Genomic DNA, 56379 nt, shown 5'->3' with positions numbered 1-56379 from the left:
GGCCGGCAGGTTGACCGCCGAGGTGCGCCCGTCCTTGAGCACGGTGACCCGGTCACCGATCTCGCGGATCTCCTCCAGCCGGTGCGAGATGTAGACCACCGCGATGCCCTGCGCGGTCAGCTCCCGGATGATCCGGAACAGGTTGCCGACCTCGTCGTGCGCCAGCACCGCGCTGGGCTCGTCCATGATGATCAGCTTGGCCGAGTGTGAGAGCGCGCGGGCCATGCTGACGATCTGCTTGCCCGCAGCGGGCAGCGACTTGACCAGCCGGTGCGGCGGGATCTCGCCGTGGCCGAGCCGGCCGAGCAGCTCCCGGGCCTGGCGCGCGGCCTGTCCCTTGTGCACGAAGCCGAGGCTGCGCGGCTCGTGGCCGAGGTAGACGTTCTCCGCCACCGTCAGGTAGTCGACGAGGTCGAGCTCCTGGTAGATGGTGGCGATGCCCGCCTTCATCGCGGCCTGCGGGCCGCTGAACGCGACCTGCTCACCCAGCCACTGCACGTCGCCCGAGTCCGGGCGGTGCACGCCGGCCAGCACCTTGATCAGAGTGGACTTGCCCGCGCCGTTCTGGCCCAGCAGGCAGTGCACCTCGCCCGCGCGCACCTCAAGCTCGACGCCGTCGAGGGCGCGTACCCCCGGGAAGGTCTTGACCACATCGGACAACCGCAGGACCACCTCGCCGGTGTTCGCGGCGGCCGCCCCGGCCGGCTGCTCGTTCATGCCCGACTCCTCGCTCATGCCTGCTCGAAGGCGATCTCGCTGGCCAGCACCGCGGCGCCGGCGACACCGGCACGGGGGCCCAGCTCGGACAGCACCAGCGGCAGGTTGCCGGTGGCCAGCGGCAGCGACCGCCGGTAGACCACGCTGCGGATCTCGGCGAGCATGATGTGGCCCAGCTGGGCCAGCCCGCCGCCGATGACGATCATCGAAGGGTTCACGAAACTGACCAGCCCGGCCAGCACGGTGCCGATGCGGCGGCCGCCGTCGCGGATCAGCTGCACACAGACCACGTCGCCCTCGACCGCGGCGATCGCGACGTCCATCGCGGTGACCAGGCCGTTGGTCGCCAGCCGCTCGGACAGCGCGGGCGAGGTGCCCGAGCGGGCCGCGGCCGTGGCCTCGCGGGCCAGCGCGGCTCCGCTGAACACGGCCTCCAGGCAGCCGATGTTGCCGCACGTGCAGACCGGTCCGTGGCTGTCGACCTGGATGTGGCCGATGTCGCCGGCGCAGCCGTCGGTGCCCCGGTAGACCTCGCCGCCGAGGAACACGCCGCAGCCGATGCCGGTGCCGATCTTCACGAAGAGGAAGTTGTCGACGGAGTGCGCCACGCCCGCGTTGCGCTCGCCCACCGCCATGATGTTCACGTCGTTGTCCACCACGGCCGGGCAGCCGTGTTCCCGCGTGAGCAGCTCGCGCACGGGGAAGCGGTCCCAGCCGGGCATTATCGGCGGGGAGACGGGCACGCCGTCGCGGAAGCTGACCGGGCCGGGCACGCCGATGCCGATGCCGTCGAGGTGCGCGAACGCGCCCTCCACCTTGGCCTTGGCGAGCAGTTCGTTGACCCGCTGCAGGGTCACCTTCGGGCCGCTGCGGATGTCGGCCGGCTCGCTGTAGTGCGCGACCGGCTCCAGCCGGCCGTTGGTCACCTCGACGTCGATCGACGTTGCGCCGAGGTCGACGCCCGCGAAGCGCATCCCGGGGTTCAGTTCCACCAGGGTGGAGCGGCGGCCGCCGCGCGACTCCGCCGGACCCGCCTCGGCGACGTGGCCGCCGGCGACGAGTCGGTCGAGTTCGCCCAGCAGGCGCGGACGTGGGATGTCCAGCCGGTCGGCGAGTTCCGCGCGTGACAGCGCGCCCTCGTCCCGCAGCAGCCGCAGCACTCTGACGTGCAGCGGGTCCCAGAGCGTCCGCGCGAGGCTCATCCGCTCGTTCCTCCGACCTGATAGGACTCCACCGGTGTGGTGTGTCGCACAGGTTACGAGCTTTCGACAATCGTGTCCATAGCTTCTCGCCAAATCCGCGAAACTTTTGTTTGATCTAGCAGAAGTTGGCCATGACCCTCCAGAACACCCCCTCCTCTACTGCGCAAGTCATAAAAAGTCGCGGTCTCATAACGGTCTCCCGACCACTACCTGGCCGAAGCCGCGGGCGGCATCCGCATCACGCACGGATGGCGAGGTGTCACCGCAGGTCAGCGGCGGTCTGATCACGGCAGTGACATCGGTGGACCGGCCGAGGCGCGGCGGACCGCGCCGAACCGGACTGGGCGCCGGATCGACCGCACCGGGGCCCAAGGCGGCCGATGGGCCCCGCCGCGCGACGACTGACGCGTCGCCGGAGTGGCCGGGGAATCAGCCCGCGGATGTCTCGGCACCGCGCCCTGGGACGCCCGGCCGAGCGGGTGAACGCACCCGATTCACGCCAGGCCCGGCGAAAAGTCGCCCCTCCCCCACCGAAGGCCGGCCGGCGGGGTCAGACGCGGGGTGGCCGCTGCTCCTGCCACCGCTGCAGTGCGGTGCCGACCTGCTCCTCCACGAAACGGAAGAAGTCACGCATGTCCGCCATGCGTTCGCCGGCCAGCGTCTGCGCACCGCCCGTGGCCTCGATGACGATGTCGGCCTCGTCGGAGAACTGGCCGTAGAAGCCCCGCTTGGCGGTGGTGACGCCGTACCAGGGCTGGTCGGGCAGGCGGTAACGGTCGCGGCGGGAACCGGGCGCGGGCTCGCGCACGACGAAGCCCATCTGCATCAGGTAGCGGACGGCGCCGGAGATCGCGGCGGCGCTCACCCCGAGCCGCTCGGCCAGATCACCGGCGGTCAGCGAGGTCTCCTCGGCGCTCATCATGGTCATCAGCACCCGGGACGGCATCCGGGGGAAGCCCATGTCGGCCAGCATCATGGCCATGTGCTCCACGGACCGGCGCACACCGTCCTCATCACGCGGCGCGACCGCGTCAACCTTGTCGCTCATCAGGAACGATCATAACAAGCTTATGAGTGTTCACAATTTTATGAAGAACGTGCACATCGCCGGTCCTCGCCACGCCCTGCGGTGCCCGCCTCAGCGGCAGGCACCGCGTGGTGGAGCAGGGCACTAGGAACCGGCGCCCTTGGCGGTGCCGGTCAGGGCACCGACCACCCAGCCGACGAACAACCCGTAGGCCGAACCGGCGGCGGCACTCTGGAGCGCGCCGACGAAGGTGGGGTTGCTGATGATGAAGGCGGTGATGAAGGCCGCCAGGGCGGATCCGAAGATCAGCGCCGACCAGCCGAGGAGGAAGCCGCCGGCGCCACCGGTGACCGCCTTGCTGACCACTCCGAGGATCAATGCCACGAAGAGGATCAACAACAGCGCGCGCAGATCGTCGGCGAGCAGCCGGCGCATAGCGCCGCTGGATCCGTCGACGGGACCGAAGGCCCACCTGGGCCAGGTCAGCACGCGCAGGAACCAACCCCATGCGCTGTCGGAGCTGGTGTGCCTGGACACCCACTCCACAAAGGGCTGATTACCGAACAGAAGGACGAGCGCCACGGTTGCGATGATCCCGGCACCTGTCACCGTACGAGTCCGCGCCATGACGAAATGATAGTTTCCCAAGCGCGCATATGTCGATGGGTCATACCGCCGGTAACACCTGCCCGCTCAGCCCGTCGACCGGTCGCCGGCGGCTGTCGCACCTAGACTGACGCCCATGCGCACCGCCCACGTACGCTGCGGCGACGACCTCCGGGAGACCCTCGGACCGGCCGGCTTCCCCGGTGACTTCGTGCCGTTCACGGACCCGGTGTGCCAGGGCCCCGTCCCCCGCACGGCTGACCCCGCCGAGTTCGACGCCATCCGGGCGGACTGGCTCGCGCGGGCGTACGACCTCGACGTCGCGCACGTCCGCGAGCGCCTGTCGCGGGAGCGCGCTCACCTCGACACCCTCGACACGTACGACGGCGTGCTGCTGTGGTTCGAGCACGACTGGTTCGACCAGGCGATCCTGATCCGGCTGCTGGCCCTGCTGGCCCACCGGCCCGCGCTGCACGAGCGGCTGCGGCTGCTGTCGATCGACGCGTTCGACGGCGAGGATCCGTTCATCGGGTTCGGGCAGCTGTCCGCGCCGCAGCTGGCGACGCTCGCCGGACGGGAACGGCCGGTCAGTCCGGACCAGTTGGCCGCGGCGGAACAGGCCTGGGCCGCGCTGTCCGCGCCGGATCCGGCCGCGCTGGCCGGGGTCGGCGGCGACGCGCTGCCCTTCCTGCCCCGGGCGGTACGCCGGCACCTGGCGGAGCTGCCGTGGACCACCGACGGGCTGTCCCTGTCGGAGCGGCTGTGCCTGCGCGCGGTCTCCGCCGGTCCGCTGCCGTTCCCCGCCGTCTACCAGGCGCACCAGGACGGCGATCCGCTGCCGTATCTCGGGGACGTCATGCTGCTGCCGGTGCTGCGGCGGCTGCACGACGCCGAGCGCCCGGCGCTGGCCTCCCGCGGCGGCGAATACCAGCTGACGGCGTACGGCCAGCGGATCCTGCACGGTGACGCGACCTGGCAGACCTTCCCCCGCTGGGTCGGCGGGGTGCTGCTGCCCGGCTGGTGCTGGGACCCCGACGCCGCCCGCCCCGTCCCGGCCTGAGCCGCGGGCGGCTCGCTCACGCCTCCAGCGGGGCGGCGGCGAAGGAGACCTTGAAGCGGGCGCACCAGATGGTGACGCTGCGCAGCTCGGTCGGGTCGACGCCGGCGGGCACGGCGTAGACCTGGGTGCCGTGGGTGCCCTTGAGCCGACCCAGCTCGACGTGCTTGCCGTCGTCGAAGACGTGCCAGCCGGCGCGGCCGGGCAGCACGGGCTGGTCGGTGAGCCATACCCGCAGGTCGGGACCATCCGATGTGGCCAGATCGCGCAGGATCACCTGGTAGGTGCCGTCGGGCAGCCGCACCAGCTGCGCGGTTCCGGAGCTGTCGTGCTCGTGGGTGACGAGCTTGCCCTCGGCGACCAGCACGGCGACAGCCGACGGCGAGGGCATGCCCGCGGCCGGCGAGGAGGCCGGTGAGGGCGTCGTGGACACCACCACCGGGGCGGCGTCGTTGACGGTCTTCGAGGTGAGCAGCTTCCACGGCTGGAACCAGTACATGCCGAACGCCAGGCCCACGGCCAGCACCGCGGCCACCGCCCAGAAGGCGGGCTTGCGGAACATCCTCGTCATGCCTCGACGCTAAGGCCCGCGCCGACGCCGTGGGGGCCACGTTCGCGGATCGTAAGGTTCCGATGCGGCGGCACCCCGGCCGCCGCCGATGATCACGACGTACGCTCGCGATATGGCCACCAGCGTGCTCGTCGTCGACGACGACCCGACCGTCAGCGACGTGGTACGCCGCTACCTGGAGCACGCCGGGCACCGGGTGGTGCTGGCCGCCGACGGGCAGGCCGCGCTGGACGCGTACGCCCGGGAACGCCCTGATCTGATCATCCTGGACCTGATGCTGCCCGTCATCGACGGGCTGGAGGTGGCCCGGCGGCTGCGCGCCGAGCCGGGCCCCGGCGTGCCGATCATCATGCTGACCGCGCTCGGCGAGGAGGTCGACCGCATCGTCGGCCTGCAGGTGGGCGCGGACGACTACGTGACCAAGCCGTTCTCCCCGCGCGAGCTGGTGCTGCGCGCCCAGTCCGTGCTGCGCCGCACCGCGCCGCAGACCGCCCCTGCCACCGTGCTGGCCGACGGCGACCTGGTCGTCGACCCGGTACGCCGCACCGCCCGGCTCGGCAGCCGCGAGCTGGCGCTGACCGTACGCGAGTTCGACCTGCTGACGTTCCTGATGTCGCACCCGCACGAGGCGCTGCGCCGGGCACAGCTGCTGGAGTCGGTGTGGGGCTGGACCTTCGGCGACCAGTCCACCGTCACCGTCCACGTGCGACGGCTGCGCGAGAAGATCGAGCCCGACCCCGCCATGCCGCAGCGCATCCACACCGTCTGGGGCGTGGGTTACCGGTACGAGCCGGTGGGGGCGGCCGACGGTGCGTGACGTACTGATGATCCTGCTGGCCGCGCTGCTCGGCGCGGCCGCCGTGTGGCTGCCCGCGGCGCTGCTGCTGCGCCTGCTGCACCGCCGCTCGATCACGCTGAACGTGTGCGTGCTGCTGGTGGCCACGGTGCTGGCGATGCTGGCCGGGGTGCTGGCCGTCGCCGAGGGCATGTTCATCTCCGCGCACGACCTGCACGTGCTGCTCGTCGTGGTGCCGCTGTCGGGGCTGGTGAGCCTGCTGATCGGCGGCTGGGTCGCCTGGCGGCTGGCGCGCTCGGCGATGTGGGCGGCCGACGCCCGCGAGCGCGAGCGGCAGGTCGAGGCGAGCCGCCGTGACCTGGTCGCCTGGGTGTCGCACGACCTGCGCACCCCGCTGGCCGGTATGCGGGCCATGGCCGAGGCGCTGGAGGACGGCGTGGTCAGCGACCCGGCTGCCGTCGCCGAGTACCACCGCCGCATCCGCATCGGCACCGACCGGATGGCCGCACTGGTCGACGACCTGTTCGAGCTGTCCCGGATCAACGCCGGGGCGCTGCAACTGTCGCCGGTCGACGTGCCGCTCGGCGAGGTGGTGTCCGACGCGGTCGCCGCGGCCGCGCCGGTCGCCGCCGCGCGGGGCGTGCACCTGGTCGCCGACGGCGACTGGCCGGTGGTGCGGGCGGGTGAGCGCGAGCTTTCCCGGATCGTGGCGAACCTGCTGCTCAACGCGGTGCGTTACACGCCCGCCGACGGCACGGTGACGGTCACCGGCGGGCGCGACGCCGAGGGCGGCTGGCTGGCCGTCGTCGACACGTGCGGCGGTATCGCCGAGGCCGACCTGCCGCACGTCTTCGACGTGGCGTTCCGCGGGGCCAAGGCGCGCACCCCGGACGCGGACGGCGGCGGCGGCGGGCTGGGCCTGGCCATCGTGGCCGGCCTGGTGGAGGCGCACGGTGGCCGGGTCGGCGTGGCCAACACGGCCGCCGGGTGCCGGTTCGAGGTGCACCTGCCGGCCGCACCCGCCTGACCGGCACCGCTGGGCTCGGTTCACCGCGTCCGGCCTGCGGGACGGGCCCGGCTGCCGCCCCGGGTCGCGCACTAAGCTGCCTGCCATGCCTTCGGTTCCCGCTGACCTGGTCCACATCGGCTCGTACACGGCGAAGGCGGGGACCGCCCAGGCGATCACCGCCTGGCGGCAGGACCCCCGGACCGGGCGGCTGGAGCCCGCGCACTCGCCGGTGGAGGCCGTCGACCCGTCGTGGCTCGCCTGGCACCCGGCCGGCACCCACCTCTACGCCGCCTCCGAGTCCGCCGCGCAGGTGCTGTCGTATGCGGTGAAAAGCGGCGGGCTCGAACTGCTCGGCGCGCAGCCCAGCGGCGGCGCCGATCCCTGCCACCTGGCCGTCGACCCGCAGGGCCGGTTCGTGGTGGCGGCCAACTACAGCGGCGGGTCGGTGAGCGTGTTCGCGATCGGCGACGACGGCGCGCTGCTGCCGTACCACCATCTGGTGGCGCACGAGGGCAGCGGCCCGGACCCGGAGCGCCAGGAGTCGCCGCACGCGCACATGGCGATGCTCGCCCCCGACGGGCTGCTCTACGTCACCGACCTGGGCACCGACGAGGTGCGCAGCTATGCCGTCGAGCCCGACGCGCTGCGGCACGTGGCGACCTCCCCGTTGATCGCCGGGATGGGCCCGCGGCACCTGACCTTCCACCCGTCCGGGACGGTGTTCGTCGCGGGTGAGCTGGACTCCACCGTGGTCGTCTGCGAGGCCGCCGACGGCCGGCTGCGGCCGGTGTCGAGCGTCGCGGCGACCCTCGGCGAGCCTGGGGAACGCAACTATCCGAGCCACCTGGAGTGCTCGCCCGACGGCCGCTTCCTCTACGTCGCCAACCGCGGCGCGGACTGCCTCACCGTGTTCGCGGTGGAGGGCGCAGCCCTGCGCCCGGTCGCGGACGTGCCGACCGGCCGCTGGCCGCGGCACTTCGCGCTGATCGGCGACTTCGTGTACGTCGCCGACCAGGACGGGGACACCGTGACGGGGTACCGCCGCGACCCGGTCACCGGTGTCCCCGAGCCCACCGGCGACACCCGCACGGTGCCGAACCCGTCCTGCGTGCTGGCCGTCCCGGGCCACCCGTGATCGGCCGACCGTCCGGCCGGACAGGGTCCTCCTGACCGGCCGGATGCCGACGGATATCCCCAAAGAACTCCATACCCTCCCGAGACCGGCCGATACTGGCCACGTAGCAGTCATGATCACGGGAGGCGTACATGATCGGGGCGATCCTCTGGGGCATCATCGGCGGCGCGATCGTCGGCTATCTGGGCCGGCTGCTGCTGCCGGGCCGCCAGAACATCTCCGCGCTGATGACGGTGGTCGCCGGCATCCTGGCCGCGACGCTGGGCGGCATCATCGCCACCTGGCTTGGCGTCGGCGAGACCCGAGGCATCGACTGGATCAGGCACATCATCCAGTTGGCACTGGCCATGTTCTTCGTATGGCTGGCCGCGAGGATGTCGGCCAAACGCCACACGCAGGCGGTCCAGCCGCGGCAGGCCCCGTGATCCCTTGAGAGCCGGGCGCACGTCCGCTGTGCGCCCGGGTACGAAGGATTAATCAGTACACACTGGACACAAATGTTTACTGACCGTGGTGTCCGGCAATCGCAGCGCCATGGTACTGACCGCATCGCGATACCGCACCGCGACCGGTGCGGGCGTTCTCGCCGCACTCATCCTCGTGCTGGTGTTCGGCAGCCCCGTTTACGTCGACTGGGCCAACGACAACGCCGACACCAACACCGCCGGTGGCTGGTTCCTCAAGCTGCTGACGTGGCCTGCCTGGAGCTTCAACGCAGACAGCTCGGTGCAGGACGTGCTCGCCGCCGACCTCAAGGCGATCCTTCTCATCGTCTTCACGGCCGTGTTCCTGGCCCTGTCGACCAATGCCCAGCTGGGACGCGCCCGCGGCAGCTTCAGCCAGCTGCTGGCCGGCTGGTCGGGGTACATCTTCGCGGGTGCGGTGGCGGGCCTGCTCACCGCCTTCATCCGCTCGGACGCCTCGCTGCTCTCCGCCTTCCAGGCGGCCGGTTCCGGCGCGATCTACGGCCTGTTCGTGGGCTGGATCGTCGGAATCGCCACGCTGGGCCACTACCGCGGGTCCACCCCCTGATCCGCGGTCACCGCGCCCAGCCTGTTTCTGGGGAATCCGCCCCCTCCGCTCCCCCGGAGGCCGCGGGTTCCCCGGAACCGTCTCCAGGCCCCTGTCTGCCGAGGTGACCGGCGGGTAACGTGCGGCGGGTGGAGATGACTTACGACACGACCATGCAGGGCGCGCTGGCCGAACGCATGGGCATCAAGCTGCTGGAGGCGACCCCGGAGCGGCTCGTCGCGACGATGCCGGTGGAGGGCAACACCCAACCCTTCGGCCTGCTGCACGGCGGCGCGTCCTGCGTGCTGGCGGAGACCCTCGGCTCGATCGGAGCCACCCTGCACGGCTCGACCGTCGGGCGGCCGTACGCGGTGGGCGTGGACATCAGCGCCACCCATCACCGGGCAGCCCGCGCGGGCGTGGTCACCGGCGTGGCGACCCCGCTCCACCGCGGCGGCACCATCGTCACCTACGAAATCGTCATCACCGACGAGGAAGACCAGCGCATCTGCACCGCCCGCCTGACCTGCCTCCTCCGCAAGTAGGGCGCGGCCCACGGCGTCATGATCGCCGTTTCGTGTCAGCAGGTCTGGTCAGAGCACAGTTTCTGGCACGAAACGGCGATCACTGTTCCACCGTTACCAGGACGGACGCTGGAGGAGGCTGACGAACTCGACCAGCAGGCGTTCGCGCAGGCGGGGTGGGGCGGCGGCGAGGACCGCGTTGACGACGGCCATGCGGGGGGCCGCGCCGGGTTCGCCACCGGTGAGGCCGAAGGTGTCGGCCAGGCCGGCGACCATGTCGGCGGTGAGCTGGTCCGGCGGGAGATGGGCGGCCATGGCCAGCAGTTCGGCGGGCAGCTCGACCGGGCCGTGGGCGCGGGCGGCGGCGGCCGACTCGGCCAGGGCCGGGCCGAACTGCGGCACCTGCGGCAGCACGGACGCGGTCACGGTGAGGTGGATGCTGGCCGGGATACCCGCGTACGGCAGCTGCGGCTGAGTGTGCCAACCCCGCCCGGCCAGCTCGTCGGCGAGCACGAACAGGTCCAGCCCCGGGTCGTCCGAGGTCAGGCAGACGACGGTGAAGTCGGCCGGGGCGAGCAGCCGCAGCCCGTCCACCTCGGACACCGCCTTGGCCAGCCCTGCCACGGCGTCGCGGGTCTGCCGGGCCAGCTCCAGGTAGCCCTCGTCGCCGAGGTGGCGCAGCGTGGCGAAGGCCGCCGCGATCGGGCCGCCGGAACGGGTGGACGAGATCACCGGGTTGACCATGGTGTAGCCGGGCCAGTCGGCGAAAGCGAAGTACTGCGGGCGGCGCAGGTCCGCGTCGCGGTGCAGCAGCACCGACACACCCTTGGGGGTGTACGCGTACTTGTGCAGGTCCACCGACATGCTGGTCACACCCGGAATGCTGAAGTCGAACGCGGGCACCGCGACCCCGACCCGGCGCAGGAACGGCAGCGCCCAGCCGCCGAAGCACGCGTCGACGTGGCAGCGCACGCCCCGCTCCGCGGCGATCGCCGCGATCTGCTCGACCGGGTCGACGACCCCCTGCGCGTACGACGGCGCGGAGCACGCCACCAGCACCGTGTCCGCGGTGATCGCGGCGGCGACCGCGGCCGGGTCCGGCGTGAACGTCTCCGGGTCGACCGGCACCAGGTCCAGCGCCACGCCCAGGTAGTGCGCGGCCTTGGCGAACGCGGCGTGCGCGGTCGACGGGGCGACCAGGCGCGGCGCCGTGATCTCCGGGTGTGCGTCGCGGGCCGTCTTCACGGCCAGGATCAGCGACTCGGTGCCGCCGCTGGTGACCGAGCCGACCACGTCCGGCGCGGCGGTGCCGGGGCCTGCTCCGAGCACCCGGGCCGCAGCGGCGACCAGCGCGTTCTCGGTCGCCAGCAGGGACGGGAACGCCGTCGGGTCCAGTCCGTTCACGTGGGCGGACAGGGCATACGCGGACATCGCCAGCTCGTCGAGCCCGGCCTTCGCCGGGTCGTACACGTAGGCGAACAGCCGCCCGCCGTGCGTGGGCAGGTCGGCCGCGCGCATCCCGCGCAGCTCGGCGAGCACCTGGTCAGCGGGGACACCCTGGGTCGGGAGTGCATCGATCATCGGGCCACCGTACCTGTCTCCACCTGCACCGATGCCAGGCGCTCCGGGGTCAGGTCGTAGCGGCGCAGCAGCAGCGTCACCGGGCCGACCAGCAGCGCGGGCACGACGCTGAAGCCGAGCAGCACGCCGAGCTTCGCGCCGTCGGACTGCGCCGTCGCGCCGCTCGCCGAGGAGGCGTAGCCGGACAGTTGCAGCACCAGCGCGTACAGGCCCGGGCCGAGCGCGAGGCCGAACGTCTCCCCCGCCGTCCACAGGCCGGTGAACACGCCCGCCTGACGGCGGCCGGTGCGGGCCGCGTCGTACGCCACGCAGTCGGGCAGCATCGCCATCGCGAACACCTGCTGGCCCGCGTACCCGACGCCGATCACACCCGTGATCACGTACGCGACCACCGGCGGCACGGAACCCGCCACGATCAGCGCCAGCGCGCCGCCGGACAGCAGCACCGAGGCCAGCACCAGCGCCTTCGTCTTGCCGACCCGCGCGCCGATCCGGCTCCACAGCGGCATGACCAGCAGCGCCGGGCCGACGAAGCACGCGAAGAGCAGCGTCGGGCCGTCCTCGGGGCGCGCCAGCACATGGTCGGCGACGTACTTGACCCCGGCCAGCATGGTCGCGACGCCGATCGACTGCACCACGAACACGGTCAGCAGCACGGTGAACGGCTTGTTGCGGCGCACCACGGCGAGTTGCGCGCGCAGCGTCGGCTCGCTCTCGGTGACCCGGCCGACCGGCGCGCGCCGGGTGCCGAAGAACGAGCCCAGTGCCCCGACCACGATCAGCGCGGCCACGAACACGCCCATCCAGCGGTGTCCGGGCACGCCCCCGCCCGCGGCCTGCACCACGATCGGGGCGACCGCGCCGGAGACCAGGATGGCCACCGCGAGCACGGCTACCCGCCAGGTCATCAGCCGGGTGCGCTCGCTGTAGTCGTCGGTCATCTCGGCGGGCATCGCCACATACGGCACCTGGAAGAAGGCGTACGCGGTGGCGGTGGCCAGGAACGCGACCGCGACGTAGATCGCCGCACCCGACCCGGCCCCGAACGGCCCGGCGAACATCGCCGCGAACAGCACCGCCACGGCGAGGCCGCCGAACAGCAGGTAGGGCCGGCGCGCGCCCCAGCGCGACACGGTGCGGTCGGAGATCCGGCCCGCCACCGGGTTGATCAGCACGTCCCAGGCCTTCGGCACCAGCACCAGCAGACCGGCCAGGCCCGCGGCGACGCCGAGGTTGTCGGTGAGGTACGGCAGCAGCAGCAGGCCTGGCACGGTGCCGAAGGCTCCGGTGGCCAGCGAGCCCAGCGCGTATCCGGCGCGCACGCCACCGGTCAGCGGCTGGTCCTGCGCAGGGGCGGTGACCTCGGAGGATGCGGGGGGCGACACGGTCATGGCTGCGGATGCTACGCGGCGTGTGGTGCACAGCACAGAGCCAGGTGAGGGAATTTCACACAGTTCTTGATGCTTCAACAACCTAGTAGCAACGCGCGCGTTACCTGGACGGGCGCGTTCCGACGACGAGACTGGTGAGCCATGACCGAGCAGCTGGGTGTCCGTACGAGGGTGACCGTTCCGCTGCGCTTCCCCGACGGGTACGCCGCCACCGCGGAGGTCTTCACCTTCACCGGCCTGTCCGACGGCCTGGAGCACCTCGCGCTCGGCCTCGGCGACTTCGAGCGGGCGGAGACGCCACTGGTGCGCGCCCACTCGGAGTGCATGACCGGTGACGTCTTCGGCTCGGCCCGCTGCGACTGCGGCCCGCAGCTGCGCGAGGCTGTGCAGCGCATCACCGAGCACGGCGGCTACCTGCTCTACCTGCGCCAGGAGGGCCGGGGCATCGGCCTGTACGCCAAGCTCGACGCGTACGCCCTACAGGACGCGGGCCTGGACACCTATGCCGCGAACCGGGCGCTGGGCTTCGCCGACGACGAGCGGGACTACACCGCCGCCGCGCAGATGCTGGCCGCCCTCGGCGTGCCCCGCATCGACCTGCTCACCAACAACCCCGACAAGCCCAGCCAGCTGCGCGACCACGGAGTCGAGGTCGCGAACGTGGTCCCCACCGCCGTGCACGCCGCCCCCGACAACCTCCGCTACCTCCACGCCAAGGTCACCCACACCGGCCACACCATCAGCCTCCCCGTGGCCGCCTGACCTGGTCCGGCTCCCGCGACGGCGATGATCGCCGTTGCGTGTCCGAAACTGCGGTTTGACCCGAGGTTCTGACACGAAACAGCGATCACTGCCGGCATCCAGCCGGATGGGCCGGGAGTGCGCGCTCACGCGGCTGTCCCAGCCCTGTCCAAGCCTGGTCAACGGTTGGGAAGGGCACCTTCTACAACGCATGGCGATGTGAAGGTGCCCTTCCTTTCACTCGGCGCGGAGGTTGTCGAGGTCGAAGGAGCCGGGGCTGAGCCAGAGGTATACCGCGTGCACCTCGTTGAGCGAGGAGGGGTCGCAGGACAGACCGGTGTTCAGGTCCACCTCGACGGTGGCCAGGGCGGTGTCCTGGTTGACCCAGTTGAACGGGCCCTGGCACCAGGTCCAGGACGGGCCGGTCTGCAGCACGATGCTGGTCGAGGTGCCGGCCGCGGCGGTGCGCAGGTCGAACTTGACGTGCGTCTTGCCCGACAGGTCGACCGGGGCGGGGAAGCTGACGCCGAACCAGCCGCCGTCGACCGCGTCGGCGTGCAGGCCGGCCGTGCCGTCGGTGTGGAAGTCCGACTGCGGGCTGAGCGTGCCCGCGTTGGCCTGCCAGTTGCCGGGCGCCCAGCCGTCGACGCCGGTCTCCCAGGAGGCCAGCGGGATGGCGGCGGTCGGGTCGGGCAGCACGGTCACCGACACGGTGGCCGCGTTGGACAGCCGGGCCGCCGTGTCGCGGATCGTGTACGTGACCGCCGCCTTGCCGGTGAAGCCCTCGTTCGGCGTGAACGTGAGCTGACCCGATACGGCCAGCGTGAACGTGCCGCCGGGCACGGTCGCGCCGGTCTGCCGCCCGGCCGCCGCCGGATCCAGGTCGATCTTGTCGGCCCGCACGTGCGTCTGGTACGCGATGTCGTTGGCCGCCGGGCTGAGCGTGGCGGTGGTCCCGAACGGCACCACGGCGTTGTCGTGGTCGGCGACGGGTGGGAAGGTGCGCCGCCCGCTGCTGATGATCGTCCCGGCGTTGGTGATGCTCTGGCACACCGTGCCGGGGCAGGCCACGGTGAAGCCGTCGTAGTCGGGGTACATGGTGCCGTCGTCCTGGATGCCGTTGAGCATCCAGTAGAGGAAGCCGTCCCCGCCGTCGCTTGCGGCGGCCTCGGTCCACTGCTGGTAGACGGGGTTGCGGGTGGCCTTGTCGCGCCAGCCGAACTCGCCCAGCACGGACGGCTTGCCGGCCCTCTTCGCGTCCCGGTTGTGCCGCTTGATCCAGTCGGCGCCCCACTGGGCGGTCTTGTTGCCCCAGCCGTCCGGGTAGAGGTGGAACGAGACCACGTCCACCGCGGGCAGCTTGCCCAGCGCCACCGAGTCGACGCCCTCGCCGCAGTTGGTCGTCCAGTCCGCCGACGCCGGATCGTCGCAGTAGAAGCCCTCGTCGCCGACGCCGACCAGGTGCTTCGCGTCGACGCTCTTGACGTGGCGGGTCATCTCGTCGGCCCAGGCGGTGAGCGTGGCCGGGGTGCACGACGCCGACGGCGGGTAGAGGCCGGAGCCCTTGCACCGCGGCTCGTTGCCCAGCTCCCACATCATCACCGCCGGATCGTCCTTGTACGCCAGGCCGGTCAGCGGGTTCACCCGGTTCAGCAGGTGGCTGATCCAGTCCTTGTACCAGCCCTTGATGACCGGGTCGGTGAAGAAGTCGTCGTGGTTGTCCGCACCGGCCCAGCGCACGTACTGGTCGATGCCGCCGAAGTCGGACCAGTTGTTGGTGAACGGGATGACCAGCTTGATCCCGGACTGCCCGGCCTTCCACAGCACGTAGTCCAGCCGCTGCAGGCCGTCCGGCCCGTCGTTGTACGCCGGCCGCGTGCCGTCCCAGTACTGCAGGTAGACGCCGTTCTTCTTGCCCGACACCGAACCCTGGTCGTCCTGCGTGCCGATGTCGAGCCAGCCCCAGCTGCGCAGCACGGTGAGATCGGCGCCCTTGGCGCGGGCGAACACGTCGTCGACCATCGTCGGCGACGAGTAGATCAGGTAGTAGTTGTTCGTCCCGGCGAACCGGAACGGCTTGCCGTTCAGTTTCAGGTCACTGCCGTGGCGGGTCACGAACCCCGCGTCGTGGTGGCCACCGGCCGCGGCGGCGGTGCCGCTGCCGGTGCCGAGCAGCAGGATCAGCGCCCCGGCGGCGACCGCCAGGATCCGTCTGTTCATGTGCGTGCTCCTTTCGCCGCCGGCCGGTGCGGCCCGCCGGATGCCGTCCGTGGCGCAGCGGGAAGGCATCGGGCAGGCCGTGGTGGCCGGTCGGCGTCCGTGGGAGGGGTGGGCCTTTCCGGAATCTGGAGATCTTGGCGGGCTGTGGCGCCTGGGGCGACCACAGGCCGTCAAGATCTCCGCGGGTGGCGCTGGGCGGAGATGTCGTTGACGCAGCGGAGCACCGGCTGGGCGGCCAGGGCGGCGGCGTCGAGAGGGGCGGTGGAGTGGACGGTGAAGGTGACCGACTCGCCGGGGAGCAGCGTGACCAGGGCCTGGTCGACGGTGGCAGCCGGGTCGAGGCGGTCGGGGAACAGGGACAGGTCGCGCAGGATGGTCCCGGCGGTGACGGTGACGTCGTAGCCGCCGGTGGTGGGCTCGACGTTCACGTCGAACCGGGCGGCCGGGTAGTCGATCTCGCGGTCCTCGGCGTGGAACCACCAGGCGTGCTGCTCGCCCGCGACGGCGCGGAGCAGCTCGGACCGGGGTTCCTCGGGCAACGCGACGCCGTCCGGCAGCGGCGTCACCGTCACCGAGCGCGCCGCGACGTCGAGGTCGACCGTGGTCGCGGCCAGGGCCTTGCCGCTGAGGTCGTGACTGGTCACGCTCGCCTCGGCCTGCCACGGTTGGTCGGTGTCGTTGGACGCGACCAGGACCAGGCCGCCGTCCCGCGGCTGGATGGTGAGCAGCCGGTCGGCGTACGCGGCCCGCAGCGCGTGCCACAGCGGCTTGCGCCGCCCGTCGCCGTCGATCGCCGCCCAGGACGTCACCGGCCAGCAGTCGTTGAGCTGCCAGACGATCGCGCCCATGCACACGGGCTGGTGGGAGCGGAAGTGCTCGACGGCCAACTGGATCGCGCGGGCCTGGTTGACCTGCGTGAGGTAGTGCCAGTCGGCGAAGTCGTGCGGTTCGGGCAGGTGCGCGTCCAGCCCGCGCCGCAGCTTGAGGTCGCCGTCGGCCGCCTTCTGGTGGTGCCGCATGCCGGGTGAGTCGCTGGCCAGCGGGTCGTCGCGCAGCGCCCGGCGCAGAGTCGCGTACGCCGGTGGGGCCTGGAAGCCGAACTCGGCGACGAAGCGCGGGGTGTAGTCCCGGTAGTGGGTGTAGTCGACCTGGTTCCACACGTCCCAGATGTGCATGGTGCCGTGCGCCGGGTCGTTCGGGTGGAGGTCCGGCGTGCCCGACCAGGGGCTGCCCGGCCAGTACGGGCGGGTCGGGTCGAGTTCGGCCACGATCGAGGGCAGCAGCTCGTGGTAGTAGCCCGCGCCCCAGCTGCGCCCGGCGAGCTGCTCCGGCCAGCCCCAGTCGGCGAAGCCCCAGATGTTCTCGTTGTTACCGGTCCACGTCACCAGGCTGGGGTGGGAGGCCAGGCGCACCACGTGCTCGCGGGCTTCGGCCGCCACCTCGGCCGCGAACGGCTCCTCCTCCGGGTAGGCCGCGCAGGCGAACAGGAAGTCCTGCCCCACCATCAGGCCCATCTCGTCGGCGAGCTCGTAGAAGTCCTCCGACTCGTAGCGGCCGCCGCCCCACACCCGCAGGTAGTTGATGTTCGCGTCGCAGGCCTGCCGGAAACGCTCGGCCAGCCGCTCCCGGGTGATCCGGGTGACGAAGGCGTCGTCGGGGATCCAGTTGACCCCCTTCACGAACACCGGCTTGTCGTTGACCAGCACCGTGTACGGCGTGCCGTGCTCGTCCGGGGTGGTGTCCACCCGCACCGTGCGGAAGCCGACGCGCCGCTCCCAGCGGTCCAGCTCCCGCCCGCCCTCGGTGGCCAGCACCACCCGCAGCGGGTAGAGCGGCTGCTCGCCGTGGCCGCGCGGCCACCAGCGCCGCACGTCCGGCACGGACAGCCGCAGCGTGGCGCCGATGCTGCCGGCGCCGATGGAGGCCACCCCGACCACGCCGCCGACCTCGACGGTCACGTGCAGCGACTCGGTGGACGCCCGCTCCACGTCGACGTGCACGTCCACCACACCGGTCGTGCCGTCCACGGTGATCTGCGGGCGCACCTGCGCCAGCCGCGCCGTCGACCAGCTGTGCAGGCCGATCGGCTGCCAGATGCCGGCGGTGACCACGGTCGGGCCCCAGTCCCAGCCGAAGTTGCAGGCCATCTTGCGGATCAGGTTGTACGGCTCGTCGTAGGCCCCCGGCCGGGAGCCGACCTGCCGCGCCATCGCGGCGGTGTACTCGTACGGCGAGTCGAAGGCGATGCGCAGGTCGTTGCGGCCGGGGGTGAGCGCCGAGCGCAGGTCGAAGCGGTAGCCGCGGTGCATGTTCGCGGTGCGCCCGACCTCGGTGCCGTTGAGGGAGATGGTCGCGACGGTGTCCAGGCCCGCGCACACGAGGTCGATCCGGTCGTCGACCGGGCCGGACCACTGGAAGCTGGTCTCGTACATCCACCGGGTGCGTCCGATCCAGCTCAGCTCGTTCTCGTTCGCGTCCAGGAAAGGATCGGGAATGAGACCGGCCGCCAGCAGGTCGGTGTGCACGCACCCGGGCACGGCCGCCGGCACCCGGCTGACCGGCACCGGCGTGTTGCGCGCCGACACCAGCCAGCCGTGGTGGAGCTGGACCATGCTTCGGGACCGAGACGCCATCATCACGATTTGACCGCACCCTCCATGATGCCGCGGACGATCTGCCTGCCCCCGACGAACAACAGAATGATCAGTGGCACGGTGGCCACGAACGCACCGGCGAGCACTCGCCGGTACAGCACATAATTACCGCTGGCCAGGTCGAACAGCGCGACCATCGAGGTCGGGTAGTCCGTGCCGCCCAGCGTGATCAGCGGCCACTGGAAGTCGTTCCAGCTGCTGACGAAGGTGAGCAGGCCGAGCACGGCCAGCGCGGGCCGGATCGCGGGCAGCACGATGCTCCAGTAGATGCGCATCGTGGTGGCCCCGTCCACGCGCCCCGACTCGATCAGCTCGTCGGGCACCGCGCCGAGGATGAACTGCCGCATGTAGAACACGCCGAACGCGCTGACCAGGCCGGGCACGATGACCGCGAGCAGGCTGCCGTTCCAGCCGCCCTCGCCGGGCATGTAGCCCATCAGGATGTACAGCGCGACGATGCCGAGCTGGTTGGGCACGGTGAGGGTGAGGATGACCATCACCATCAGGATCCGGCTGCCCCGGAACCGCAGCTTGGCGAACGCGTATCCGGCCACCGAGCAGAAGAACAGCACGGACACCGTGGTCACGGTGGACACGATGACGCTGTTGACCAGCGACTCGGCGAAGTACACGTCCTGCAGGGAGAAGACCTCGTCGAGGTTCTTCATGAACTCGCCGCCCGGCAGGAACTTCGGCGGGATCTCGGCCAGCGCCGCGTCGGTGCTCGTCGCGATGACGAACATCCAGTAGATCGGGTAGATCGACAACAGGAAGGTGAGTCCGAGCAGGAGGTACGTCCACTTGCCGGCCGGAGTGTCCTGGGGCGCGCGGCCCGACAGGGACGGCTTGACCTTGCGGCGCGGCGGGGCCTGATCAGGATCCGCCCCGGGCGGGGTCGCGCTGCGGGTGTCGGTGGTCGTGGTCATCGCTTTCCTCCTCCGAGCCGGTTGGTCAGCAGGGTGTTGACGACCGCCACGATCACGATGATCAGGAACAGGGCCCAGGACATCGCCGCGGCGTAGCCCAGGTTGAGGTTCTTCCAGCCGACCTTGTAGATGAGCTGGGCGATGGTCTGCCATTCGCCGTTGGAGCCGCCGCTGGCCGACGCCGGGTTCGAGTCGAGCAGCATCGGTTCGGTGAACAGTTGCAGGCCGCCGATGGTGGACAGCACCACGGTGAAGATCACGACGGGCAGGATCATCGGCACGGTGATCCGCCACAGCTGCTTCCAAGAGGTCGCCCCGTCGAGGGCGGACGCCTCGTAGATGTCGCGCGGGATGGTCTGCATCGCGGACAGGTAGAGCAGCGCGTTGTAGCCGATCCACTTCCAGTTGACCATCGTGGCGATGGCGACCCAGGACTGCAGTTTGCCCGCGCGCCAGTCGATCGGGTCGTCCATGCCGACGACGGACAGGACCCAGTTGGCCACGCCCGTGTCCCGCCCGAACACCACCAGGAAGACCAGCGTGGACGCGGTCAGCGGGGTGATGTACGGCAGCAGCATGCTGACCCGGAACCAGGTCTGCCCGCGCAGCCTGCGGTTGAGCAGGAACGCGACGCACAGGGCGAGGAACAGCTGGGGCACCGTGGACAGCACGAAGATGCCGAAGGTGTTGTAGAGCGCGTTCCAGAAGTCCTCGTCGGTCAGCAGGCGCTCGAAGTTGGCCAGGCCCGCCCACCCGTCCTGGGCCGGATCGTCCAGCCGCCAGGTGCGCAGGGCCACCACGCCATTGAAGATCAACGGGAACAGCCCGAAGATCGCGAAGAGGATGAAGAACGGTGCGATCAGGACGTAAGGCATCTGCTTCACGTCGAATCGGTGCAGCCGGTGCGACAGCCCGCGCACGATTACCTCCGTTTACCGAGGATGGTCGATATGATGCGGAACGTGGCGAGCGCCATGGCGGGCCACGTCCCGTCGCGGCGGGCGAAGGGGTGGACGCCGTAGGGAGACGCCCACCCCTTCTGATCCCCACTGCAACGCGACAGGGTCAGACCGCTCAGGCCTTGGCGGCCTTGTCGGCTTCCTTCAGCGCCTGGGCCCAGGCGTCGGCGGCCTTGGTGGTGCCGGCCTGGACGGAGTTGATGACGTTCTCGACCGCGACCCGGGTCGGGCCGTTCTTCTTGCCCAGGTACTGCGGGGTCAGGCCCTCGGCGGTCTTGCTGAAGATCTGGCCGACCGGGGCGTTGCTGAAGAACGGGTTCTTGAAGTCGGCGATGGCGGGATCCTTGTAGAGGGCCGGCTGCGAGGGCAGGTTGCCGACCTTCTTGAAGATCTCGATCTGCTGCTCCGGCTGGATCAGCCACTCGAGCAGCTTGTACGCCTCGTCGGTGTTCTTGCCCTGCTTCGGGACCGTCAGGAACGAGCCGCCCCAGTTGCCGCCGCCACCGGGGATGGCCGCGACGTCCCACTTGCCGGCGGTGTCCGGCGCGGTGTTCTTGATGTGGCCCTGCATCCACGCCGGGCAGGCCAGCACCGCGAAGTCACCCTTGACGAAGCCCGCGTTCCACTCCGGCGAGAAGGCCGGCAGGTTCGCCGAAAGGCCGGCGCCGATGGCCTTGACCGTGAGGTCGAACGCGGCCTTCGGGCCGCCGTCCATCTTCAGCGTCTCGGACTCGTCGTAGAAGCCGACCGGCTGCTGGCCCAGGATCGGGTTGAACAGGTTGGTGGCGTTGTCGACGAACTTCTTCTTCGACTTGGCGGTGTAGTCCTGGCCGGTCTTGATGAAGTCGTCCCAGGTCGGCCACAGGGCGGACACCTTGTCCCGCTCGACCGGCAGGCCCGCCGCCTTGAACAGGTCGGTGCGGTAGCACATGGCCAGGCCGCCGACGTCGGTGCCGAGGCCGATCTGCGTCTTGCCGTCGGCCGACAGCGACTGCTTCCACTTCCAGCCCAGGTACTTGTCCTGGTACTTGCTCGCGCCCTTGTCCAGCAGGTTCACGAACTTGTCGGCCTGGCTGCGGAAGCTGACGATGAAGCCCTCGTCGATCGCGGCGATGTCAGGAGCGCCGGAGCCCGCGATGAGCTTCTTCTGCAGGTCCTCGTGCTGAGCGTTGTACTCGCCCGAGTTGAGGACGATCTTGACGTTCGGGTTGGCCGCCTCGTACTTGGCCTTGAGCTCGTCGAGACCGAAGTCGCCCCAGAAAGCGATCTTCAGCTCGACCGGGCTGCCGGGCTTCGACGGCTCATCGCTACCGCCGCCCTTGCAACCGGCGAGGGTGAGCGCGCCGACCGCGACGAGCGCGGTCGCCACGACCCAGCCGGACCTGTGCAGTCGCATGTACGTCCTCCGAAACAACTTGGAGCGCTCCCAGAGATAGCAGAGCGTCTACTGAACCGGATAAGTGCACACACGTTATGGGTGCGCTCCCAACGTGTCAATAGGACGTCATCCTCGTGACGAACCTGTGACGTGGACCATGAAAACCGCTTAAGCAACTTTGGTAACTGTCGATGGTTACACTGGTCAGGAAGGAAAACCGTGCAGTGAACGCGCTCTCCGTACGGCATGATCAGCGGGCGCGAAACGACGCCGGAAGGGGGTGCGCAGCACCGTGGCCGAGGACCTGAAGATCACTGACGAGCTCGTGATACCGGACAGCGAGCTGCGCGAACGCTTCTCGCGCAGCTCCGGGCCGGGCGGACAGGGCGTCAACACGACCGACAGCCGGGTGGAGCTGTCCTTCGACGTGGAGCGCTCCCACGTCCTCCCCGACGATCTCCGGCTGCGCATCCTCGAACGGTTGAGCGGACGGCTCACCGGCGGCGTGCTGACCGTCGCCGCCAGCGAGCACCGGGCCCAGCTGTCCAACCGCGAGGCCGCCCGCGAACGCCTCGCCGGCCTGCTGCGCGACGCGCTCGCTCCCCCACCGCCGCCCCGCCGCCCGACCAGGATGAGCAAGGGCGCCAAGCAGCGCCGGCTACAGGCCAAGAAGCACCGCTCGGCCATCAAGCAGCTGCGCCGCGGCGCCCACGACTGAACCCGGCCCGCGTCAGCTGCGAGTCTGGCGTACCTCCGGGTTGACCGGGGCCGCCACGGCCAGGCGCAGGAACAGATCGCAGGCCGTCTGGGCCTGCACCCGCCGCTGATACGCGCGGCTGGCGATGGCGACCGCGCCGGGACCGGCCTCCAGCCGCCACGCCCAGGCCAACCGGCTCACCCGGTGGATCACCGGTTCGGCCTCGCCGGCCGCGGCGCGCACCTCGTCCACGGCGCGCAGGCATGCGTCCACATCGGGGAAACCCATTCCGGACCGTCCGAGATCACGGTTGTTGCTGGACAGCAGCCGCCAGGTGACGCCGGCGCACGCCCGCTCGTAGAACTCGAACCGAGCGGTCAACGTCATCTCCAGCGGTCGGTGAGCCGATCACTCGACCCTCGCCCGCCGAGATGGACGGCTGCTGTCGTTCCGGTGAACAGCATGTCCCCTGCTGGGCGAAGAGACGGTCACAGGACCTCGCCGCGCAGTTGCGGGAACACCTTGCCCACCTTGCCCAGCAGGTAGTCGCCGTACATTCCGGTGAACACCCGCAGGTCCTGGCCGTCCCAGCGGGGGTGGCCGTCCGCACCCTCGCGCGCCCGGCCGGGCAGCGGCGGCACCTCGGCCGAGAAGTCCGGGTCGAAGAAGAACGGGAACGACAGCCGCTCGTTGCCGCTGACATTGCGCACCCGGTGCGGGGTCGAGCGATACCAGCCGCCGGTCAGCCGGTCCAGCATGTCGCCGATGTTGCAGACGAACGTGCCCGGCACCGGCGGCGCGTTGAGCCAGCCGGCCGGCGTACGCACCTGCAGGCCGCCATTGTCGTCCTGGGCCAGCAGGGTGAGCAGGCCGTAGTCGGTGTGCTCGCCGACGCCCCAGCCGTCGTCCCCGGCCGGCGACGGCGGGTAGTGGAAGATCCGGAACAGGATCGTCGGGTCGGCCGTGTACCCGTTCGCGAAGTAGTCCTCGGGCAGGTCCAGGCTCACCGCGACGCCGCGCATCACCTCCTGCGCGACACCGGTCAGCGCGGCCAGGTACGCGGGCACCACCGCGGCCAGCTCCGGCACCTGCCGGGGGTACAGGTTGGACCCGTGCAGCGGCAGCCCGGCCACCACCCGTGGGTCGTCGGCGGGCAGCTCCGCGCCGAAGTACAGGCCCTCCTTGAGGTCCGGCCGCCCCGAGGTCAGCTCGCCGCCGACCGGGAAGAAGCCCCGCCAGGCCCGCCCGCCGCGGGCCATCGCGATCTCCATCTTCTCGTCCTCGGGCAGCGCGAAGAACTCCCGTGACGCCGCGTCGAGCCGGGTGAGCAGCTCGTCCGGGACGCCGTGCCCGGTCAGGTAGAAGAACCCGCTGTCGCGGCACGCCGCGCGGATCCCGGCGGCCACGACGGCACGGTCGGCGGACAGGTCGACGATCGGCAGAGAACCATCCATCCGATCATTCTGGCAGCCCGCCGCGGACCGCGCCGCCGCTGCTCAGCCGGTCTTCTCCCGGTCGGCGATCCGGGCACACCCGGGCATTTTGTAGCCATACACCGGATCGAGCGGCAGCCGGTACGCGGCCGCACCCGCGGAGCCGATGACACGCGTGCCGTCGGTCCACAGGAGATCCGTGCCGTGGAAGCACAGGGGCAGCGAGAAGCCGTCGGCCGACAGGTCGATCCGTTGCAGCACGCGGCCGTCGGCGAGGGAGAACCTGATCACGGCCGCCACCGACTCGTTGCTGCCGGCGCGGGATCGCACGATCTCCACGCCCGCGGTGCCGTCGGCGGCGGGCCGGATGAAGGCGAGCTGGCTGCGTTCGCCGCTGGGCAGTTGGGTGATCTCGACGGAGACGGCGGACTCCCCGGCCCGCAGCACGCCCCGCAGGTCCACGGTGATCCTGCGGGCGGCCCCGGTCAGCGGGTCGACCCGGTCGAGGGTGACGGTGGTGTCGGTGATCAGGCTGCCGAGCCGCAACAGCTCCCCGCTGTCCAGCAGCGCCTCGACGGGCCTGGCCGCATCGGGCGGGATGAACTCCCGCACCGACCAGTCCGCGAGCCTGACGAGCACCCCCTGGACCTCCGGGTGGCGCTGTCCGAAGAGCCAGGTCCCGGAGGGTGACCAGCGTGCCTCGGTGACCGCGTACGGCAGCCGGTGCTCGGTCGAGGAGGTCAGCTCGCGCACCACGGTTCCCTGGGGCGAGGACCACATCAGCCACCGACCGTCCGCCGACAGGCCGGGCTCCGTGGTGAAGCCGCCGGTCGGCTCGGCGGGCAACCGGTACCGGCGTCCGTCGCCGCCGACCAGCTCGTAGACGGGACCGTCCGGGGTCTGCTTCCTCAGCAGCATCGCCCCGCCGCGCACCCCCCGGTCCGCGGGCAGGGCCGGCAGGACGTCACCGGGCGGCACGACGGCGGGGAGCGGCGGCAGCGCCACCGGCGAGATCGACGGGGCCGGTACGGACGGGCTCGGCGAGCTGGTCACCGGTGGCGGCACCGGGGTGGCGCCGGCCAGCGCGTACCAGGCCGCGCCGAGCAGCAGCGGCAGCGCTGTCAGCACCGCCGCCGCACCCGCCAGCCGGGTCCGCCGCCTACGCGCCGTCGCCAGCGCGGCCTGCGCGTCGGCGTACTGCCCGGAATGCTCGGCGACCAGCGGCAGCGTACGCCGGAGGTTGGTCAGCGCGAGGTTGGTCTGGCTCTTGACGGTGCCCACCGAGCAGCCCATGGCGGCCGCCGTGTCCGCCTCGGACAGATCCTCGTAGAAGCGCAGCACCAGCACGGCCCGCTGGCGTGGCGCGAGGGTGGCCAGGGCGCGGGTGAGCGTGACCCGTTCCGCCACCCGGTGGGGCTCATCGGGGCCGGGGCGATCGGGCAGCTCGGCCATCGGCCGCGCCGGACGCCGCCGCCACCACGAGATCTGCTCGTTGACCATGATGCGCCGGACGTACGCCTCCGGCTGGCCGTACTCCATGATCTGCCGCCACCGGGTCGCGGCCTTGGCCAGCGCGGTCTGCACCAGGTCCTCGGCCGCGTGATGCTCGCCGGTGAGCAGGAAGGCCGTACGCGACAGCGCCCCGCCCCGTGCGACGACGAACTCGTGGAAGCCGTCGTATCGGCTCATCTGTCACCTCCACTCCCCCTACGCGGCAGCGTGCCCGGAGGTTGGGATCATCCGGCACGGGCGTTCGGGAGGCGGCCCCGCGGCATCGGTCCGCCTCTCGCGCGGCGGCGGGAGGCGGACCCGGCCACCGTCAGGAGCCGAAGGAGCTGAGCTGCGTGGAACGACGGCAACCCGCAGGCTCCACGATGTTCAGGGGGCTGTCGAGCTCCATCAGCAGTTCGAGGCCCTGCGGGACCGGCGCGCGGCGGATGCTCGCCAGATCCGTCCACAGCAGCTCCGCGCCCCGGAAGCAGAGCGGGAACCCCATCCGGTCCGGCGGCAGCGAGATCCGGCGCAGCACCCGGCCGTCGGCCGCCGAGAACTGGAGCACGTCCACCATCACCCGGGCGGACCCGTTCGGACCCCCGCCGATCACCTCCAGCCCGGCGGTGCCGCCGGGCGCCGCGAAGATCGCCAGGCTGCGCATCGACTCGCCCGGCTCGATCCGGTCGGCCGCGTCGACGGTGATCGCCCGGACGGTGCCCGTCACCGGGTCCACCACCTCCAACGGGACGGTGGTCCTGGTGGGACTGCCGGCGGACCGCAGCAACTCGCCGCTGTCCAGCACGACCTTGGTCGTCCTGTCCCACGACGACAGGGGCGCGAGCTCACGGGCCGTCCAGTCGGGCAGGTGGTAGAGCGTCTCGCCGGTGCCCGCCCGCGCCGGCAGCAGGAACCAGTCACCCCCTGGCGACCAGAGTGGGGCCGTCGACGTCGCGGGCAGTTCACGCACCTCGGTTCCGGTGAGGTCGCGGACCAGCGTCGCCGCGGCCGTCGACCAGGTGAGCCGGCGCCCGTCCGGCGACAGCGTCGGCTTGCTCGCGAAACCCCCCTCGGGCTGCGGGACCGAGTAGTGGCGGCCGTCGACCATGACCAGCACGGTCTGCGGCCCGGTCGACGTCCGGTCGTCGTACGTCTGCAGCACCGCCGGCCCGGGGCCGCGATCGGTGGGCAGCGGCTCACTCCGGGCGTTCGGGTCGAGCCGGGTCGGCAGTGCCGGCAGCGGCTTGACCGGGGTCGGGATGCCGGACGGTGTGGTGGCCACCGGCGGCGGGACGGTGTCGGGGCCGCGCACGGCGTACCACAGCAGGCCCGCCAGCATCGGCACGGCCAGCAGCGCGGCGGCGACCGTGCGGCCGGTCCGGCGGCGTCGCGCCAGGGCCAGGGCGGCATCGCCGTCGGCGTACTCGCCCGCCTGCTCGGCGTAGCGCGGCAGCGCGCGCCGCAGATGACCCAGCGCCAGGTGGGTCTGGCTCTTCACGGTGCCGACGGAACAGCCCATCAGCGCGGCGGTGTCCGCCTCGGACAGGTCCTCGTAGAAACGCAGCACCACCACCGCGCGCTGCCGCGGGGTGAGCGTGTCCAGCGCCTGCCCGAGCGCGATCCGCTCCACGACCTGCCCCGGCTCGTCGGGACCGGCCCGCTCGGGCACCTGCGCGACCGGCCGGGCGGGCCGCCTGCGCCACCACGAGATCTGCTCGTTGATCATGATGCGCCGGATGTACGCCTCCGGCTGCGTGTGCTCCACCAGCCAGCGCCACCGCAACGCGGCCTTGGCCAGCGCCGACTGCACCAGATCCTCCGCCGCGTGGTGCTCTCCCGTCAGCAGGAACGCCGTGCGCGACAGCGCACCGCCCCGCGCCACGACGAACTCGTGGAAGCCGTCGTACCTGTCCATCCGCCACCTCCGCCCTCATGACGCGACAGGACCCTCCCGGGTTGGAGGTCATCTTCCGGCCCGGACGGTTTCGCCGGATCACGCGACCCGCCCGACGCCCCAGCAGCCGGGTGGCCTGATCGCCCACTCCGGGTCGAGCGGCATCACCACCTCGTCGTGAGCCGCACCTGACGGCCTGAGCCGCAGCTGCGTGCCGTCCTTCCACAGCAGATCCCCGCCCCGGTAACAGAGCGCCCAGACGCCGACGCCGGGCACGAGGTCGATGCGGCGCAGCACCCGGCCGTCCGCGGTCGAAAATTCGAGCATCGAATTCTTGCGGGCGATACCGCCGGCGGGCGGCTCCTCGGGCACGACCTGGAGAGCCGCCACTCCGGCGGCCCCCACCATGATCTCGATCCGCGGCGGCGATCCATCGTTCGTCAGGATGGCGCCGCCCACGGATTCGCCGTCGTCGAGCAGCTCGCCCACGTCCACCGTGATGCTCCGCGCCACCCCGGTGAACGGATCCATCAGTTCGATCCGGGCGACGGTGCGGCTCACCGGGCTCGCGAGACGCAGCAGCTCACCGCTGTCCAGCACCGCCCTGGCCAGCTGGTCCGGCGCCACCAGGGCGAGCGGGTACGCCGTCCAGTCCGGCATCCGGTAGAGCAGGTCGCCGCGGGTCGGCGTGCCCGGCACGAGGAACCAGGCACCCGACGGCGACCAGAAGGGCGGGCCGGACGAGGGCGGCAGCTCGCGCACCGTGGTGGTGGTGAGGTCGCGCACCATCGTCGCCCGGACGGTCGTCCAGGTGAGCCAGCGGCCGTCCGGGGACAGGGTCGGCGCGTTGAGGAGCTGGTCGGCGGGCACCAGGTGGGAGTACAGGCCGCCGTCACCGCCGACCAGTTCCACCAGACCCGGGGCCTGTTCCACCAGCAGCAGCGACGCGCCCCCGATGCCACGCTCGGAGGGCAGCTCGCCCACACTCGTCGGCCGCTCCGGACGTGGGCGCAGCGGGGGCAGCGACACCGGACTCGCCGAGGGCGGCCCCGTCACGGGCGGTGGCACGTCGGCCGGGTCGTGCACCGCGTACCAGATGGCGGTCAGCAGCAGCGGCACGGTGGCCAGCGCCGCCACCGCCGCCCGGCGGGATCGGCGGCGCCGCGCCGTGACCAGGGCGGCACGCGCATCGGCGTACTGGCCGGCGTGCTCGGCGTACAGCGGCAGCGCCTGGCGGAGCCGATCCAGGGCATGGTGGGTATGGCTCTTGACGGTGCCGACCGAGCAGCCCAGCGCGGCGGCGGTGTCCGCCTCGGACAGGTCCTCGTAGAAGCGCAGCACGACCACGGCGCGCTGGCGGGGCGAGAGCGTGTCCAGCGCCTCGCCGAGCGCGACCCGGTCCACGATCCGGTGGGGCTCGTCGGGGCCGGGCAGGTCGGGCGGTTCGGCCACAGGACGCGCCCGGCGACGCCGCCACCACGAGATCTGCTCGTTGATCATGATGCGCCGGATGTACGCCTCCGGCTGCCCGTACTCCACGATCTGCCGCCACCGGGTCACCGCCTTGGCCAGCGCCGACTGCACCAGGTCCTCCGCCGCGTGGTGCTCCCCCGTCAGCAGGAACGCCGTGCGCGACAGCGCACCGCCCCGCGCGACCACGAACTCGTGGAAACCGTCGTACCTGTCCATCCGCCACCTCCGCTCCCCAATACGCAGCGAAGCGCCCTCGGGTTGAGGGGCATCCGGTCCCCGGGGTGCATCATCCGGCAGGCCGCCGCGCGCGGGTGCCGAACGAAACGAAAGAGTTTCGCGTTCGCTATGCTGCCGGTCACATCACCGTGTATCCAGGGAGTGGCAGCGTGGACGCAGACGTCATCGTGGTCGGAGCCGGGCTGGCCGGTCTCGTCGCCACCGCCGAGCTGGCCGACGCCGGCAAGCGCGTCCTCCTGCTCGACCAGGAGCCCGAGGCGTCGCTGGGCGGCCAGGCCTTCTGGTCGTTCGGCGGCCTGTTCCTGGTCGACACGCCCGAGCAGCGCCGGATGGGCATCAAGGACTCCCCCGAGCTGGCCCTGCAGGACTGGCTGGGCAGCGCCGGGTTCGACCGCGAGTGCGACGCATGGCCGCGCCGCTGGGCGCAGGCCTACGTGGACTTCGCGGCCGGTGAGAAGCGGTCCTGGCTGCACGCGCAGGGCGTGCGGTTCTTCCCGGTGGTCGGCTGGGCCGAGCGCGGCGGTTACCTCGCCGACGGGCATGGCAACTCGGTGCCGCGCTTCCACATCACCTGGGGTACCGGGCCGGGCGTGCTGGCCCCGTTCATCCGCCGGGTCCTCGCGGCGGTGGACAAGGGCCTGGTCACGCTCGCGTTCCGGCACCGCGTCGACGAGCTGACGCAGACCGCCGGGATGGTCGACGGCGTACGCGGAACCGTGCTGGAGCCCAGCGCGGCCGCGCGGGGTGAGGCGAGTTCGCGTACCGAGGTGGGTGATTTCTCCTTCCGCGCGCAGGCCGTGATCGTGACGTCCGGCGGCATCGGCGGCAACCACGACCTGGTCCGGCGCAACTGGCCGCAGCGGCTGGGCACCCCGCCGCAGCGGCTGCTGTCCGGCGTGCCCGCGCACGTGGACGGCCGGATGCTCGGCATCACCGAGGACGCGGGCGGCAACCTGATCAACCGCGACCGGATGTGGCACTACACCGAGGGCATCGAGAACTGGGCTCCGATCTGGGCGAAACACGGCATCCGGATCCTGCCCGGCCCCTCCTCGCTGTGGCTCGACGCGACCGGCAAGCGGCTGCCGGTGCCGCTGTTCCCGGGCTTCGACACGCTCGGCACGCTCGAGCACATCATGGGCACCGGGCACGAGTACACCTGGTTCGTGCTCACCCAGAAGATCATCGAGAAGGAGTTCGCGCTGTCGGGCTCCGAGCAGAACCCCGACCTGACCGGCAAGAGCGTGCGGCAGGTGCTCAAGCGGGCGCTGCCCGGCGCGCCCGGCCCGGTCGAGGCGTTCAAGCGCAACGGCGCGGACTTCGTCGTCGCGGACACCCTGGCCGAGCTGGTCGCAGGCATGAACAAGCTGACCGGCGAGGGTCTGCTCGACCTGGCCGACGTGCAGCGGCAGGTCGAGGCGCGCGACCGCGAGATGACCAATACGTTCACCAAGGATCTGCAGGTCACCGCGATCCGCGGGGCGCGCAACTACCGCGGCGACAAGCTGATCCGGGTGGCGACGCCGCACCGGCTGCTGGACCCGAAGGCGGGTCCGCTGATCGCGGTCCGGCTCAACATCCTCACCCGCAAGACCCTGGGCGGTCTGGAGACCGACCTGGCGGGCCGGGTGCTGCGGGCCGACGGGACGCCGCTGCCCGGGGTGTACGCGGCCGGCGAGGTGTCCGGGTTCGGCGGGGGCGGCGTGCACGGCTACCGGTCGCTGGAGGGCACGTTCCTCGGCGGCTGCATCTTCTCCGGCCGCCAGGCGGGCCGCGCCGCCGCCGCGGCCGTGTGACCGGGCCGTGGCCGACCACACCCGGCCACGGCCCCCGCACGCACCACCCGGACGGCGGCTGCGCCACCGCACACCGTGAGCACACGACCTGGGCGAAAGACGCCCTGCGAGCGTGCGGTACCGGGTTAAGAAGGGCACCTTCCTATACGCAAAGCGTTAAGAAGGTGCCCTTCCTTTCGCTCGGGGCGGGAGAATGCGGGGATGACGGAGACGGCTGTCGAGGTCGTGGTCGCAATCCGGGACGGGCGGGTGCGGGGGCGGGTCGACGACGGGGTCGCGGTGTTCCTGGGCGTGCCGTACGCGGCGGCGCCGTTCGGTGCGCACCGGTTCGCCGCGCCCGCGCCGGTGACGCCGTGGACGGGCGTGCGCGACGCGCTGGTCTACGGGCCCACCGCGCCGAAGGCGCCGTTCCCGCCGCCGATGGACCGGCTGCTGTCCGATCCGTCGATCCCGGGCGACGAGTGCCTGAACCTGAACGTGTGGGCGCCCGCGGGCGCGGTGGGCCGCCCGGTCATGGTGTGGATCCACGGCGGCTCGCTGCGCAACGGGTCGAACTGCCTGCCCGCGTACGACGGAGGCAACTTCGCCCGCGACGGCGTCGTGCTCGTGTCGATCAACTACCGGCTGGGCATCGAGGGCTTCGGCGTCTTCCCCGACGCCCCGGCCAACCTCGGCCTGCGCGACCAGATCGCCGCGCTGACCTGGGTACGCGACAACATCGCGGCGTTCGGCGGCGACCCGGGCAAAGTGACCGTGTTCGGCGAATCGGCCGGGTCGATCTCCATCGGCGCGCTGCTGACCAGCCCGTACGCGAAGGGGCTGTTCCACCGGGCGGTGCTGCAGAGCGGGGCTCCGGCCGCGCAGCCGCCCGAGGCCGCGGGGCGCTCCACCCGGCTCATCGCGAAGCGGCTGAAGGTCCCGGCGACGGCCGAGGCGTTCGCGCAGGTGGACCGGGCTCGGCTGCTGGCCGCGCAGGTCTCGATCACCCGGGGCGGGCCGCCGATCGGCAACGGCAACGGGTTCACCCTGGCCGTCGACGGTGACGTGCTGCCCCGCGACCCGATGGTGGCACTGCACGACGGCGCGGCCGCGGACATCGGTGTGCTGCTGGGCTACAACGCCGAGGAGTACCGGCTGTGGTTCGTGCCGACCGGGCTGGTCGACCGGATCAACCGGTTCACGCTGCGGCTGGCCCTGGCCAAGTTCCGGGTGCGGGCGCGCACCGCGCGCACCTACCGGGCGGCCCGGCCGGAGGCGTCGCCGGGCGAGCTGCTCGGCGTCATCGCGACCGACCGGCTGCTGCGGCGGCCGCTCAACCTGCTGGCCGACGCCCGGACGCCGGGCGACACCTGGCTGTACGAGTTCGCCTGGCCGTCCCCGATGGAGCGGCTGGGCGCGTGCCACGCCCTGGAGATCGGTTTCGTGTTCGACACCCTGGGCACACCCGACGGGCTGCCGCTGTCCGGGCCGAACCCGCCGCAGGAGCTGGCCGACGCGATGCACCGGGCCTGGGTGGACTTCGCCACCACCGGCGACCCCGGCTGGACCCGCTGGAACGACACCCGCCCCGTGATGCGCTTCGACGCCCCCACCCCGCTCCTCGTCCACGCCCCCAACGACGCCGAACTGCGCTCCTGGACCTGACCGCCGGGTCCGGCTCGGCGGCGCTGCAGTTTCGGGGAAAGTGCGCGAATGCGCGGGTCCATTCGCGCAGCTTCCCCGAAACTGCAGGCGATCAGGTGGGTGGTGCCTGGGTGAGTTGGGCGGTGAGGAGGGCGGGGGCTTCGGCGAGGGAGGGGCCGTACCAGGTGAGGTGGCGGCCGGAGACCAGGGCGCAGGGTAGGGCGGGGAAGGCCTCCGGACCGTCGTCGCGGGTGAAGGGGTAGGGCTCGTCGGGGAGCACGACGAGGTCGGCGTCCTGCGCGTGCAGCTCGTCGAGGGACGGGCGCGGGTAGCGCTCGGCGGAGTCGGCGTACACGTTGGTCACGCCGAGGCGACGCAGGACGTCTCCGGCGAAGGTGTCGCCGCCGAGCACGATCCATGGACGACGCCACACCGGGACCACCGCGCGCCGGAGCGCGGGCGTCGGCAGACCGGCCCAGGCCGTGCGGGCCGCGGCCAGCCAGTCGGGCTCGCCGGGGGCGCCCAGCGCGGTCAGCATGCGGCCCAGCTCGTCGAGGGCTTCGTCGACGGTGCGGGGGTAGGTGACGTACAGCTCGACGCCCGCGGCGCGCAGCGCGTCGGCGTCCTGCTCGCGGTTCTCCTCGACGTTGACCAGCACGACGTCCGGCCGCAGCGCCAGCACCCGGTCGAGGTCGGGATATTTGCTGCCGCCCACCCGCGTCGCGGGCAGCCCTTCCGGGTGGGTGCACCAGTCGGTGACCCCGACCAGCGCCTCGGGCAGCGTCGCCGCGACGGCCTCGGACAGCGACGGCACCAGGGAGACGATCCGCATCCGCCCGACCCTAGTGCGCCGCCGGATCGTCGAGGTCGTCGACCAGCCAGGGAAACGTCTCCCCGCCGGGCAGCGGTTTGCTGAACAGGTAGCCCTGGCCGAAGGGGCAGCCGATGTCGGCGAGGATGTCGCGCTGCTCCTGCGTCTCGATGCCCTCGGCGATGACCTCCAGCCCGAGCGTGTTGGCCAGCCGTACGATGCCCTCCACCAGCGCCCGCTGCTGGGCGGACAAGGCGATCTCGCCGACGAAGGACTTGTCCAGCTTCACCACGTCCAGCGACATCTGCCGCAGGTAGCTCAGCGACGAGTAGCCGGTGCCGAAGTCGTCGATCGCGACGCGTACCCCCGCCTCGCGCAGCTCGGCCAGGTCGGCCCAGACCTCCTCGTCCTCGTGCAGCAGCAGCGTCTCGACGATCTCCAGCATCATCCGGTGCGGGGGCAGGCCCGCCTCGTCCAGCTCGCGCAGCAGGTCGGCGACCACGCCGGGGGTGCGGAACTGGCGGGCGGAGATGTTGATGCTGACGTACGGGCTGAGCCCGGCCCGGGTCGGCCAGCGCGCCGCGGTGGCCAGCGCCTGGCGCACCACCTGGGTGCCGATCGGCACGATCAGCCCGGACTCCTCGGCCAGGCCGATGAACTCGCCGGGCGGCAGCGTGCCGCGGCTGGGGTGCTCCCAGCGCACCAGCGCCTCGAAGCCCACCGTCCCGGCGCCGGTCAGCCCGACCACCGGCTGGAAACGCAGGCTGAACTCCTCCTCGGCGATGGCCCGGTCCAGGTCCGCCTTCAGCTGCAGCCGCTCGACCAGGGCTTCGTGCAGCGCCGGCTGGTAGCGCCGCCACTGGCCCTTGCCTTCGCCCTTGGCCGAGTACAGCGCCAGGTCGGCGTGGCGCAGCAACTCGTCGCCGTCGTGGGCGTGCCGGGTGGTGGCGACGCCGACGCTGGCCCCGGCGGGCACCCGCTGGTCGCCCACCGGCACGGGCACCGACAGCACCCGCACCACCCGCTCGGCGACGGCCTCGATCGCGCCGGTGCCGGTGGAGTCCTCGATCAGCGCCGCGAACTCGTCGCCGCCCAGCCGGGCGGCGGTGTCGTGAGGGCGCAGCACGCCCTTGATCCGCTCGGCGACCGAGGTCAGCAGCTCGTCGCCGACCGGGTGGCCCATCGTGTCGTTGACGTCCTTGAAGTCGTCGAGGTCGATGAAGAGCACGCCGGCGATGGTGCCGTTGCGGCGGGCCCGGTCCACGGCGAGCGTCACCCGGTCGATGAACAGGGCGCGGTTGGCCAGCCCGGTCAGCGAGTCGTGGAACGCCCGGTGGGTCAGCTCGCGCTCCAGCCGCCGGCGCTGCGTCACGTCGCGCAGCGTGATCACCAGGCCGCTGACCGCCGGATCCTCGCGCAGGTCGCGGCTGGAGACCTCGACCTGCAGCCGCCGGTCCCCGAAGCCCCACACGGTCCAGTCGGTGGTCTCGCCGCGCCGCTCCTGGCGCGCCCGCAGCAGGTAGCCCGCGCTACGCTCGCGCTCCTCCGGCACGACGAGGTCGAGCAGGTGGTTTCCTTCGAGGGCCTCGCGGCCGAACATCGCCGTTGCGGACGGGCTGCAGTAGCGGATCTCGTCCTCGCCGCCCACGATCATGATCACGTCGGCCGTGTTGTGCACCAGCGCGCGAAAGTATGCCTCGCTGTCGCGCCGGTTGACCTCGTCGTTCAGCATGATCCGGGACAGCGCCAGGGCCGCCTGCAGGGCGAGCACCTCCATCGCGCCACGCAGCGTCTGCAGCACGTCCTCCTCGGCCGCGACCAGCAGCGTGCCGATGCTGTGCCCGCCCGAGGTGCCGTCGGCCGGTGCGAGCGGGCAGCTCAGCACGGTGTCGAAACCGGCCAGTTCGTCGGCGTGTTCCGGGCTCAGCTCACCGGTCCGGCACAGCACCGCGGGCCGGGGCCCGCCGGGCTGCTCCTGCTCGGCCGCGGCCCGCCCGGCCTCCTCGACGGCCAGGATCACCCGGTGTTCGGCGTGGCTGGGCATCAGTCCGGTCGCGGTGTCGCGTACGACGTCGGAGACCAGCCCGAGCGCGGCCCACAACCCCACCTGCCACGGCCTGATGACGTAAAAGAGCACGCCAAGCAGCACCATCCAGGCTGTGAAGAGCACTGAAACGGCGCGAGACGACACAATTCCCTCCGGATAACACTATTACGCGGCCGGTTCCCTGACGGGGCAACGCGAAAACCTACTATTCGGGCAAAGCGGTGCACGTTCGTCGATCGTTTTGAGCGCTCCCGTGGCGACCGGGTACTCTGACCGCCTGCCCCCACGGCACCGAGGCTGTCTCACATATAGATCTGCCGAAGCCACCGTCGCGCATCCCCCGACGACGGCACGGCCGCGCGGCCCGCTGCTCCCCAGCAGCGCCGCTGACGCGCCGGTCCGTCCGCGCGGCGAACGACGGAAGGATGCACCTCCGTGACCCCCACCGTGCCCCGGACCCGACGACGCGCCGCCCACCTCGCGCTGCTGCTGGCTGCCGTGTTCCTGGTGGTGAGCGGGCTGTCCCCGGCGGCGCCCGCGTTCGCGGAGCCCAACGAGGGCAGTTCCAAGACGCTCGCCCAGCTGCGCGAGAACCTGGAGGCGGCGGCCAAGGGCTACCTGGAGGCGCAGGCGGCGCTGGAAGCGGCCCAGGCCTCACAGAAGAAGCTGGCCGTCGAGCTGGCCACCGCCGATGCGGACCTGGAGCGGCTGCGCGTGTTCGTCGGCCAGTACGCGGCGGAGGCCTACAAGACCGGCAAGCTCGGCGTGGTCAGTCTGATGATCAACGGCACCGATCCGGGCTCGCTGCTGTCCAAGGCCAGCGCCATGGACCGGATGACCCAGCGCGACGAGGCCCGGATGAACGACTACCGGACGCGCAAGCAGGAGGTCACCGCGAAGAAAGCGGCGATCGACATCCAGCTGAAGCTGCAGCAGGACGCGCTCAAGGAGATCGAGAAGCGCAAGAAGGCGGCCGACCAGGCCCTGCGTGCTGTCGACGGACGCAGCTCGAGCGGCTACATCAACCCGAACTCCCCGCTGGCCAAGCCCGCCCCGCGCAACGCCAACGGGTCCTGGCCCAGCGAGGGCTGCTCGATCAAGGACCCGACCACCAGCGGCTGCATCACCCCGCGCACCCTGTGGGCGATGAACCAGGCCAAGGCCAACGGCTTCAAGCGCTACGTCTCGTGCCACCGCTCCAGCGGCGGCGGTGAACACCCCAAGGGCCGGGCCTGCGACTTCGCCTCGGCCACCGGCGGCTTCACCAACTACTCCGCCAGCGGCGGCGACCGCACCTACGGCAACAACCTGGCGTCGTTCTTCATCAAGAACGCCAGCCGGCTCGGTGTCATGTACGTGATCTGGTACTGCAAGATCTGGATCAACGGCGCCTGGAAGACCTACGACTCGGCCGGCTCCAACTGCGGCGACAACCCCGCCGGGGACCATACGAACCACGTACACCTCTCCATGCTCTGATCCGACGGCACAGGGGCGCACTCCGGCAGGGAGGCGCCCCTGTCGCATGTCCGGCGGCTTGTCGCGGATCGGTGGCGTAGCGGGCCCGCGAACGGGCAAAGTGATGGCATGACGAACGTCGGAGATCCGCCGCAGTACTTCTGGTGCATCAAGCACCACAGGGTCGAGCACGGGGACGACAGATGCCCGTCGAAGTACCTGCTGGGCCCGTACCCCTCCCCCGCCGACGCCGAGCAGGCGCTGGCCAAGGTCAAGGAGCGCAACGAGGAGTGGGAGGACGAGGACGCCCGCTGGCAGGGCGACCCCTCCTGAACCGCTGATCAGCGCGGGACGGTCGCCGCCTCGCGGAGCAGGATGGTCAGGTCGGCGGTGGCCGCGCGCTGCCGCCGGCCCGCGTGCTCCAGCTCGAAGGTCAGCCGCACCACCACCTCGGCGAAGCCCTTCGGCCGCGGGCGCGTGGACAGCAGGTCCGCGCCCATGCGTACCAGCGCGCCCACCGGCACCGGCGCGCGCAGCCGGAGGTTGTCCAGCCCCTGGTTGACGGTCATGTCCACGCCTTCGACCCGCCAGATCTCGGCCAGCAGGGTCGGTGTCAGCGACATGGTGAGGAAGCCGTGCGCGATGGTGCCGCCGTACGGACCGCTCGCGGCGCGCTCGGGGTCGGTGTGGATCCACTGGTCGTCCCAGGTCGCCTCGGCGAACAGATCCACCTGACGCTGCGTGATCTCATGCCACGCGCTGTGGCCCAGGAAGCTGCCGACCACGTCGGCGAGGTCGCGCACATGCGTCACGGTCTGCGGCACAGCCGCGATCCTATGCGGACATCCGGCCTTTTGTGACCGGTGCAGGTGCCACAACCGGCCGATGCGCTGAGTCGGATCTCCCCGGGGTGTGCGAAGCTGCCTCGAGCTCGTCGGCTCGCGTCAGCGAGACGAGCAGCAATCCTTCCGACAGCGCGTTTCCCTCGCGCGTTCACTTTGGAGGTCTTCGTGGCCTGGTTCATCGGCCAGTCGCTCCTCATGATCCTGACAGCGTTCCTGCTCGGCCTGCTGGTGGGCTGGCTGCTGTTCAGCAGGCGCGGCAAGTCCACCCCGGCGGAGCAGCCGGCCGCGGCCGCCGCGCCGTCCGCCCCGGTCGTGGCGGAAGCCGCCGCGCCGGTCGCCGCGGCCACCGTGGCCGACGAGCCCGAGGCCGCGAAGCCGAAGGCCGCCAAGAAGCCGTCGAAGAAGGCCGCGCCCGCCCCGGCCGCGCCCGCCGACGACGAGATCGAGGTGCAGCAGCGGCCGGTGTCGCTGGTGGCCCCGATCGCCAAGCCCGAGCCGGTCGCCGAGACCAAGCCGGAGCCGGTCCCGGTCGCCGAGGCCACGCCCGAGCCGGTCGCCGCGGTGACCGAGCCGGTCGCCGTCGCCGACGAGCCCGACGACGCGGTGGAGGCCGCGGTCGAGGCCGCCCAGGAGAAGGCGTTCAAGGTCGAGGCTTCGACGCTCACCCCGATCGAGAACATGCTGGTCGCCGCGGGCGACAACCTGCAGCGCATCGAGGGCATCGGGCCCAGGATGGAGGCCGCGCTGACGGCCGCCGGGATGGGCACGTACGCCGCGGTCGCCGCTGCCGACAACGACAGCCTGCGCAAGGCCATCGAGGCAGGCGGGCTCAACTTCGCGCCCGCGCTGCTCAGCTGGTCCCGGCAGGCCCAGCTACTCGTCGACGGGGACGAGGAGGGTCTGGCCGACCTGCAGCGCCGCCTCGTCGCCGGCCGCGACACGGGACGGGAATGAGCATGGCGGACAACGCTCGCAGGTTCCACCCGGTGGTCGGGGTGGCGGTCGCGGTGCTCGGCCTGGCCGGCATCGTCACCGCGCAGCACCTGCCCTTCCGGGAGAACATCCAGGACGATCTCACGACACGCTCCGAGCAGGCGCTGCAGGCCGCAGGGCTGTCCTCGGTGCAGGTCGACTTCGTCGGGCGCGACGGCACGCTGAAGGCCGGATCGACCGCCGAGGCCGATCGGGCGCTGGAGATCGTGCGCGGGCTCGAGGGCGTACGCGCCGCCGTGGCCGACGTGCCCGCGGTGGCCGCACCGGCGCCGTCGGCGTCCCCGACCGCCGCAGCCACCCCGCCGACGGTCGTCTTCACCCTGGGCGGCGGCCGCATCGCGGTCACCGGCACGGTGCCGAGCGAGGCCGCCCGCACCGCGCTGGTGCAGGCGGCCACCGAGCTGGCCGGGGCCGGCCAGGTGGACGACCGGCTGACGGTCGACGCCGCGGTGACCGACGCGGGCCTTTCGGGGCTGCCGAACGTGGTCAAGGCGCTCGGCAAGGGCACCAAGGACGCGACCGTGGAGCTGCGCGGCGGCAACCTGTCGCTGGCGGGCACCCTCGACTCGCAGGCGACCAAGGACGCTGTGGCTGCTGCCGCGGCCCAGGTGGGCGCGACCGTGGCCGACCGCACCGAGCTCGCGAAGGTCCAGCAGGCGCTGGTCAAGTTGCCGGCGGTGACCTTCCTCGACAACAGCACGACGCTGACCGCGGCGGGTCGTGCCGCGCTCACTCAGGCGGCTCGCATCCTCACCGACAACCCGCAGGTCAAGGTGCGGATCGAGGGCCATACGGACAACAACGGCTCGACCGGGGACAACCTGGCGCTGAGCCGGGCCCGGGCCAAGACGGTGCTGACGTTCCTGGTCTCGCAGGGCATCGCGGCCGACCGGCTGACCGCCCAGGGCTACGGCGAGAGCCGTCCCGCCCGCCCGAACACCAGCGAGGCGAACCAGGCGGTCAACCGCCGAGTCGAGTTCATCGTCCTACCCTGACCTGCACGGCTAAAGCACGTTAAGAAGGGCACCTTCTACAACGCACAGCGTTGTGAAGGTGCCCTTCCTTTCATTCGGCGCCGGTGTGGCGGACTCGGTAGATCTTGGCGTTGGGGGTGTCGGGGGCGGCGGTGTCGGCGTCGGGGTAGAGGGCCGTGAAGTAGAGGCCGTCCGGGCCTGCGGCCAGGCCGACGACGGTGGCCTTGCCGGTGCCGTTGTATTCCAGCAGCGTCTTCGGCTTGCCGACCTTGCCGCCGTCGAAGGTGAACTCGACGATCCGCTTGCCGTTGTCCTGCGGGCCGGTGGCGAAGGTCGGGCCGCTCTCCGCCACGAACATGTGCCCGTGCTTGCTCTTCGGAAAACCCGAGCCGTGGTGCACGTCCGGGTCGACGAAGGCGATCGAGGTGGGCGCGGTCGAGGGCGACCAGATGTAGAGCTTCGGCTTGAGCATGCTGTCGCGGGTGCCGTCCCAGCCGTAGTCGACGCCCTTGTCCACCCGCGACAGCCGGTCGATCGCGGTGCCGTTCTCGACCTGGTAGTAGCTGCCGTCGGCGCGCCACGCCCCGCCGAACGGATTGCGGAAGCCCGAGGCGTAGACGTAGTCGCGGGCGGTGATGCCGTCCTCGGCGTCGTAGAACGGGTTGTCGGCCGGCGCGCTGCCGTCCAGGTTCACCCGCAGGATCTTCCCGCGGAAGGAGTTCAGATCCTTGGCCGTGTACGCCAGCATCGCGTCGCCCATGTGCACGTAGAGCTTGCCGTCCGGGCCGATGGTGAGCTGCGAGATCTGATGCGCGGCCGACTGCGGCTCGGCGGGCATGTCCAGCAGGGTCGTCTGCTTCGACGCGGTCAGCCCGCCGTCCCTGCTGGAGAACCGCACCACCTTCGGGTAGTGCAGACCGCCGCGCTCGTAGAGCACCGAGGCGAGCACGTCGCCGTTGTTCGGGTCGACGACGATGCCGGTGACGCCCTTCTCCCCGGTGCCCGGGAAGGTGCCCCGGGGGTCGAAGTTCAGCAGGTTCTTCGCGTACACCCCGGTGCGGAGATCGCCCCTGACCACCTTGATCTGGCCGTACAGCTCGGTCACGTAGAACATCGGCTTGTCCGGATCGCCGGTGTGCCCCGGGGCCATGGCCAGGTGCACGGGCAGCTGGAAGCCGCCGGCCACCTCCTCGACCCGGTATCCGTCCTGGCGCACGTGCCAGGTGCCGGCCCCGGCCAGCGGGGCGCGCTGCGGGAGGGTGCGGAACGCGCGGTAGCCCCAGGGGCTCCACCGCTTCGCCTTGTCCTTGGTGTCGTCCCGGTAGCGCACGCGCAGGTCGTATTCGCGGTCGGCAGCGAGGTCGCGGCGGGCGGCGAAGGAGTTCTCGAACTCACCGTCGCCGAGGTGGGCATGGACCAGCTGCGGGCCGTCGACGCAGGGCGAGTGCCAGACCCGTTCGGCGGGCTCGACGGACCAGATCTCCCATTCGGTGCAGACGTGCTCGACCTTCCTGCCGTCCTCGCGGGCCGGCATCGGGGCGCTCTCCATGTGCACGTCGGCACCGCTGACCAGGTGCCCGTCGGCCCGCGGCTCGGTGATGGCGGGCGCGCCGGGCAGCGGCGCACCGAGCGTGCGCACCGGCCGGGCGGGCGGCTGCGGCGCTCCGCTGCTGTATGCCTGCCGGAAGGAGAGGTAGCCGATGCCGGCCAGCACGACGGCCACGGCGGTCGCGGTGACCAGAAAACGTCTGTTATTCATATCTTCCCCACATCGCGGACAAGTCAGCGAATTCGGGCAAGGTTACCGGCGCGACGCCGGGCGGCGCGTGTTACACGCCCGGCGTCGCGCAGGTTGGCAGCGATCTCACAGCCGCGGGCCCGCGGTCACCACTGGTACATCTCGCCGTTCTCGTCGAGCATGAACCAGGCGCCGTCCATGCCCTGCCCGTGGGCGTCACCCGGCTTGTCGGTCCGGAACCGGTAGAGCGGCAGGTTGCGGTAGGTGGTCTGCACGGTCCCGTCGGGCCGGGTGTACGTGGACAGCAGGAAGCCGTCGACGCCGTCCCCGTTGACCGCGTCCCCGACCATCGGCGGCCAGGTCACCGCGCACTTGTCCAGGCAGGCACTCTTGCCCTTGGCGTCGCGGAGGAAGACGTAGAGCGTGCGGCCCTCCTGGTCGACCAGCGCCTTGCGACCGCCCACATTGGCGATGCGCACCGCGGCGCGGGCGGCGGACGGCGAGGCGGCCACCGGGGCGGCGGACGCGCCCGTGGCTCCCGTATCCGCTCCGGCGGGTGGGGTGGTGCTCTCGGCGCAGGCCCCGAGGGCTCCTGCGGTGATCACGGCGGCGAGCAGAGCGAATCGACGTACGAACATTGGTGCCACCCCGTTGGCGGATCCGACATGTAGCCACAAAGCGTAGTGACCACGGGACTTTCCACCGGTGAAACGCGCCAGAACACGCCCATCCGGAGGATATGAATCCAATTCGGATATAACTAAGTTGAACCCGCAACCTCGTCTGACAACGCTGTCGAGGGCTGAACGTGTCGTTATGTGACACCTATGTGTCCATCCGGTGGACGTTTCGGGGGTTGTGGTGAAGGTTGTTGCCCGTAACCCTCATGGGAGTCCCACCGATCAGTCGAGAGGCACAGTCGATGGCAGTCACCGGCGGCGGAGCACCGCCGTGGGCACCCCAGTACGTCCAGGAAGCCGATGTTCCGATGGTCACGGCACGACGCCGCCGCCGTCGCTCCATCGGCTTCCGCCTGCTGCTGCCCATCGCCGTGGCCACGATCGGCGTGGGTGTGCTGGGCGGCGTGCAGACGTCGTCGGCCATGGACGAGGCACGCGAGGCCGAGTCGTCCGGTGCGGTGGCGCAGGCGCTGACCGCCACCGTCAAGCTGAACCACCAGCTCGAACAGGAGCTGTCGGAGACCGAGGCGCTGCTGCAGCGCGGCGGCAAGGCCGGCGAGCTGCTGCTCACCGCGCAGCGGCGGCGCACCGACGAGGCGGTGGCCCGCTACCGGACCACGGTGCCCGTCGCGGTCCAGGTCGCACCGGAGATCGGCGGGCTGGTCGACGACGCCGACACCGCGCTCGCCGAGCTGCCCCGGCTGCGTGAGGCGGCCCAGTTCCCGCCGGAGGGGCAGCCGGCCGCGAAGACCAACCCGGAGACCGTCTACGACCGGCTGACCCACGCCATGTTCGCCGTCGGCGAGGCGCTGGCCGCCGCACCCGCCGACGCGCGGCTCAGCGCGCTGACCGAGGCGGTGGCCGCGCTGAACGCGGTCGAGCACCACGCCGCGGAACAGCGCGGGCTGCTGCGTACGGTCTTCGCCCGGGGCCGCTTCGAGCACGGCGAGCTGGCCGAGCTCGGCGAGCTGTACGGCGCCGAGGCCGAACGGGTGGCGCAGTTCGAACGGGTGGCCGGCCCGCAGGTGGCCGCGCGCTACCGCGAGGTCGTCCGCGGCGCCGACGTGGATCGGGCGAACAGCCTGCTTCAGGGAGCGCTCACCGCCGACAGCACTCCCGCCGGTCTGCGCGTCGACCCGGACGCCTGGTTCATCGCCAAGTCCAACGCGCTGCGCCGGCTGTACCTGTTCGAGCTGGAGGTCATCGGCTCGCTGGAGGCGGAGGCGGCCCGGCAGCACGCCGCCGCCGAGCGCGACGCGCTGACCAGCGGTGGCGCCTCCGGCCTGGTCATCGCCGTCTCCCTCGGCATCGCGGTGCTGCTGTCCGTACGCACCAGCCGCGGCCTGCGCCGGCTGAGCCGGTCCGCGATGGACATCGCCAGCGGCGAGCTGCCCGCGGCGATCGCCGAGGTCTCCTCCGCACCCGGGGTCGAGACCGTGCGCCGGTTGGTGCGCGCCTCCAACGAGCAGGCGGAGAAGGCACTGGCCGGCCCCAACGACGAGATCGGCGAGGTCGGCGCGGCCCTGGCCAACCTGCACCAGCAGGCGCTGCGCCTGGCCGCGGACCAGGCCATGCTGCGCCACGACATCTCGCAGATGTTCGTGAACCTGTCCCGGCGCGGCCAGACCCTGGTGCAGCGCCAGCTGCACCTGATCGACGAGTTCGAACGCGGCGAGACCGACCCGGCGTCGCTGGCCAAGCTGTTCGCCCTGGACCACCTCGCCGCCCGCATGCGCCGCAACGAGGAGAACCTGCTGGTGCTGGCCGGCGGCGAGCCGGGCCGCCGCTTCGTCAACGCGGAGCTGCTGGTCGACGTCGTGCACGCGGCCGCCGCCGAGATCGACCAGTACCCCCGGGTGGAGACCAACTCCATCGCGGACCTGTGCGTCGTCGCGCACGCCGTGGGCGACGTCGTGCACCTGCTGGCCGAGCTGCTGGAGAACGCCACCGACTTCTCCCCGCCGAACAGCCGGGTGCTGGTCACCACCCGGCGCGGCGTGGACGGTCTCACCATCAACATCTTCGACGCGGGCATCGGCATGCCGCCCGGACAACTACAGGAGATCAACGAGCGGCTGATCCGGCCGTCCATGCTGACCAGCGAGCTGGCCCGCACCATGGGCCTGCTGGTGGTCGCCCGGATCGCCGCCCGCCGTGGGATCACGGTGCAGCTGCGCAGCAGCCCCGGCGGAGGTACCGTGGCGCTGGTGCTGCTGCCGACGGCACTGCTCGCCCCGCCGCACAGCGCGGTCAGCCGGCTGACCGTCACGTCCGGCAACGGCAGCCTGCCCGATGGTGAGACCCTGCGCACCCGACGGCCTGGCGCCCGCTCTGCCGTCGCCGCGGCAGCCGTGACCGCACGACCGCCCATCCCCGCACCGCCGTCCGCGCCCGCCGACCACACTCCCGCCGCCCACTCCCTCACCCCGTCCACGCCCGCAGCGCCCGCCGCCACCTTCGCGGAGGCCGCCGACGCGCCGACCCAGGCGATCCCTGCGGTCCGGCAGGCACCCACCGACAAACCTCCGCTCCTGCCCTCCGGCCTGCCCCAGCGCCGCCCCGCCGAGGTCTCGCCGCCTGGCCGCGCGGCCACCGCCTCCTCCCGGACCGACAGCTCCGGCCTGCTGGACCCCGAAGCGGTCCGGGCGCGGCTGTCCGGTCTGGCCGGCGGTATCGCGGCCGCTCACCGCGAACTGGCTCGTGAGCAGCGTCTGTCAGCCCCGCCAGCAACGAAGGAAAGCACTCGATGACTCAGAACCCCGCGCAGCTCGCCGGCGCCGACGAGATCGGCGGCCTCGACTGGCTGCTGACCTCCTTCGCCCAACGGATCGCCGACGTCACCTACGTGCTGGCCGTCTCTGTGGACGGCCTGACGATCGCCCACTCGGACGGGCTGCGTCAGGATCTGTCGGACCAGCTCTCCGCCATCACGAGCGGGATGGCCAGCCTCACCATCGGCGCGGCACGCTGCCTGAGCAGCGGCCAGGTGCGCCAGACCGTGGTGGACATGGACGAGGGCGTACTCCTGATCATGGCGGTTCGCGATCGCGCGTTCCTCGCCGTGGTCGCCGCGCCCGGCTGCGACCTCGGCCAGATCGGCTACGAGACGGCGCTGCTGGCGCACCGGGTCGCGTACGCGCTGGAACCGGAGGCGCGGGTGGACGGCCAGTGGTGAGGCGCCGCCGGCTGGCCCTGCTGCTCTGCGTGCTGCTCGCCCCGGCGCTCGGCGCGTGCACGGCGGACGCCGAAGAGGCCGCACCGGCCTGGCACGGCGGCACCCTGACCATCGGCACCGGCCCCACCAACGGGGTGTTCAACCAGGTGGGTGGCGGCTACGCCGACCTGATCAACCGTCACCTGCCCGGTTACGAGGCGCTAGCCCCGCCGACCAACGGCGCGGGCGACAACCTGCAGCGGCTCGCCATCGACGACGTGCAGATCGCGTTCACGTTCGCCGACGTGGCCGCGGACGCCGCCGCCGGCAAGGGCCTGTTCGAGGGCAAGCCGGTGCAGTTCCGGGCACTGGCCCGGGTCTTCAACGGCCAGACGCACCTGGTGGTGCGCCGCGACGCGGGCATCAAGTCCATCAAGGACCTCAAAGGCAAGCGTGTCGGCACCGGCCCGCAGAACTCCGGCAGCGAGGAAGTCGCCGTCCGGCTGCTCGCCGTCGCCGGGCTGGACCTCAAGCGCGACATCACCCAGGTGTCCGCGTCGCTGTCGCAGATGACGTCCTCGATGCGCACCGGCGACCTGGACGCCATGTTCTACTCGGCCGGCCTGCCGACCACGGGCGTGCAGGGACTGTTCGACCAGTCGCCGGGCGTGTTCACCCTGGTCCCGCTCGACGAGCTGGGCCAGGCCATCAGCAAGGCGCATCCCGACATCTACGCCCCCGGCACCATCCCGAAGGGCACGTACGGCCTGACCGCCGACGTGGACACGATCGCGGTGCCGAACCTCGTCGTGGTGTCGGTCGACATGCCCGAGGAGGTTGCGTTCCGCCTGACCCAGCTGCTCTTCGACCATCAGGCCGAACTGGCCGCGGTGCACCCCGAGGGCGGCAACTTCAGCCGGGACATCGCGCCGCTGGTGTCGCCGTTGGAGCTGCACCCGGGCGCGCAGCGATTCTACGGAGTGTCCTGACCCGCAGCGGCGGAATCGCGGGACGCGGCACGGCCCGGACGGCCCCGGCGTAACGTCGGAGCCGTCCGGAGGTGTGTGATGCCGTTCTTCGCTGCCATCTGGTTCACCGTCGTCGTCGGCTGGCTGATCCACGTCGCCGTGGACAAACACCCGGCCCGGCGCAGCAAGCATCGCGTCGTCGAGCTGGCCCTACTCTGGATCATGGTGGTCGGCGCGGGCGTCTGGGGCGTGCTCGGCGGGCTCAGCCACATCGGCCCGACGTCCGACCAGACCGCCGAGCAGATCGGCTACACGCAGTCGATGTTCCAGTGGGAGGTCGGCTGGGGCGACCTGGCGGTCGCGGTACTGGCGCTCGGCTGCGCCTGGCGGCGGCTGCGCGGCACCTGGCTGACCGCCGCGGTGACCGCGCTGGCCATCTCGTTCTGGGGCGACGCCTGGGGCCATTTCAACCAGTGGGTGTTCCACGACAACCACGCGCCCGCCAACGTCTGGGCGCTGCCGTCGGACATCCTGATGCCCCTGTTCGCCATCATTCTGCTGGTCATGTACCGCCGCGGCGCCCCCGCCCAGTCCTTCGAGCAGGCATCCACCGCCCTGCCGACCCGGCCCTGACCACCCGGCCCGCGACCCTCCGACCGGCCCGCGACCGGGCCGGGCGTGCACCAAGGTCACTCGACTTGCCAGGCACTCGGGCGAATGTGGCCTCAAGATACGCACAGGTGCCTGGCAAGTCGGACGATCACCGGCCACGGGGCGATCACGGGGGCGCAGGGTGCCCGTGGTCAGGTCTGGCCGGGGGCGTCGATGACGTAGGGGATCAGAGCGACCGGGAGGTCGGCGGCACCCGGCCCGCCCGCGGCGGCCCAGGCGGCGACGTACTCCACGGTCGCCTCGTCGAGGATGCCGCCCAGCCACACCGGACGGCCGCCGTCGCGGCGACCGGACGGGCGCGGGTGCACCACCATCACGTTGGAGTGCTCGCAGACGTCCAGGCACTGCGCGATACGCACCCGTACCCCCGCCTTCTCCAGCTGCCGCAGCTGACCGTCATGATCGGTGTCGGGGTGTTTGGCGGTGCCGCAACAGCAGTCGCGGCACACCGTCACCCTCGCCTTCATGCGGCCGCCCGCACCGCGGCACTGTTCGCGACAGCACCGGCCCGCAGCCCGGCCAGCCCGAATCCGACGCCGATCCCGGCCCACAGCACCACCGAAGCCAGCAGCGACAGCAACCGGAACGACCACAGCAGATCGGCCGGCGTGCTGATCGCGTCACCCGACGACGGCAGCGTGAACAGCAGGGCGAGCCCCACCAGCACGACCCCCACCGGGGCCAGCTGGCGCACCGGCAGCGACGCCCCGCGCTCGGCGAGACGGCCCGCCAGCAGCCCCGCCGCAGACATGGTGGCCAGCCCGATCGCGATCGCGGCCAGCCAGGTCACGGTCCGCGCCTGCTGCGTCGCCTCGCTGCCCACGCCCGGCGGGTTGGTCGGATAGCGCAGGAACGGGAGCAGGGCCACGCCCAGGAAACCGGCCCCGGCCAGGCGCAGCGCCCGGCCCCACGGGTCGGCGCCGGGGTCGCGGCGGTGCAGCACCGCGTACACCAGGCCGAACAGCAGCCCGATCGCCATTCCGGCCAGGATCACCGAGATCAGCATGCCGACGTGCTGCGTGTCGCGGCTGAACAGCTCCGCGCCGTGGCCTTCACCGGCGTTCGCGTGCTCGAGGGCGATCGCCCGGTCGATGACCGGCTCGGCGAGCACCAGGGACACCACGGCGGAGAGGGCTCCGGCGCACGCACCGGCCAGCCCACCCCGCCCCATCAGGGAGAGCAGGGACATGTCCGCCCCGCTCAGTGGCAGTTGGCGGCGAACAGGTGCCGCCCGTCGTGGGACAGCTCGTGCAGGTAGTTGGCGCTACGGGAGAGTTCGCCGTACACCGGGGACAGCAGTGCGCCCTGGTCCAGGAACACCGCGTAGAGGATGAAGAGCGCCACCGCGACGAGCACACCGGCGATGACCTGATCCCGCAGCCGCCCCGCGATTCCGGCCGTCTCCTGCGACGGCACCGCGGGCGTCGACAACGCACCCATGAGAAACCTCCTCCTCGGGGTTCACCGCCCCGAACTGGACAACGACGGGTCAGTGTCCTGACTCCCGGGTGGATGAAACTTCGTCGCGCTTGCCGCGCCTTCCAGCCGCTGCGGCGGCCGTGGCTCGTGCGGGGCGCTCCCCGGTCACAGTGGCGGGACCGTCCCGGATTCTCACCGGGTTCCTGCGCACCGTCGTCTGATGTGAACTTGTTGCCCTCACCATGCCAGCAACGCTCGCCGGCCGTCAAACCTCCTCAGGGGTGACGTTGGTGAATATCCGCATGAAGACGGCCGTGGTCGTGACTGAGTCCGTGCTCGTGACTGTGGCTGTGGCTGTGCCCCTGGTCACCCGGATGGTGGTGCGGGGTCTGCGAGGCACCGACCCGGTCCTCGAAGCCCGGCAGGCTGACCCGGTACACACACGAGTCACAGTTCATCCGGATGTCCCCGGCCAGCGCCTCGCCGTAGCGTTCGATCACCAGGTCGGCCAGGGCGTCGGTGTCGCCGAGCACGTCGGCGCAGCGCACGTCCAGCCCTGGGCGGCCCGCCGCCCAGGCCGTGGTCTGCTCCGCCACCCGGCGCGGCAACACCCCGGTGAAGAGGAAGTACGGCAGCACCACGATCCGCCGCGCGCCCAGCGCCGCGCAGCGGTCCAGGCCCGCGGGCACGCCGGGGGTGGCGAGCGAGATGAACGCGTACTCCACTCCCGCCACCCGGGCCGTCTCGGCCAGCAGCCGGGCAGCCCGAGCCACCTCGGCGTTCGCGTCGGGGTCCGTCGAGCCCCGGCCCACCAGCAGCACCGTCGTGTCTGGATCGGCCTCCGCCTGGGCGAGCCGCTCCCGCAGCAGCGCCAGCACTACGGGGTGCGCGCCGAGCGGGCGGCCGTACGCCACCGCCAGACCGGGGTGCCGCAACTGCTCGCGGGCCAGCGCCGCCGGGATGTCGCCCTTCGCGTGCCCCGCCGCGACCAGCATCAGCGGCACGGCCGCCAGCCTGCGGTGGCCGCCCGCGACGAGGTCCGCCACCGCCTCGCCCAGCGGGGGCGGGGACAGCTCGATGAAGCCGCCGCCGACGGTCACGCCCCGCGGCGCGAGTCGCTTGCCGACCCGTTCGGTGAAGGCGCGGAACTGCTCGGCGCCGTCCGCGTCGGACGTGCCGTGCCCGGCTATGAGCAGCGCGGGCGGGGTGGTGGTCACGGTCTCTCCTCCAAGGGTTCTCGAGCCGGTAAGGGGTATGGCGGGCGCGGGTTCCGGGCGCATGCGCCCAGGGGGTGGACCCGTCCTAGTGCGGCACGGGGTCTTGCGCCGGCATCGGGTCGCCGTAGAGCAGGGCGTTCACGGCTGCCGCGGCAACGGCCGACCCGCCGCGGGCGCTCACGTTGGACAGCTGCGGCAGCCCGGACAGCCGGAGTGCGGCCTTCGACTCGGCCGCGCCCACGTAGCCCACCGGCAGGCCGACCACCAGCGCGGGCACGACCTGCCCGGCCGCGGCCAGCCGCAGCAGTTCGAACAGCGCGGTCGGGGCGTTGCCGACGGCCCAAATTGCCCCCATGGGGTGCTCGGCCGCGGCCAGCCGCACCGCGGCCGCCGACCGGGTGACACCCTCCGCCGCGGCCAGCTCCGCCGCCAGTGCCGAGCCGACCAGGCAGCGCGACGGGTAGCGGGTGATGCCCGCGCCGACCATGGTCACGTCGACGACCAGCGGCCCGCCCGCCGCCAGCGCAGCGGCCCCGGCGGTCAGCGCCGCCTCGTCCAGCACCAGGTCGGCGACCCAGCCCGGATCGGCCGTGGTGTGCACGATGCGCTCGGCCACGTCCCGGCTGTGCCGCGGCAGGCCCGAGGTGTCCACCGCGGACCGCAGCAGGCGGTAGGACTCCGCCTCGATCGGATGCACCGATCTCCGGACGACCGTCATCGCGCCTCCCGCTCGAGCAGGACAACCGCGTCGACCGGGCACACCTCGACGCACTCGCCGCACCCCGTGCACAGGTCCGGCCGGGCGTACAGCCGGGCCGGGCCCGTCCCGCCGATCGGCCGGATCGCGTGCGTGGGGCAGGTCAGCAGGCACGCGCCGCAGCCCTGGCAGCCGTCGAAGCGCACCGGGCTCAGCGCGCCATCCACGCGTACCCCCGGGGTGTGACCATGCGCCCCGCGACCGTGCGGGTCGTGCTGGCGCCCACGATCACCACGGTGTTCATGTCCACGTCGGCCGGGTCGACCGCGTCGAGGGTGGTCAGCGCGATCCGCTCGCCGGCCCGGGACGCGTCGCGGACCAGCCCGATCGGCGTGCCCGGCGGCCGGTGTGCGCCCAGGATCGCCAACGCCGCCGGCAGCTGCCGGGTGCGCCGCGCGCTGCGCGGGTTGTACAGGCACACCACGAGATCCGCCCGCGCCGCCGCCTCGAGCCGGCGCTCGATCATCTCCCAGGGGGTGTGCAGGTCCGACAGCGACAGGTACACGTGGTCGTGCCCCAGCGGCGCGCCCAGCAGCGACGACGCGGCCAGCGCCGCGGTCACCCCGGGCACCGCGGTCACCTCGATGTCGTCCCCGGCGAACTCCAGCGCCGGGGAGGCCATCGCGTACACGCCCGCGTCACCGGAGCCGATCAGTGCCACCGCGTGCCCCAGCCGGGCCAGCTCGACGGCCGACCGGGCGCGCTCCTCCTCGGCGCCCAGTCCCGAGTCGACGATCCGGGTGCCGGGGCGCAGCAGGTGCCGGACCTGGTCCACGTACTGGTCGAGGCCGACGACGATCGAGGACGCGCGCAGCTGCGCCGTCGCCCGGGGCGTGCGCAGGTCCGCCGCGCCCGGACCGAGGCCGATCACCGCGAGCCGGCCCATCGGCACCAGCCGGGCCACCGCCACGGTCGCCATCGCCGACGCGGTCTTGCCCGCCACCAGCGATGCCCCGCGCCCCCGGGCACCGGCGGCCAGCAGCGCCGCCGCCTCGGCCACGCTCGGCGTGCCGACGGCGGCACGGACCACCTCGGACGGGTTCGGCACCGCCACCGCCGCGAGCCGCTCCGCCGGGAACGTCACCAGCGGCAGACCGCGCGACGCCGCGTACGCCACCAGCCCGGCCTCGTCTGCCTTCACGTCGGCGGTCGCCACCGCGCACACCGACTCCGCCGCCAGCCCCGCCCCCGCGAGCACCCGCCCGACCAGATCGGCGATCTCGTCGGCGGACACCCCCCGGCTCGCCCCGATGCCGAGCACCAGCGACGGCGGACGCAGCACCAGTACCGACCGGTCCGGCTGCGGTGCGCCAGGGTCGGCGGCGACGCCGTCCACGGGCTGCCAGGCAGCGTCGGCGCGGCGGTCGGTGATCAGCACCGTCCGGGCCGCACCGGGATGATCGCCGAGGTTGGCGGGCAGCGCCGGCAGCGGCCACACCTGATCGCACCGCAGATGCACCGGTTCTCCGTCGAGCAGCGCCCGCGAGACCGGCGCGACGGCCTCAGGGTTCGCGACGGCGAACCCGAGCATGTCCAGCCCCGGCACCCCGGACGCATCCGTGCCCGTGGTCACCACGGGCGACGCGCCCAGCACCTCGGACACCCTCGCGGCCAGCGCATTCGCGCCACCGGCATGCCCGCCGAGCAGCGCCACGGCCCACCGCCCCGCCTCGTCCACACACACCACACCCGGCTGCCCGTGCTTCCCCCCGACCCCCGCCGGCACGTCCCTCGACCCGGCGAGGGTGGCTGCATTTTCGGGGAAAGTGCACGAATCGAGGAGTTCTGAACTGCAGTTTCCCCGAAACTGCAGGGCGGGAACGCCGGGCTCGGCGTCGGGGGTGGGCGGGGCGAGGAGGAGGGGGGCGAGGAGGCGGACGGTGGCGCCGGTGGCGAGGAAGGCGACGATGGATTCGGAGTCGGACCAGGCTCGGGTGAGCTGGTCGCGGACGCGGCCCTCGTGGACGGTGCACTCCCCCGGCCACGCGGCGGCCAGCCGCTGCGCGGCTGCCCTGCCTGCGGCGGTGGCCCAGATCAAGCCGATGGTCATGGCAGCTCCCCGGAGACGACGAAGACAGGATTGGTGGCGGCGAGCCGATGGCTTCCGCCGGGCAGCGGGTTCAGGCGCGAAGCCTGCAGCTGTACGCCCTCCGTCCGGTAACCGGCGTCGCCCAGCAGCGCCAGCGCCGGGCCGACGCGTTCGAGCCCGGCCAGCGCGGTCACGATCCGGTCCGGGCGGCGCTCGGCGCACGCCGCCAGCACAGGCCCGCCGCCGCCACCGCCGACGAAGACGGCATCGGGATCGGGCAACCCGGCCAGGCAGCCGGGCGCGTCGCCCGCGACGAGTCGCACGCCGAGGCCGGCCGCGTTCGCCGTGATCAGCGGCAGGGCCGCCGGGTCGCGTTCGACGGCCAGCACCGCCGCGCCGAACCGGGCGCACTCCACGGCGACCGAACCGGACCCGGACCCCACGTCCCAGACCAGGTCGCCGAGGCGCGGGCCGAGCCGGGCCAGCACGTACGCGCGTACCTCCGCCTTGGTGATCATCGAGTCGCGGTGGGCGTAGGCGGCCTCCGGCAGTGCCCACCCGGCGGGCCCGGGGCCTGCCCCGGCGATCCAGCCGGGACCCGGCCGCACCTCCGGGCGTGCCGGGTCCAGCACCAGCACCACGTTCGGGTCGGCCCAGTCGGCCGTGTGCGCCTGCGCCGCCTCGACGGTCACCAGCCGCTCCTGCGGGGTGCCCAGCCGCTCCGCCACCACCAGCGTCCGCGTCCACCCGGCCAGCGCCGCGCCCAGCGCCGCCGGGCCGCTGCCGGGCGCGGTCAACACCGCCACCTTCGGGTATGCCCGGCAGACGTTGACCGCGCGCCGCAGTCCGGACAGCCCACCACCCTGCCGCCCGCCGGCCCTGATCTGCCCGGCGACGCGGTGCCCGTCGCCTGGTTCATCGCCCCGGCGGGGGTCCCCGCTGTCGGCCGGACTGGATGATCCGTTTTTGTGGTCGCCGGGTGTGGCCATAGCGGCATCCAGCGTCCACAAAAACGGATCATGGCGGTGCGCGCCAGGGTCGAGGCGGTCCCGGCCATGGGCGGACACCACGAGCGCGTCGTCCCAGGGCAGCCCGGCACGGGCGAAGGCGGCCGCGACGCTGGACACCGCCGGGATGACCACCGGCTCGATCCCGGCTCGGCGCAGCGCGGCGACGATGCCGAAGAAGCCGGGGTCGCCGCTGGCCAGCACCACGGCCTCGCCGTCGTGCGCGGCCACCCGCGCGACGACCGGTGCGACCGGCCCCATGACGAGGCATTCTGCGGAAACGTCCAGCCCGGACAGGTGACGCTCGCCCCCGGCGACCAGCGTCGCGCGGGCCAGTGCCGCACCCGCGGCGGCACCGAAGCCACCGCCATCGTGGCCGACCACCGTCACCCGCCGCATGGCACCCGCCCCGGTCCGGTCGCCGTCACCGCCGTCACCCGGCTCACGCCACCCACCCCGCCATGACCGTCACGCCGCGCATGTGACCCACTCCGGCCTGGTCGCCGCCACGACCACCTTCCCGGTGAAGTCCACCATCGCGACCTCGGCCCGCAGCGCGCCCTTGCCGAACCGGACCAGCACGTCGCGCACCCGCCCGCACAGCAGGTCGCCCGCGTCGCGCAGCAGCCCCGCCGCCTCCCACAGCTCGTACGCATGCCGCGCGGTGTTCGCCCCGTCGACCTGCTCGGCCAGCTCGGCCGAGCCGCCGACGCCGACCGTGACCTGCCCCAGCAGCGCGGTGTCCACGGCGGACCGGGTGTAGTGCGTCATCAGCACCCCGGCGGCGAGTTTGGTCAGCTTGCCCGCCATGCCGACGAAGACGACGCCGGTCATGCCCCGCTCGGCCGCGGTCCGCAGGGCGGCCCCGGTGAAGTCGCCGACCTCGACGAAGCACACCTCGGGCAGGTCCGGCAGCAGCGCCATCGCGCCCGCCTCGGTGCGCCCGCCCGTGCACAGCACGATCGTCTGCTCGCCCTGCGCGGCGGCGACCTGCACGGCCTGCATCACGCTCGCCCGCCAGGAGGCGGTGGAAAAGGGCCGCACGATGCCGGTGGTGCCCAGGATCGAGATGCCGCCAAGGATGCCCAGCCGCCGGTTGGTCGTCTTACGGGCCATCCGCTCGCCGTCGGGCACCGAGATCACGACCTCCACGCCGCGCCCGCCGGCCGCCTCGGTCACCGCCTGGGTGATCATCTGCCGTGGCACCGGGTTGATCGCCGGTCCGCCCACGTCCAGACCCAGCCCCGGCCTGGTCACCGTGCCCACGCCGGACCCACCGCGCAGCGCGACACCCGCGCCGTCCTGCCAGCGCACGGTTGCCGTGAGCCGCGCCCCGTGCGTCACGTCCGGGTCGTCGCCGGCGTCCTTCACCACGACCGCGCGGGCCGCGTCACCGTCCAGCACCGACTCCGCGACGGCGAAGGTGACCCGCCGCCCCGACGGCAGCGCCACCTCGACCCATCGCGGCGGCACCCCGCCGACCAGCAGCTCCGTGGCCGCCTTCGCGGCCGCCGACGCGCACGTGCCCGTCGTCCACCCAGTCCGCAGCGCCTTCGGCCGGTCCTTCGCGGTCCGCGGCAGGTCCGGTTCGCGCAGCTCGGGTTCGCCCGAGCCGATCCCGACGGGGGCCTGCTCAGTCACGACTCGCTCGCAGGGCGGCGCGGGCGGTCGGGTCGGCGCGGCGGAAGCCGTGGAAGTGGCCGGGGTGGTAGAGGTGGCTGCGGGTGCCGGCGGCTTCGCCGAGCGCCGGCCCGACCAGGAACAGCGTGTGCTTCCAGAGCTTGTGCTCCTTGACCGCCGCCTCCAGGGTGCCGACGGTGCAGCGCACGATCAGCTCCTCCGGCCACGTCACCCGGTATGCCACCACCACCGGCGTGTCCGGCGTATACCCGCCCGCCAGCAGCTCCGCCGCGAGCTGCCCGGACCGGGCCGCGGACAGGAACACCGCCATCGTCGCGCCGTGCGCGGCGAACGCGCGTACGGACTCGCGCTCCGGCATCGGGGTCTTGCCGCCCTCCAGCCGGGTCAGCACCACCGACTGGGCCACCTCGGGCACGGTCAGCTCGCGCTGCACCGCCGCGGCGACCGCGGTGAAGGAGGACACCCCGGGGATGACCTCGGTGGGCAGGCCCAGCTCGCGGCACGCGTCGAGCTGCTCGCCGAGCGCGCCCCACAGCGCCGGGTCGCCGGAGTGGATCCGCGCCACGACCAGGTCGCACTCGGCGGCCTCGCGGTAGAGGTCGAGGGTCTGCTCCAGGGTCAGCGCCGCCGAGTCCACGATCCGCGCCCCGGGTCGGGCATGTCCGAGCACGTCCGGGTGGACCAGGCTGGCCGCCCAGACCACCACGTCGGCGGCGCCGATCGCGGCCGCGCCGCGCAGCGTGAGCAGGTCGGCCGCGCCCGGCCCGGCTCCGATGAAGACGACCTTCACAGCTTTCCACCCCTCGCGTCACGGCGGCCCGGCACCAGCACCGCCGACAGGTACGGCGCCTCGACCGCCTCGGCCAGCGGCGTCACGCTCTCCCCCGGCAGTCCCAGCCGGGTGCCGAGCACGGCGTCGTCCAGCCGCCCGGCCTCCTTCACCGCGGTGACCACGTCCGGCAGGTGGCGGCCGCCCTTGTACGCCACCACCGTGCCGTCCTGCGCGTACGCCAGGGCGGCCGACAGCGCCGTGGCGCCCCGGGCCAGCGGCACCAGCACCAGGGGCTCGACGCCCTCGGCGAGCGGCACCCCGGCCGCGGCGGCGATCGCCTGCATCGCGGTGATCCCAGGCGCGGTCCGCACCTCCACCTCGGGCAGCAGGGCGCGGACCGTCGCGGCGAGGTAGCCGAAGGTCGAGTACACGTTGGGGTCGCCGATGGTGGCGAACGCGGCGGTGCCGCCGGTCTCGCGCAGCCAGTCCGCGACGCGCTCACCCGCGGCGTCCCAGTGGGACTCGCGGCGGCGCGCGTCGTCGCGCTCGTTGAGGGCGAAGACCAGCCGCTCGACGCGTTCATGGCCGGCGTGCGCGCGTACCGTCGCCTCGGCCCGGCCCTGCTCGGCCGGGTCCATCACCGGCACGAAGACCCGGTCGGCCTCGCGGAGCAGGCGCACCGCCTGCAGCGTCACCAGTTCCGGATCGCCGGGCCCGACCCCCACCCCGATCAGGCGCATGCGGCACGCACCATCCGGCCCGCGAAGCCCGGCTGCCCGGCCCAGTGCAGGTGCAGGTAGGACGCGTGTACCCCACCCTGGACGAAGCCCTCGGCGGACTGACCACGCCACGCCCAGGCGGGCGACGGCCCGGCCGCCGGGGTCACCGCGGTGCGGTGGAACTCGTGCCCCGTGACCCGGGTGCCCGCGTCGGCCAGCATGCTGCCGGACACCGCGACCGCGTCGCGGTAGCCCAGGATGAGCCGCTCGGTCATGACCGCCTCGGCGTCGAGCACGCCGCACATCTCCCGACCGTCCAGCGACCGGGC

49 protein-coding genes, 4 pseudogenes and 1 riboswitch (2 of these 54 cut by a window edge) are annotated in these 56379 nt (G+C 72.2%); of the genes and pseudogenes, 19 read left to right on the top strand and 34 right to left on the bottom strand.

Annotation, left to right across the window (positions count from 1 at the left end; genetic code table 11):
- The 4 genes from FLL47_RS30335 to FLL47_RS30320 form a co-directional block, all read right to left on the bottom strand.
- Positions 1–717, bottom strand: the 5' end (the start) of a protein-coding gene (locus FLL47_RS30335; RefSeq protein ID WP_246158847.1) for a sugar ABC transporter ATP-binding protein. It extends 849 nt beyond the left edge of the window; 717 of the gene's 1566 nt are visible here — the first part of the coding sequence; it begins with the start codon at positions 715–717; the stop codon falls past the left edge of the window.
- A gap of 14 nt (positions 718–731) precedes the next feature.
- Positions 732–1919 carry an ROK family transcriptional regulator gene (locus FLL47_RS30330; RefSeq protein ID WP_144125138.1) on the bottom strand — a complete coding sequence of 396 codons (1188 nt, stop codon included), beginning with the start codon at positions 1917–1919 and terminating at the stop codon, positions 732–734.
- A gap of 550 nt (positions 1920–2469) precedes the next feature.
- Positions 2470–2967: a GbsR/MarR family transcriptional regulator gene (locus tag FLL47_RS30325; protein ID WP_144125135.1), complete on the bottom strand. Its 498-nt coding sequence runs from the start codon at positions 2965–2967 to the stop codon at positions 2470–2472.
- A 123-nt stretch (positions 2968–3090) separates the two neighbouring features.
- Positions 3091–3573: a hypothetical protein gene (locus FLL47_RS30320; protein WP_144125132.1), complete on the bottom strand. Its 483-nt coding sequence runs from the start codon at positions 3571–3573 to the stop codon at positions 3091–3093.
- A 115-nt stretch (positions 3574–3688) separates the two neighbouring features.
- On the opposite strand from FLL47_RS30320, the gene FLL47_RS30315 reads away from it, so the two are divergent.
- A complete protein-coding gene (locus tag FLL47_RS30315) occupies positions 3689–4612 on the top strand; it encodes a DUF1835 domain-containing protein (RefSeq protein WP_144125129.1) in 924 nt (307 codons plus the stop codon).
- A gap of 16 nt (positions 4613–4628) precedes the next feature.
- Here FLL47_RS30315 and FLL47_RS30310 read toward each other — a convergent pair whose 3' ends face one another.
- Positions 4629–5180, bottom strand: coding sequence for a DM13 domain-containing protein (locus tag FLL47_RS30310; RefSeq protein WP_144125126.1), 552 nt, complete (start codon positions 5178–5180; stop codon positions 4629–4631).
- Between the two features lie 112 nt (positions 5181–5292).
- Here FLL47_RS30310 and FLL47_RS30305 point away from each other — a divergent pair, with 112 nt between their 5' ends.
- The 6 genes from FLL47_RS30305 (at position 5293) to FLL47_RS30280 (ending at position 9676) form a co-directional block, all read left to right on the top strand.
- Entirely contained in the window at positions 5293–5997 is a 705-nt protein-coding gene (locus FLL47_RS30305; RefSeq protein WP_144125123.1) for a response regulator transcription factor, read from the top strand.
- The gene (locus FLL47_RS30300; RefSeq protein ID WP_144125120.1) at positions 5990–7003 is read left to right on the top strand and encodes a sensor histidine kinase; all 1014 of its coding nucleotides are present in this window, start codon (positions 5990–5992) and stop codon (positions 7001–7003) included. The genes FLL47_RS30305 and FLL47_RS30300 overlap by 8 nt, the downstream gene beginning before the upstream one ends.
- Positions 7004–7088: 85 nt before the next feature.
- Complete coding sequence (locus FLL47_RS30295; RefSeq protein WP_144125117.1) at positions 7089–8120, top strand: lactonase family protein; 1032 nt, start codon at positions 7089–7091, stop codon at positions 8118–8120.
- A 131-nt stretch (positions 8121–8251) separates the two neighbouring features.
- Positions 8252–8545, top strand: coding sequence for a GlsB/YeaQ/YmgE family stress response membrane protein (locus FLL47_RS30290; RefSeq protein ID WP_144125114.1), 294 nt, complete (start codon positions 8252–8254; stop codon positions 8543–8545).
- An 88-nt stretch (positions 8546–8633) separates the two neighbouring features.
- The gene (locus FLL47_RS30285; protein WP_342780360.1) at positions 8634–9152 is read left to right on the top strand and encodes a hypothetical protein; all 519 of its coding nucleotides are present in this window, start codon (positions 8634–8636) and stop codon (positions 9150–9152) included.
- Positions 9153–9286: 134 nt separating this feature from the next.
- Positions 9287–9676 (top strand): PaaI family thioesterase, encoded by a 390-nt coding sequence (locus FLL47_RS30280; protein ID WP_144125369.1) that lies wholly within the window; start codon positions 9287–9289, stop codon positions 9674–9676.
- A gap of 93 nt (positions 9677–9769) precedes the next feature.
- Here the strand turns inward: FLL47_RS30280 and FLL47_RS30275 are convergent, their stop codons facing one another.
- Positions 9770–11236 (bottom strand): pyridoxal phosphate-dependent decarboxylase family protein, encoded by a 1467-nt coding sequence (locus FLL47_RS30275; RefSeq protein WP_144125111.1) that lies wholly within the window; start codon positions 11234–11236, stop codon positions 9770–9772.
- Complete coding sequence (locus FLL47_RS30270) at positions 11233–12558, bottom strand: MFS transporter (protein ID WP_246158876.1); 1326 nt, start codon at positions 12556–12558, stop codon at positions 11233–11235. The genes FLL47_RS30275 and FLL47_RS30270 overlap by 4 nt, the downstream gene beginning before the upstream one ends.
- Positions 12559–12768: 210 nt before the next feature.
- Here FLL47_RS30270 and FLL47_RS30265 point away from each other — a divergent pair, with 210 nt between their 5' ends.
- Positions 12769–13389 carry a GTP cyclohydrolase II gene (locus FLL47_RS30265; RefSeq protein WP_144125105.1) on the top strand — a complete coding sequence of 207 codons (621 nt, stop codon included), beginning with the start codon at positions 12769–12771 and terminating at the stop codon, positions 13387–13389.
- A 216-nt stretch (positions 13390–13605) separates the two neighbouring features.
- Here FLL47_RS30265 and FLL47_RS30260 read toward each other — a convergent pair whose 3' ends face one another.
- The 5 genes from FLL47_RS30260 to FLL47_RS30240 form a co-directional block, all read right to left on the bottom strand.
- Complete coding sequence (locus tag FLL47_RS30260) at positions 13606–15588, bottom strand: cellulase family glycosylhydrolase (protein WP_186315993.1); 1983 nt, start codon at positions 15586–15588, stop codon at positions 13606–13608.
- 170 nt (positions 15589–15758) lie between these two features.
- Entirely contained in the window at positions 15759–18200 is a 2442-nt protein-coding gene (locus FLL47_RS30255; RefSeq protein ID WP_246158845.1) for a glycoside hydrolase family 2 protein, read from the bottom strand.
- A gap of 23 nt (positions 18201–18223) precedes the next feature.
- Positions 18224–19168, bottom strand: a complete 945-nt coding sequence (locus tag FLL47_RS30250) for a carbohydrate ABC transporter permease (protein ID WP_144125096.1) — start codon at positions 19166–19168, stop codon at positions 18224–18226.
- Positions 19165–20043, bottom strand: a complete 879-nt coding sequence (locus FLL47_RS30245) for a carbohydrate ABC transporter permease (RefSeq protein WP_144125366.1) — start codon at positions 20041–20043, stop codon at positions 19165–19167. The genes FLL47_RS30250 and FLL47_RS30245 overlap by 4 nt, the downstream gene beginning before the upstream one ends.
- A gap of 199 nt (positions 20044–20242) precedes the next feature.
- Positions 20243–21523: an ABC transporter substrate-binding protein gene (locus tag FLL47_RS30240; RefSeq protein ID WP_144125093.1), complete on the bottom strand. Its 1281-nt coding sequence runs from the start codon at positions 21521–21523 to the stop codon at positions 20243–20245.
- Positions 21524–21797: 274 nt separating this feature from the next.
- Here FLL47_RS30240 and arfB point away from each other — a divergent pair, with 274 nt between their 5' ends.
- Positions 21798–22223 carry an alternative ribosome rescue aminoacyl-tRNA hydrolase ArfB gene (gene arfB / locus FLL47_RS30235; protein ID WP_144125090.1) on the top strand — a complete coding sequence of 142 codons (426 nt, stop codon included), beginning with the start codon at positions 21798–21800 and terminating at the stop codon, positions 22221–22223.
- Between the two features lie 12 nt (positions 22224–22235).
- On the opposite strand, the gene FLL47_RS30230 is transcribed toward arfB, so the two are convergent.
- The 5 genes and pseudogenes from FLL47_RS30230 to FLL47_RS44300 form a co-directional block, all read right to left on the bottom strand.
- The gene (locus FLL47_RS30230) at positions 22236–22583 is read right to left on the bottom strand and encodes a hypothetical protein (protein ID WP_222106270.1); all 348 of its coding nucleotides are present in this window, start codon (positions 22581–22583) and stop codon (positions 22236–22238) included.
- A 107-nt stretch (positions 22584–22690) separates the two neighbouring features.
- On the bottom strand, positions 22691–23656 hold the full coding sequence (locus FLL47_RS30225; protein ID WP_144125084.1) for an isopenicillin N synthase family dioxygenase: 966 nt from the start codon (positions 23654–23656) through the stop codon (positions 22691–22693).
- Positions 23657–24865: 1209 nt separating this feature from the next.
- Positions 24866–25324: pseudogene (locus tag FLL47_RS44310) on the bottom strand (SigE family RNA polymerase sigma factor); the annotation flags it as partial.
- 130 nt (positions 25325–25454) lie between these two features.
- On the bottom strand, positions 25455–27041 hold the full coding sequence (locus tag FLL47_RS44305) for a SigE family RNA polymerase sigma factor (RefSeq protein ID WP_246158842.1): 1587 nt from the start codon (positions 27039–27041) through the stop codon (positions 25455–25457).
- 1209 nt (positions 27042–28250) lie between these two features.
- Positions 28251–28709, bottom strand: a pseudogene (locus FLL47_RS44300) (SigE family RNA polymerase sigma factor); the annotation flags it as partial.
- Between the two features lie 170 nt (positions 28710–28879).
- Here FLL47_RS44300 and FLL47_RS30205 point away from each other — a divergent pair.
- On the top strand, positions 28880–30526 hold the full coding sequence (locus tag FLL47_RS30205) for an FAD-binding dehydrogenase (RefSeq protein ID WP_186315991.1): 1647 nt from the start codon (positions 28880–28882) through the stop codon (positions 30524–30526).
- A gap of 201 nt (positions 30527–30727) precedes the next feature.
- Positions 30728–32170: a carboxylesterase/lipase family protein gene (locus FLL47_RS30200; RefSeq protein WP_144125074.1), complete on the top strand. Its 1443-nt coding sequence runs from the start codon at positions 30728–30730 to the stop codon at positions 32168–32170.
- A gap of 91 nt (positions 32171–32261) precedes the next feature.
- Here the strand turns inward: FLL47_RS30200 and FLL47_RS30195 are convergent, their stop codons facing one another.
- Together FLL47_RS30195 and FLL47_RS44830 are read right to left on the bottom strand one after the other, a co-directional pair.
- Positions 32262–32981, bottom strand: a complete 720-nt coding sequence (locus FLL47_RS30195; protein WP_144125071.1) for a helical backbone metal receptor — start codon at positions 32979–32981, stop codon at positions 32262–32264.
- A gap of 10 nt (positions 32982–32991) precedes the next feature.
- Positions 32992–35097 carry a putative bifunctional diguanylate cyclase/phosphodiesterase gene (locus FLL47_RS44830; protein ID WP_186315990.1) on the bottom strand — a complete coding sequence of 702 codons (2106 nt, stop codon included), beginning with the start codon at positions 35095–35097 and terminating at the stop codon, positions 32992–32994.
- A gap of 345 nt (positions 35098–35442) precedes the next feature.
- On the opposite strand from FLL47_RS44830, the gene FLL47_RS30185 reads away from it, so the two are divergent.
- Both FLL47_RS30185 and FLL47_RS30180 read left to right on the top strand, forming a co-directional pair.
- The gene (locus FLL47_RS30185) at positions 35443–36486 is read left to right on the top strand and encodes a coiled-coil domain-containing protein (protein WP_246158839.1); all 1044 of its coding nucleotides are present in this window, start codon (positions 35443–35445) and stop codon (positions 36484–36486) included.
- A 108-nt stretch (positions 36487–36594) separates the two neighbouring features.
- The gene (locus FLL47_RS30180) at positions 36595–36798 is read left to right on the top strand and encodes a hypothetical protein (protein ID WP_144125066.1); all 204 of its coding nucleotides are present in this window, start codon (positions 36595–36597) and stop codon (positions 36796–36798) included.
- A gap of 8 nt (positions 36799–36806) precedes the next feature.
- On the opposite strand, the gene FLL47_RS30175 is transcribed toward FLL47_RS30180, so the two are convergent.
- Complete coding sequence (locus FLL47_RS30175) at positions 36807–37289, bottom strand: MaoC family dehydratase (RefSeq protein ID WP_246158836.1); 483 nt, start codon at positions 37287–37289, stop codon at positions 36807–36809.
- A 186-nt stretch (positions 37290–37475) separates the two neighbouring features.
- Here FLL47_RS30175 and FLL47_RS30170 point away from each other — a divergent pair, with 186 nt between their 5' ends.
- Complete coding sequence (locus tag FLL47_RS30170; protein WP_144125063.1) at positions 37476–38264, top strand: NADH-quinone oxidoreductase subunit E; 789 nt, start codon at positions 37476–37478, stop codon at positions 38262–38264.
- A 2-nt stretch (positions 38265–38266) separates the two neighbouring features.
- The gene (locus tag FLL47_RS30165; protein WP_144125060.1) at positions 38267–39298 is read left to right on the top strand and encodes an OmpA family protein; all 1032 of its coding nucleotides are present in this window, start codon (positions 38267–38269) and stop codon (positions 39296–39298) included.
- Positions 39299–39368: 70 nt separating this feature from the next.
- On the opposite strand, the gene FLL47_RS30160 is transcribed toward FLL47_RS30165, so the two are convergent.
- Positions 39369–41036, bottom strand: coding sequence for a PQQ-dependent sugar dehydrogenase (locus FLL47_RS30160; protein ID WP_144125057.1), 1668 nt, complete (start codon positions 41034–41036; stop codon positions 39369–39371).
- Positions 41037–41161: 125 nt separating this feature from the next.
- Positions 41162–41653, bottom strand: a complete 492-nt coding sequence (locus FLL47_RS30155) for a COG4315 family predicted lipoprotein (protein WP_144125054.1) — start codon at positions 41651–41653, stop codon at positions 41162–41164.
- Between the two features lie 350 nt (positions 41654–42003).
- Here FLL47_RS30155 and FLL47_RS30150 point away from each other — a divergent pair, with 350 nt between their 5' ends.
- From FLL47_RS30150 to FLL47_RS30135, 4 genes are all read left to right on the top strand, one after another.
- A complete protein-coding gene (locus FLL47_RS30150) occupies positions 42004–44445 on the top strand; it encodes a sensor histidine kinase (protein ID WP_186315989.1) in 2442 nt (813 codons plus the stop codon).
- A complete protein-coding gene (locus tag FLL47_RS30145) occupies positions 44442–44870 on the top strand; it encodes a roadblock/LC7 domain-containing protein (protein WP_144125048.1) in 429 nt (142 codons plus the stop codon). The genes FLL47_RS30150 and FLL47_RS30145 overlap by 4 nt, the downstream gene beginning before the upstream one ends.
- Positions 44867–45838 (top strand): TAXI family TRAP transporter solute-binding subunit, encoded by a 972-nt coding sequence (locus FLL47_RS30140; RefSeq protein ID WP_186315988.1) that lies wholly within the window; start codon positions 44867–44869, stop codon positions 45836–45838. The genes FLL47_RS30145 and FLL47_RS30140 overlap by 4 nt, the downstream gene beginning before the upstream one ends.
- Before the next feature lie 78 nt (positions 45839–45916).
- Complete coding sequence (locus FLL47_RS30135) at positions 45917–46450, top strand: DUF6790 family protein (protein ID WP_144125045.1); 534 nt, start codon at positions 45917–45919, stop codon at positions 46448–46450.
- Positions 46451–46620: 170 nt separating this feature from the next.
- On the opposite strand, the gene FLL47_RS30130 is transcribed toward FLL47_RS30135, so the two are convergent.
- The 12 genes and pseudogenes from FLL47_RS30130 to FLL47_RS30075 form a co-directional block, all read right to left on the bottom strand.
- The gene (locus FLL47_RS30130; protein WP_144125042.1) at positions 46621–46956 is read right to left on the bottom strand and encodes a (2Fe-2S) ferredoxin domain-containing protein; all 336 of its coding nucleotides are present in this window, start codon (positions 46954–46956) and stop codon (positions 46621–46623) included.
- A complete protein-coding gene (locus FLL47_RS30125; RefSeq protein WP_144125039.1) occupies positions 46953–47678 on the bottom strand; it encodes a CbtA family protein in 726 nt (241 codons plus the stop codon). Before FLL47_RS30125 ends, FLL47_RS30130 begins: the two co-directional genes overlap by 4 nt.
- An 11-nt stretch (positions 47679–47689) precedes the next feature.
- Entirely contained in the window at positions 47690–47929 is a 240-nt protein-coding gene (locus tag FLL47_RS30120) for a CbtB-domain containing protein (protein WP_144125036.1), read from the bottom strand.
- 30 nt (positions 47930–47959) lie between these two features.
- A riboswitch (cobalamin riboswitch) is annotated at positions 47960–48155 on the bottom strand.
- Between the two features lie 85 nt (positions 48156–48240).
- Positions 48241–49125: pseudogene (locus FLL47_RS30115) on the bottom strand (sirohydrochlorin chelatase); the annotation flags it as partial.
- An 85-nt stretch (positions 49126–49210) separates the two neighbouring features.
- Positions 49211–49843, bottom strand: a complete 633-nt coding sequence (locus tag FLL47_RS30110; protein ID WP_144125030.1) for a precorrin-8X methylmutase — start codon at positions 49841–49843, stop codon at positions 49211–49213.
- A 23-nt stretch (positions 49844–49866) separates the two neighbouring features.
- Positions 49867–50049, bottom strand: a pseudogene (locus FLL47_RS30105) (4Fe-4S binding protein); the annotation flags it as partial.
- Entirely contained in the window at positions 50034–51932 is a 1899-nt protein-coding gene (cobJ, locus tag FLL47_RS30100) for a precorrin-3B C(17)-methyltransferase (protein WP_144125024.1), read from the bottom strand. The gene cobJ and the pseudogene FLL47_RS30105, both read right to left, overlap by 16 nt.
- Complete coding sequence (gene cbiE, locus FLL47_RS30095; RefSeq protein WP_144125021.1) at positions 51929–53317, bottom strand: precorrin-6y C5,15-methyltransferase (decarboxylating) subunit CbiE; 1389 nt, start codon at positions 53315–53317, stop codon at positions 51929–51931. Before cbiE ends, cobJ begins: the two co-directional genes overlap by 4 nt.
- Positions 53318–53386: 69 nt before the next feature.
- Positions 53387–54535 (bottom strand): cobalt-precorrin-5B (C(1))-methyltransferase, encoded by a 1149-nt coding sequence (locus FLL47_RS30090; RefSeq protein WP_144125354.1) that lies wholly within the window; start codon positions 54533–54535, stop codon positions 53387–53389.
- A gap of 16 nt (positions 54536–54551) precedes the next feature.
- Positions 54552–55349, bottom strand: a complete 798-nt coding sequence (gene cobM, locus FLL47_RS30085) for a precorrin-4 C(11)-methyltransferase (RefSeq protein WP_144125018.1) — start codon at positions 55347–55349, stop codon at positions 54552–54554.
- Positions 55346–56071, bottom strand: coding sequence for a precorrin-2 C(20)-methyltransferase (gene cobI / locus FLL47_RS30080; RefSeq protein WP_144125015.1), 726 nt, complete (start codon positions 56069–56071; stop codon positions 55346–55348). The genes cobM and cobI overlap by 4 nt, the downstream gene beginning before the upstream one ends.
- Positions 56062–56379, bottom strand: the 3' portion of a protein-coding gene (locus tag FLL47_RS30075; protein ID WP_144125012.1) for a cobyrinic acid a,c-diamide synthase CobB. It continues 1101 nt past the right edge of the window; only the last 318 of its 1419 coding nucleotides appear in the window; its start codon lies beyond the right edge, outside the window; it ends in the stop codon at positions 56062–56064. The genes cobI and FLL47_RS30075 overlap by 10 nt, the downstream gene beginning before the upstream one ends.

This window comes from Catellatospora sichuanensis, assembly GCF_007483665.1.
Taxonomy (GTDB): Bacteria; Actinomycetota; Actinomycetes; order Mycobacteriales; family Micromonosporaceae; genus Catellatospora; species Catellatospora sichuanensis.
The sequence above is the reverse complement of the archived record's forward strand: the minus strand, read 5'-3'. Positions and strand labels throughout refer to the sequence as shown.

Excerpts from the sequence above, each read along its gene's own strand:
- FLL47_RS30330 (WP_144125138.1), bottom strand. The coding sequence starts at position 1,919 with ATGAGCCTCGCGCGGACGCTCTGGGACCCGCTGCACGTCAGAGTGCTG.
- FLL47_RS30325 (WP_144125135.1), bottom strand. The coding sequence starts at position 2,967 with ATGAGCGACAAGGTTGACGCGGTCGCGCCGCGTGATGAGGACGGTGTG.
- FLL47_RS30320 (WP_144125132.1), bottom strand. The coding sequence starts at position 3,573 with ATGGCGCGGACTCGTACGGTGACAGGTGCCGGGATCATCGCAACCGTG.
- FLL47_RS30315 (WP_144125129.1), top strand. The coding sequence starts at position 3,689 with ATGCGCACCGCCCACGTACGCTGCGGCGACGACCTCCGGGAGACCCTC.
- FLL47_RS30310 (WP_144125126.1), bottom strand. The coding sequence starts at position 5,180 with ATGACGAGGATGTTCCGCAAGCCCGCCTTCTGGGCGGTGGCCGCGGTG.
- FLL47_RS30305 (WP_144125123.1), top strand. The coding sequence starts at position 5,293 with ATGGCCACCAGCGTGCTCGTCGTCGACGACGACCCGACCGTCAGCGAC.
- FLL47_RS30295 (WP_144125117.1), top strand. The coding sequence starts at position 7,089 with ATGCCTTCGGTTCCCGCTGACCTGGTCCACATCGGCTCGTACACGGCG.
- FLL47_RS30290 (WP_144125114.1), top strand. The coding sequence starts at position 8,252 with ATGATCGGGGCGATCCTCTGGGGCATCATCGGCGGCGCGATCGTCGGC.
- FLL47_RS30280 (WP_144125369.1), top strand. The coding sequence starts at position 9,287 with ATGACTTACGACACGACCATGCAGGGCGCGCTGGCCGAACGCATGGGC.
- FLL47_RS30275 (WP_144125111.1), bottom strand. The coding sequence starts at position 11,236 with ATGATCGATGCACTCCCGACCCAGGGTGTCCCCGCTGACCAGGTGCTC.
- FLL47_RS30265 (WP_144125105.1), top strand. The coding sequence starts at position 12,769 with ATGACCGAGCAGCTGGGTGTCCGTACGAGGGTGACCGTTCCGCTGCGC.
- FLL47_RS30260 (WP_186315993.1), bottom strand. The coding sequence starts at position 15,588 with ATGAACAGACGGATCCTGGCGGTCGCCGCCGGGGCGCTGATCCTGCTG.
- FLL47_RS30255 (WP_246158845.1), bottom strand. The coding sequence starts at position 18,200 with ATGGTCCAGCTCCACCACGGCTGGCTGGTGTCGGCGCGCAACACGCCG.
- FLL47_RS30250 (WP_144125096.1), bottom strand. The coding sequence starts at position 19,168 with ATGACCACGACCACCGACACCCGCAGCGCGACCCCGCCCGGGGCGGAT.
- FLL47_RS30245 (WP_144125366.1), bottom strand. The coding sequence starts at position 20,043 with ATGCCTTACGTCCTGATCGCACCGTTCTTCATCCTCTTCGCGATCTTC.
- FLL47_RS30240 (WP_144125093.1), bottom strand. The coding sequence starts at position 21,523 with ATGCGACTGCACAGGTCCGGCTGGGTCGTGGCGACCGCGCTCGTCGCG.
- FLL47_RS30225 (WP_144125084.1), bottom strand. The coding sequence starts at position 23,656 with ATGGATGGTTCTCTGCCGATCGTCGACCTGTCCGCCGACCGTGCCGTC.
- FLL47_RS44305 (WP_246158842.1), bottom strand. The coding sequence starts at position 27,041 with ATGGACAGGTACGACGGCTTCCACGAGTTCGTCGTGGCGCGGGGCGGT.
- FLL47_RS30200 (WP_144125074.1), top strand. The coding sequence starts at position 30,728 with ATGACGGAGACGGCTGTCGAGGTCGTGGTCGCAATCCGGGACGGGCGG.
- FLL47_RS30195 (WP_144125071.1), bottom strand. The coding sequence starts at position 32,981 with ATGCGGATCGTCTCCCTGGTGCCGTCGCTGTCCGAGGCCGTCGCGGCG.
- FLL47_RS30180 (WP_144125066.1), top strand. The coding sequence starts at position 36,595 with ATGACGAACGTCGGAGATCCGCCGCAGTACTTCTGGTGCATCAAGCAC.
- FLL47_RS30165 (WP_144125060.1), top strand. The coding sequence starts at position 38,267 with ATGGCGGACAACGCTCGCAGGTTCCACCCGGTGGTCGGGGTGGCGGTC.
- FLL47_RS30160 (WP_144125057.1), bottom strand. The coding sequence starts at position 41,036 with ATGAATAACAGACGTTTTCTGGTCACCGCGACCGCCGTGGCCGTCGTG.
- FLL47_RS30155 (WP_144125054.1), bottom strand. The coding sequence starts at position 41,653 with ATGTTCGTACGTCGATTCGCTCTGCTCGCCGCCGTGATCACCGCAGGA.
- FLL47_RS30150 (WP_186315989.1), top strand. The coding sequence starts at position 42,004 with ATGGTCACGGCACGACGCCGCCGCCGTCGCTCCATCGGCTTCCGCCTG.
- FLL47_RS30145 (WP_144125048.1), top strand. The coding sequence starts at position 44,442 with ATGACTCAGAACCCCGCGCAGCTCGCCGGCGCCGACGAGATCGGCGGC.
- FLL47_RS30135 (WP_144125045.1), top strand. The coding sequence starts at position 45,917 with ATGCCGTTCTTCGCTGCCATCTGGTTCACCGTCGTCGTCGGCTGGCTG.
- FLL47_RS30130 (WP_144125042.1), bottom strand. The coding sequence starts at position 46,956 with ATGAAGGCGAGGGTGACGGTGTGCCGCGACTGCTGTTGCGGCACCGCC.
- FLL47_RS30125 (WP_144125039.1), bottom strand. The coding sequence starts at position 47,678 with ATGTCCCTGCTCTCCCTGATGGGGCGGGGTGGGCTGGCCGGTGCGTGC.
- FLL47_RS30120 (WP_144125036.1), bottom strand. The coding sequence starts at position 47,929 with ATGGGTGCGTTGTCGACGCCCGCGGTGCCGTCGCAGGAGACGGCCGGA.
- FLL47_RS30110 (WP_144125030.1), bottom strand. The coding sequence starts at position 49,843 with ATGACGGTCGTCCGGAGATCGGTGCATCCGATCGAGGCGGAGTCCTAC.
- cobJ (WP_144125024.1), bottom strand. The coding sequence starts at position 51,932 with ATGACCATCGGCTTGATCTGGGCCACCGCCGCAGGCAGGGCAGCCGCG.
- cbiE (WP_144125021.1), bottom strand. The coding sequence starts at position 53,317 with ATGCGGCGGGTGACGGTGGTCGGCCACGATGGCGGTGGCTTCGGTGCC.
- cobI (WP_144125015.1), bottom strand. The coding sequence starts at position 56,071 with ATGCGCCTGATCGGGGTGGGGGTCGGGCCCGGCGATCCGGAACTGGTG.